47 protein-coding genes and 1 pseudogene (1 of these 48 only partly in view) are annotated in these 54,778 nt (G+C 64.5%); 23 read left to right on the forward strand and 25 right to left on the reverse strand.

The annotated features are described in order from the left end of the window. Together mscL and FJW05_RS07170 are read left to right on the forward strand one after the other, a co-directional pair. Positions 1-366, forward strand: the 3' portion of a protein-coding gene (gene mscL / locus FJW05_RS07165) for a large conductance mechanosensitive channel protein MscL (RefSeq protein ID WP_095766185.1). The gene continues 57 nt to the left of window position 1, outside the view; the window shows 366 of its 423 coding nt (coding positions 58-423); its start codon lies beyond the left edge, outside the window; the stop codon is at positions 364-366. Positions 367-477: 111 nt separating this feature from the next. Further along, positions 478-1,644 carry a pyridoxal phosphate-dependent aminotransferase gene (locus FJW05_RS07170; RefSeq protein ID WP_140629614.1) on the forward strand — a complete coding sequence of 389 codons (1,167 nt, stop codon included), beginning with the start codon at positions 478-480 and terminating at the stop codon, positions 1,642-1,644. Between the two features lie 11 nt (positions 1,645-1,655). Here FJW05_RS07170 and hemA read toward each other — a convergent pair whose 3' ends face one another. Beyond that, positions 1,656-2,933: a 5-aminolevulinate synthase gene (gene hemA / locus FJW05_RS07175; protein WP_140629617.1), complete on the reverse strand. Its 1,278-nt coding sequence runs from the start codon at positions 2,931-2,933 to the stop codon at positions 1,656-1,658. A gap of 276 nt (positions 2,934-3,209) precedes the next feature. Between hemA and galE the strand changes: the two genes are divergently transcribed. Together galE and FJW05_RS07185 are read left to right on the forward strand one after the other, a co-directional pair. After that, positions 3,210-4,205, forward strand: coding sequence for a UDP-glucose 4-epimerase GalE (galE, locus tag FJW05_RS07180; protein WP_140629774.1), 996 nt, complete (start codon positions 3,210-3,212; stop codon positions 4,203-4,205). A 101-nt stretch (positions 4,206-4,306) separates the two neighbouring features. After that, positions 4,307-5,563: a D-amino acid dehydrogenase gene (locus FJW05_RS07185; protein WP_140629619.1), complete on the forward strand. Its 1,257-nt coding sequence runs from the start codon at positions 4,307-4,309 to the stop codon at positions 5,561-5,563. A 131-nt stretch (positions 5,564-5,694) separates the two neighbouring features. Here FJW05_RS07185 and FJW05_RS07190 read toward each other — a convergent pair whose 3' ends face one another. The 7 genes from FJW05_RS07190 to FJW05_RS07220 form a co-directional block, all read right to left on the reverse strand. Continuing rightward, the gene (locus FJW05_RS07190; RefSeq protein ID WP_140629621.1) at positions 5,695-7,047 is read right to left on the reverse strand and encodes an FGGY-family carbohydrate kinase; all 1,353 of its coding nucleotides are present in this window, start codon (positions 7,045-7,047) and stop codon (positions 5,695-5,697) included. Further along, positions 7,044-7,358 carry an L-rhamnose mutarotase gene (rhaM, locus tag FJW05_RS07195; protein ID WP_181164863.1) on the reverse strand — a complete coding sequence of 105 codons (315 nt, stop codon included), beginning with the start codon at positions 7,356-7,358 and terminating at the stop codon, positions 7,044-7,046. The genes FJW05_RS07190 and rhaM overlap by 4 nt, the downstream gene beginning before the upstream one ends. After that, positions 7,358-8,359 (reverse strand): ABC transporter permease, encoded by a 1,002-nt coding sequence (locus FJW05_RS07200; protein ID WP_140629627.1) that lies wholly within the window; start codon positions 8,357-8,359, stop codon positions 7,358-7,360. Before FJW05_RS07200 ends, rhaM begins: the two co-directional genes overlap by 1 nt. Next, positions 8,356-9,333, reverse strand: coding sequence for an ABC transporter permease (locus FJW05_RS07205; protein WP_140629630.1), 978 nt, complete (start codon positions 9,331-9,333; stop codon positions 8,356-8,358). The genes FJW05_RS07200 and FJW05_RS07205 overlap by 4 nt, the downstream gene beginning before the upstream one ends. Further along, on the reverse strand, positions 9,330-10,868 hold the full coding sequence (locus tag FJW05_RS07210; protein ID WP_140629632.1) for a sugar ABC transporter ATP-binding protein: 1,539 nt from the start codon (positions 10,866-10,868) through the stop codon (positions 9,330-9,332). The genes FJW05_RS07205 and FJW05_RS07210 overlap by 4 nt, the downstream gene beginning before the upstream one ends. Positions 10,869-11,054: 186 nt before the next feature. Continuing rightward, positions 11,055-12,050: a rhamnose ABC transporter substrate-binding protein gene (gene rhaS / locus FJW05_RS07215; RefSeq protein WP_140629635.1), complete on the reverse strand. Its 996-nt coding sequence runs from the start codon at positions 12,048-12,050 to the stop codon at positions 11,055-11,057. A gap of 55 nt (positions 12,051-12,105) precedes the next feature. After that, positions 12,106-12,915 carry a DeoR/GlpR family DNA-binding transcription regulator gene (locus FJW05_RS07220; protein ID WP_128259638.1) on the reverse strand — a complete coding sequence of 270 codons (810 nt, stop codon included), beginning with the start codon at positions 12,913-12,915 and terminating at the stop codon, positions 12,106-12,108. 188 nt (positions 12,916-13,103) lie between these two features. Between FJW05_RS07220 and FJW05_RS07225 the strand changes: the two genes are divergently transcribed. The 3 genes from FJW05_RS07225 to ggt all read left to right on the forward strand — a co-directional run bounded on the left by FJW05_RS07225 (position 13,104) and on the right by ggt (position 18,568). Continuing rightward, positions 13,104-15,206: a bifunctional rhamnulose-1-phosphate aldolase/short-chain dehydrogenase gene (locus tag FJW05_RS07225; RefSeq protein WP_140629638.1), complete on the forward strand. Its 2,103-nt coding sequence runs from the start codon at positions 13,104-13,106 to the stop codon at positions 15,204-15,206. Positions 15,207-15,258: 52 nt separating this feature from the next. After that, entirely contained in the window at positions 15,259-16,593 is a 1,335-nt protein-coding gene (gene rhaI, locus FJW05_RS07230; RefSeq protein ID WP_140629641.1) for an L-rhamnose catabolism isomerase, read from the forward strand. A gap of 238 nt (positions 16,594-16,831) precedes the next feature. Beyond that, positions 16,832-18,568: a gamma-glutamyltransferase gene (ggt, locus tag FJW05_RS07235; RefSeq protein ID WP_140629644.1), complete on the forward strand. Its 1,737-nt coding sequence runs from the start codon at positions 16,832-16,834 to the stop codon at positions 18,566-18,568. A gap of 4 nt (positions 18,569-18,572) precedes the next feature. On the opposite strand, the gene FJW05_RS07240 is transcribed toward ggt, so the two are convergent. From FJW05_RS07240 to FJW05_RS07250, 3 genes are all read right to left on the reverse strand, one after another. Then, positions 18,573-18,920 carry a hypothetical protein gene (locus FJW05_RS07240; protein WP_224608676.1) on the reverse strand — a complete coding sequence of 116 codons (348 nt, stop codon included), beginning with the start codon at positions 18,918-18,920 and terminating at the stop codon, positions 18,573-18,575. 213 nt (positions 18,921-19,133) lie between these two features. Beyond that, complete coding sequence (locus FJW05_RS07245; RefSeq protein WP_140629647.1) at positions 19,134-20,489, reverse strand: sigma-54 dependent transcriptional regulator; 1,356 nt, start codon at positions 20,487-20,489, stop codon at positions 19,134-19,136. Continuing rightward, a complete protein-coding gene (locus tag FJW05_RS07250; RefSeq protein WP_246673242.1) occupies positions 20,486-22,351 on the reverse strand; it encodes a sensor histidine kinase in 1,866 nt (621 codons plus the stop codon). The genes FJW05_RS07245 and FJW05_RS07250 overlap by 4 nt, the downstream gene beginning before the upstream one ends. 238 nt (positions 22,352-22,589) lie before the next feature. Between FJW05_RS07250 and FJW05_RS07255 the strand changes: the two genes are divergently transcribed. Next, complete coding sequence (locus FJW05_RS07255) at positions 22,590-23,924, forward strand: dicarboxylate/amino acid:cation symporter (protein WP_140543779.1); 1,335 nt, start codon at positions 22,590-22,592, stop codon at positions 23,922-23,924. A gap of 132 nt (positions 23,925-24,056) precedes the next feature. Beyond that, the gene (locus tag FJW05_RS07260) at positions 24,057-24,638 is read left to right on the forward strand and encodes a histidine phosphatase family protein (protein WP_140629652.1); all 582 of its coding nucleotides are present in this window, start codon (positions 24,057-24,059) and stop codon (positions 24,636-24,638) included. Between the two features lie 265 nt (positions 24,639-24,903). On the opposite strand, the gene FJW05_RS07265 is transcribed toward FJW05_RS07260, so the two are convergent. The 3 genes from FJW05_RS07265 to FJW05_RS07275 all read right to left on the reverse strand — a co-directional run bounded on the left by FJW05_RS07265 (position 24,904) and on the right by FJW05_RS07275 (position 26,798). Beyond that, a complete protein-coding gene (locus FJW05_RS07265; RefSeq protein WP_246673244.1) occupies positions 24,904-25,647 on the reverse strand; it encodes a pseudouridine synthase in 744 nt (247 codons plus the stop codon). Positions 25,648-25,744: 97 nt separating this feature from the next. Then, complete coding sequence (locus tag FJW05_RS07270; RefSeq protein ID WP_181164864.1) at positions 25,745-26,227, reverse strand: hypothetical protein; 483 nt, start codon at positions 26,225-26,227, stop codon at positions 25,745-25,747. A gap of 130 nt (positions 26,228-26,357) precedes the next feature. Beyond that, positions 26,358-26,798 (reverse strand): hypothetical protein, encoded by a 441-nt coding sequence (locus FJW05_RS07275; protein WP_095765859.1) that lies wholly within the window; start codon positions 26,796-26,798, stop codon positions 26,358-26,360. Between the two features lie 349 nt (positions 26,799-27,147). Here FJW05_RS07275 and FJW05_RS07280 point away from each other — a divergent pair, with 349 nt between their 5' ends. Further along, positions 27,148-28,167 carry an NAD-dependent epimerase gene (locus tag FJW05_RS07280; RefSeq protein ID WP_140543791.1) on the forward strand — a complete coding sequence of 340 codons (1,020 nt, stop codon included), beginning with the start codon at positions 27,148-27,150 and terminating at the stop codon, positions 28,165-28,167. Between the two features lie 127 nt (positions 28,168-28,294). Here the strand turns inward: FJW05_RS07280 and FJW05_RS07285 are convergent, their stop codons facing one another. After that, the gene (locus FJW05_RS07285; protein WP_140629655.1) at positions 28,295-29,605 is read right to left on the reverse strand and encodes an MFS transporter; all 1,311 of its coding nucleotides are present in this window, start codon (positions 29,603-29,605) and stop codon (positions 28,295-28,297) included. A gap of 283 nt (positions 29,606-29,888) precedes the next feature. On the opposite strand from FJW05_RS07285, the gene cyoA reads away from it, so the two are divergent. The 7 genes from cyoA to FJW05_RS07320 are packed head-to-tail and all read left to right on the forward strand — an operon-like array spanning position 29,889 to position 36,757. Then, the gene (gene cyoA / locus FJW05_RS07290; RefSeq protein WP_140629657.1) at positions 29,889-31,070 is read left to right on the forward strand and encodes a ubiquinol oxidase subunit II; all 1,182 of its coding nucleotides are present in this window, start codon (positions 29,889-29,891) and stop codon (positions 31,068-31,070) included. Between the two features lie 10 nt (positions 31,071-31,080). Beyond that, on the forward strand, positions 31,081-33,078 hold the full coding sequence (cyoB, locus tag FJW05_RS07295) for a cytochrome o ubiquinol oxidase subunit I (protein WP_140629660.1): 1,998 nt from the start codon (positions 31,081-31,083) through the stop codon (positions 33,076-33,078). 9 nt (positions 33,079-33,087) lie between these two features. After that, positions 33,088-33,714, forward strand: a complete 627-nt coding sequence (cyoC, locus tag FJW05_RS07300; protein ID WP_140629663.1) for a cytochrome o ubiquinol oxidase subunit III — start codon at positions 33,088-33,090, stop codon at positions 33,712-33,714. Continuing rightward, positions 33,711-34,085, forward strand: coding sequence for a cytochrome o ubiquinol oxidase subunit IV (gene cyoD / locus FJW05_RS07305; protein WP_140543801.1), 375 nt, complete (start codon positions 33,711-33,713; stop codon positions 34,083-34,085). The genes cyoC and cyoD overlap by 4 nt, the downstream gene beginning before the upstream one ends. Before the next feature lie 59 nt (positions 34,086-34,144). Then, positions 34,145-34,888: an SURF1 family protein gene (locus tag FJW05_RS07310; RefSeq protein WP_140629783.1), complete on the forward strand. Its 744-nt coding sequence runs from the start codon at positions 34,145-34,147 to the stop codon at positions 34,886-34,888. Continuing rightward, positions 34,888-36,234, forward strand: coding sequence for an ATP-binding protein (locus FJW05_RS07315; RefSeq protein ID WP_140629666.1), 1,347 nt, complete (start codon positions 34,888-34,890; stop codon positions 36,232-36,234). Before FJW05_RS07310 ends, FJW05_RS07315 begins: the two co-directional genes overlap by 1 nt. Further along, positions 36,224-36,757: a response regulator transcription factor gene (locus FJW05_RS07320; protein WP_210239087.1), complete on the forward strand. Its 534-nt coding sequence runs from the start codon at positions 36,224-36,226 to the stop codon at positions 36,755-36,757. The genes FJW05_RS07315 and FJW05_RS07320 overlap by 11 nt, the downstream gene beginning before the upstream one ends. 15 nt (positions 36,758-36,772) lie before the next feature. Here FJW05_RS07320 and doeB read toward each other — a convergent pair whose 3' ends face one another. The 10 genes from doeB to FJW05_RS07370 form a co-directional block, all read right to left on the reverse strand. Beyond that, entirely contained in the window at positions 36,773-37,777 is a 1,005-nt protein-coding gene (doeB, locus tag FJW05_RS07325; RefSeq protein ID WP_140629671.1) for a N(2)-acetyl-L-2,4-diaminobutanoate deacetylase DoeB, read from the reverse strand. Positions 37,778-37,781: 4 nt separating this feature from the next. Beyond that, positions 37,782-38,960 (reverse strand): ectoine hydrolase DoeA, encoded by a 1,179-nt coding sequence (gene doeA / locus FJW05_RS07330; RefSeq protein ID WP_140543807.1) that lies wholly within the window; start codon positions 38,958-38,960, stop codon positions 37,782-37,784. 36 nt (positions 38,961-38,996) lie between these two features. Next, positions 38,997-39,989: a cyclodeaminase gene (locus FJW05_RS07335; protein WP_140629674.1), complete on the reverse strand. Its 993-nt coding sequence runs from the start codon at positions 39,987-39,989 to the stop codon at positions 38,997-38,999. Further along, the gene (gene eutB, locus FJW05_RS07340) at positions 39,986-40,969 is read right to left on the reverse strand and encodes a hydroxyectoine utilization dehydratase EutB (protein ID WP_140629786.1); all 984 of its coding nucleotides are present in this window, start codon (positions 40,967-40,969) and stop codon (positions 39,986-39,988) included. The genes FJW05_RS07335 and eutB overlap by 4 nt, the downstream gene beginning before the upstream one ends. 20 nt (positions 40,970-40,989) lie before the next feature. Beyond that, a complete protein-coding gene (gene eutA, locus FJW05_RS07345; protein WP_140629789.1) occupies positions 40,990-41,766 on the reverse strand; it encodes an ectoine utilization protein EutA in 777 nt (258 codons plus the stop codon). Between the two features lie 5 nt (positions 41,767-41,771). Beyond that, complete coding sequence (gene ehuD / locus FJW05_RS07350; RefSeq protein ID WP_140629677.1) at positions 41,772-42,431, reverse strand: ectoine/hydroxyectoine ABC transporter permease subunit EhuD; 660 nt, start codon at positions 42,429-42,431, stop codon at positions 41,772-41,774. Further along, positions 42,431-43,090, reverse strand: coding sequence for an ectoine/hydroxyectoine ABC transporter permease subunit EhuC (gene ehuC, locus FJW05_RS07355; protein ID WP_140629680.1), 660 nt, complete (start codon positions 43,088-43,090; stop codon positions 42,431-42,433). Before ehuC ends, ehuD begins: the two co-directional genes overlap by 1 nt. A 210-nt stretch (positions 43,091-43,300) precedes the next feature. Next, positions 43,301-44,152 (reverse strand): ectoine/hydroxyectoine ABC transporter substrate-binding protein EhuB, encoded by an 852-nt coding sequence (gene ehuB / locus FJW05_RS07360; RefSeq protein WP_140547093.1) that lies wholly within the window; start codon positions 44,150-44,152, stop codon positions 43,301-43,303. A 96-nt stretch (positions 44,153-44,248) separates the two neighbouring features. After that, on the reverse strand, positions 44,249-45,034 hold the full coding sequence (ehuA, locus tag FJW05_RS07365) for an ectoine/hydroxyectoine ABC transporter ATP-binding protein EhuA (RefSeq protein ID WP_140547092.1): 786 nt from the start codon (positions 45,032-45,034) through the stop codon (positions 44,249-44,251). A gap of 136 nt (positions 45,035-45,170) precedes the next feature. Then, positions 45,171-46,556 carry a PLP-dependent aminotransferase family protein gene (locus tag FJW05_RS07370; RefSeq protein ID WP_140629683.1) on the reverse strand — a complete coding sequence of 462 codons (1,386 nt, stop codon included), beginning with the start codon at positions 46,554-46,556 and terminating at the stop codon, positions 45,171-45,173. 82 nt (positions 46,557-46,638) lie between these two features. Between FJW05_RS07370 and FJW05_RS07375 the strand changes: the two genes are divergently transcribed. From FJW05_RS07375 to FJW05_RS27600, 6 genes and pseudogenes are all read left to right on the forward strand, one after another. After that, the gene (locus FJW05_RS07375) at positions 46,639-47,124 is read left to right on the forward strand and encodes an Lrp/AsnC family transcriptional regulator (protein WP_140629686.1); all 486 of its coding nucleotides are present in this window, start codon (positions 46,639-46,641) and stop codon (positions 47,122-47,124) included. Positions 47,125-47,544: 420 nt separating this feature from the next. Further along, the gene (locus tag FJW05_RS07380; protein ID WP_140629688.1) at positions 47,545-49,038 is read left to right on the forward strand and encodes an NAD-dependent succinate-semialdehyde dehydrogenase; all 1,494 of its coding nucleotides are present in this window, start codon (positions 47,545-47,547) and stop codon (positions 49,036-49,038) included. Between the two features lie 34 nt (positions 49,039-49,072). Further along, positions 49,073-50,452, forward strand: a complete 1,380-nt coding sequence (locus FJW05_RS07385) for an aspartate aminotransferase family protein (protein WP_140629691.1) — start codon at positions 49,073-49,075, stop codon at positions 50,450-50,452. Positions 50,453-50,474: 22 nt separating this feature from the next. Then, positions 50,475-51,575, forward strand: a complete 1,101-nt coding sequence (locus FJW05_RS07390) for an alcohol dehydrogenase family protein (RefSeq protein WP_140629694.1) — start codon at positions 50,475-50,477, stop codon at positions 51,573-51,575. Between the two features lie 366 nt (positions 51,576-51,941). Next, complete coding sequence (locus tag FJW05_RS07395; RefSeq protein WP_140629697.1) at positions 51,942-54,491, forward strand: caspase family protein; 2,550 nt, start codon at positions 51,942-51,944, stop codon at positions 54,489-54,491. Between the two features lie 93 nt (positions 54,492-54,584). Then, positions 54,585-54,778: pseudogene (locus FJW05_RS27600) on the forward strand (hypothetical protein); the annotation flags it as partial.

The following is a 54,778-nucleotide window of genomic DNA, read 5'->3' on the forward strand; positions in this document are numbered from 1 at the left end:
GGCGTCATCATCGGCGCCGCCTTCGGCAAGATCGTCGACTCGCTCGTCAACGACATCATCATGCCGATCATCGGCGCGATTTTCGGCGGGCTGGACTTCAACAACTACTTCTTCGGGTTGTCATCGAACGTCCATTCGGCCACGCTGGCCGATGCCAAGAAAGAAGGCGCCGTCTTCGCCTATGGCAGCTTCATCACGGTCGTGCTGAACTTCCTGATTCTTGCCTTCATCATCTTCCTGATGGTCAAGGCGGTGAACAATCTGCGCAGGCGGCTGGAGCGCGAGAAGCCGGCTGCTGCCGCGGCACCGCCGCCCGCCGACGTGCAGTTGCTGACCGAAATCCGCGACCTGCTGGCGAAAAGGTAACTCCTCAACGGGCGCCCTGGACCAAAACCCCGGCCGCTTGCGGCCGGGGTTTTCTGTTTGCGGCTGTCGTAAAAGAGGCTAGCAGTCGCGAAAAACCGGACGGATTCTTGCATGACCCTGATCGAGACCTTGCGCGCCGAAGCCCGTGCGGCGCCCGAAAGCGGCATCGTCGCTGTCGTCAATCATGGCCGCCTGCGCGAAGGGCTGATCCCGCTCTGGGCCGGCGAGGGCGATCTGCCGACGCCTTCCTTCATCAGCGATGCCGCCGCCAAGGGGCTGGCCGATGGCGAGACGTTCTACACCTGGCAGAAGGGCATTCCCGCGCTCAGGCAGGCGCTCGCCCGCTACTACGCCAGGCATTTTGCCAAGACCTTCGCCGAGGAAGAGTTTATCGTCACCGGATCCGGCATGCACGCCATCCAATTGGCCATCGATGCTATCGCCGGCAGCGGCGATGAAGTGATCTATCTCTCGCCGGCCTGGCCGAATTTCGCCGCGGCCGCCGGCGTGGCGGGCGCCGTTCCGGTGCCGGTCACCCTCGACCAGTCCGGCAATGGCTGGTCCTGCGATGTCGAAAAGATCGCCTCCGCGATCACGCCGCGCACGAAGCTGTTGTTCATCAACACGCCGTCCAACCCGACCGGCTGGACCGCCGACAGGCAGACGCTGCAGGCGATCCTCGATCTCGTCCGCCAAAAGGGTCTGTGGATCATCGCCGACGAGATCTATTCGCTGTTCCACTACGGCCATGGCCGCGCGCCGTCCTTCCTCGACGTCGCCACGCCCGACGACCGTATCCTGTTCGTCAACAGTTTCTCCAAGAACTGGGCGATGACCGGCTGGCGTGTCGGCTGGATCAAGACCCATCCAGCCTTGCAGCAGGTGTTCGAAAATCTGATCCAGTACTCGACCTCCGGCGTCGCCCAGTTCATGCAGCGCGGCGCGGTTGCTGCCCTCGACGAGGGCGACGGCTTCATCACCGAACAAGTGGAGCGTGCACGCGCCGCTCGCGACCTCGTCCGCGCCATACTCGGCGCGACCGGCAAGGCGCGTTTCACCGTGCCGCAGGGCGCGTTCTATCTGTTCTTCAGGGTCGACGGGATCACCGATTCCCGAGCCGCCGCCTTCGACATCGTCGACAATGCCAATGTCGGCCTGGCGCCTGGCACCGCCTTCGGCCCCGGCGGCGAGGCTTTTCTCAGACTATGCTTCCACCGCCGCCTCGATCAGCTCGAGGAAGCGGCGCATCGCCTGGCGAGGTGGATGAAGACGGTGTGAGAAAGGCGGCTTCAGCCGCCTGACTTCGGCACCAGCAGCGGAATGATCCGGTCACTCTTGGCAACGGCGGGACGGCCGGAGCCGGCATAGGGAATGCCCAGCGCATCCCAGGTCTCGACCAGCGCATCCTGCAATTGGGCGATCAGCGCATCCGAATGGAAGGGTGTGGGCGTGATGCGCAGCCGCTCGGTGCCGCGCGGCACCGTCGGATAGTTGATCGGCTGGATGTAGATGCCGTGCACGCCAAGCAGCCGGTCGCTGGCCATCTTGCAAAGCTCGGGGTCGCCGACCAGCACCGGCACGATATGGGTGGCCGATACCATCACCGGCAGCCCGGCCGCGGCAAGCACCTGCTTGGTGCGCGCCGCCTGGCGCTGCTGCGCATCGCGCTCGGCCTGCGAGCGCTTCAGATGCCGGATCGAGGTGGTGGCGGCCGCCGCGATCGCCGGCGGCAGCGCGGTGGTGAAGATGAAGCCCGGCGCATAGGAGCGCACCGCGTCGATGACGGCGCTGGTGCCGGCAATGTAGCCGCCAAGCGTGCCGAAGGCCTTGGCCAGCGTGCCCTCGATGATGTCGATGCGGTCGGCCAGGCCTTCGCGCTCGGTGATGCCGCCGCCGCGCGGCCCGTACATGCCGACCGCATGGACCTCGTCGATATAGGTCATGGCATTGTAGCGCTCGGCGAGCTCCACGATCTCTCTGATCGGCGCGATGTCGCCGTCCATCGAATAGACGCTTTCGAAGACGATCAGCTTGGCGCGTTCGCGCCCCGCGGCCTGCAGCAGGCTCTCCAGATGCGCCACGTCGTTGTGGCGAAAAATCTTCTTTTCCGCGCCCGAGCGGCGCACGCCCTCGATCATCGAGGCATGGTTGAGCTCGTCCGAGATGATCAGGCAGTTGGGCAGAAGCCTGGCGATGGTCGAGATCGAGGCCTCGTTGGAGACGAAGCCGGAGGTGAAGACCAGCGCCGCCTCCTTGTCATGCAGGTCGGCGAGTTCCTGCTCGAGCTCGACCAGCGGGTTGGAGGTGCCGGAAATGTTGCGGGTGCCGCCGGCGCCCGAGCCCATCTTGCCGGCCGCGTTCTGGAAGGCGGCAATCACGTGCTCGTTCTGGCCCATGCCGAGATAGTCGTTGGAGCACCATACGGTGATTTCCTGGGCGCGGCCGTTGGAACGCCAGATGGCGCGCGGGAACTTGCCCACGATGCGTTCCAGGTCGGCGAAAACGCGGTAGCGACGCTCGGCGTGGAGCTGGTCGATCGCATCCTCGAAGAACCGCTGATAGTTCATGTCGACTTCCCAATTTTGGGCCGGATCATAATCACTGCCCCATGCCGCGTCCACCGCGCCCAACCGGTCAAAATGCCACGCCCGTGCCCTGTTCCTAACGATGCCGGATCGTGGCCTATTCCTGGCTGTTTGAAGCAACTTGGTTTCAGTACGATGCCTCGGGCGCGACGAACTGTTACGGACTTAACATAGGGAGGCTAGTGGGCTTGCGGCGGGTTTTCCAGCGCGGTGGCTGTTGAGACAGTTTCCGATAAATCTTGATCAGCGAGGTAGATGATGACGGTTTTGGTGACGGGCGGTGCCGGTTATATCGGCAGCCACATGGTCTGGGAACTGCTGGACGCCGGCGAGAGCGTCGTGGTGCTCGACCGGCTTTCCACCGGCTTCGAATGGGCGGTCGCCCCAGAAGCAAAGCTCACCGTCGGCGATGTCGCCGATCGTGATCTGGTCGGCCGGATCATTCGCGACAACAAGGTCGACGCCATCATCCACTTTGCCGGCTCGATCGTGGTGCCGGAATCGGTCGCCGACCCACTTGGCTATTACGAAAACAACACCTGCAAGACCCGCACGCTGATCGAGACGGCCGTGCGCGAGGGCGTGCCGCATTTCATTTTCTCCTCCACCGCCGCCGTCTATGGCGGCGCCGGGCTGGAGCCGGTGCGTGAGGATGCGCGGCTCGCGCCCGAATCGCCATATGGCCTTTCCAAGCTGATGAGCGAATGGATGCTGCGCGACGCGGCGCTGGCGTACGACATCCGCTATACGGCGCTGCGCTATTTCAATGTCGCCGGCGCCGATCCAAAGGGCCGCACGGGACAATCGACGCCCGGTGCCACGCATCTGATCAAGGTCGCCTGCGAGACCGCGCTCGGCAAGCGCCCGTTCATGCAGGTCTTCGGCACCGATTATGCGACGCCGGACGGCACCTGCATGCGCGACTATATCCATGTCAGCGATCTCGCCGCCGCGCATCGGCTGGCGCTGCAGCGGCTGCGGGATGGCGGCGGCAGTCTCGTCGCCAATTGCGGCTACAGCCACGGCTATTCGGTGCTGGAGGTGATCGACAGCGTGCGCCGCGCCTTCGGCCATGACTTCGACGTGCGCATGGGGGACCGCCGGCCGGGCGACGCCGCAGCCGTGGTCGCCAATTCCGAGCTTGCCCGCAAGGAACTCGGCTGGACGCCGCAGCGCGACGATCTCGACCTGATCGTCAACGACGCGCTGGCCTGGGAACGGATCCTGACGACCAAGAACTCCGTTCGAACCTAAGCTGTTGGGCCAAGGGCTCGCGGGGCGCCTATAGACGCGGTATTGAGCCTCATGCAGCGGTGCGCGGGGGCGCGCCGCCCCATGATCCTTGAGGGAACGGCATGAAGGTCTTGGTTCTCGGCGCCGGCGTGGTTGGCACGGCGGCCGCCTATTATCTGGCTAAGGACGGTCACCAGGTGACGGTGATCGAGCGCCATGAAGCGGCGGCGCGTGGCACCAGCCAGTCCAATGCCGGCCTGGTGTCGCCGGGCGACGCCACCGCCTGGGCTTCGCCCGCCGCGCTGAAGACCTTCCTGCGCGCGCTCTGGAACCACGATCTCGGCATCAAGGTCAGGTTGCGCCTCGATCCCTATTTCTATGCCTGGAGCCTGCGCTTCCTGCGCGAATGCACGGTGACGCGGCTGCGCGCCAACACCGATGTCAAGTTGAGGCTCGCGCTCCATTCCCGCGACTGCATCAATCAACTGTCGGAGGAAGCCGGCATCCGTTACGACGAACGCAAGAAGGGCATTCTCTATTTCTTCCGCTCGCAAAAGAGTTTTGACACCGGCACCGACAATTATCGCTATCTCGGCGAGCACGGCCTGCCGATCGAGATCGTCGGCCGCGAGCGTCTGGTCGAGCTGGAACCTGGCCTTGCCGGCGTGAAGGAAAAGATCGCCGGCGGCATCTATTCGCCGATCGACCAGACCGGCGATTCCAAGCAGTTCACCGACCGGCTCGCCGCCTATGCAGCCGAGAAGCTCGGCGTGAAATTCCTGTTCGGCACGACGGTCGAGGGCCTGGACATCGAGGGCGACCGGGTGCGCGCGGTGATGACCTCGGCAGGACCGGTCACCGGCGATGCCGTCGTCATCTCCATGGGGCCGGAAAGCGGCCTGCTCGGCCGCCGCTACGGCATCGACCTGCCGGTCTATCCGGTGAAGGGCTATACAGCGACGATCCCCTTGGAAGACGAAAGCAAGGGGCCGACCATGGGCGGCGCCGACGAGGACCGGCTGATAGGCTATTCCAGGCTCGGCAATCGCCTGCGCATGTCCTCGACCGCCGAGTTCACCGGCTTCGACCGTAGCTTCAAGCCGGGTGATTTCAGGACCATCCTGGAAACCGGCAAGGACCTTTTTCCCGGCGCGTTCGACGAGAAGAAGGCCGTGCTCTGGGCCGGCCTGCGGCCGATGATGCCGAATTCGGTGCCGGTGATCGGCCGGGCGAAATACCGCAATCTCTATCTCGACACCGGCCACGGCCATGTCGGCTGGACCATGGCCTGCGGCTCGGGACAGTTCCTGGCCGACGTCGTCGCCGGCAGAAGGCCGCAGATCGATCCCAAAGGATTGCTGTACGGTACAGCGCGCTGAGAGGTCTAATTGCCGAGGTCGGCGCTGCCCCTCATCCGCCTGCCGGCACCTTCTCCCCGTTGAACGGGGAGAAGAGAGCCGGCCGCGACGCCGGCCTCCATTTTGAAACGCCGAGGGGCGGCTCTGATCCGTCAAGCAGAGCGGCGCCAAGCCCGAGCATATTCGCCCCAAGACTGATCGGTCGGTGGTTCTGTGCGCTCACCCTTGCCCATGACGGTGGCGCCATCCGACGCCAACAGCGCGGCGCCGATGCTGGTGCCGGTCGAAGTCTCCGAGGCAGCGACCGGCCTGCCTGTCGCTGCCGCCAGCATGCGGATGAAAAGCGGGTTCTGCGCGAAGGGTCCCTCGACAGTCGTCGGTCCCTCGCCGCCGATCAATTCCAGGCAGGTCGCGGTCGTCAGCGCCAGATAAAACGAGATGGCGGCGAAGCGCTGGCCGGAGGTTAGGTCGCCAGCATTCACCCACTGTGCGCCGCGATGCGGGAATGGCCCGGAGCCCTGTTGGGTGGAAGGCAGCAGCAAACCCCGCCGCGCCAGAACGGCGGCAACATCGTCTTCGCTCCACTCTTGGTTTTGGCCCTCGGTCAGCAGCGAGAACTCGCGTCCGCCCATGAAGCGCGCCGACGGCACCGGATCGCCGAGCGCGTTGATATTGACCAGCGTGTCGCGCGCGGGATCGAGCTCCACCTTCCTGCCGCCGACCGCCATGGACACCACCCATGTGCCGGTCGAGACGACGGAGAAGGGCGGTGTGTCGGACAAAAGGTGCGGCAGCAGCGAGGCGTTGGAATCGTGCAGTCCGCAGAACACGGGCGTCTGCGGGTCGAGCCCTGTCCGCCGCGCCAACTCCGGAAGGATCGGGCCAAGCCGATCCTTTGCCGGTCGCACCGGCGCCATCAGCCGGCGCCAGTCCATCCTGTCGACCAGCGACGAGTAATCGGACGTCCAGGGATTCCAGAGATCGGTGTGGCAGCCGAGCGAGCTCACCTCATTGGCGGCGATGCCGGTCAGCCGCAGCGCCCAATATTGCGGATACATCAGCATCGCGGCGGCCATAGCGAAGTCGGCCGGGAAGCGTTTCTGCTGCCAGAAGAACTGCGCGCCGAGATTGAGGCCGATGGGCAACCGCGGCGTGCCGGTTTCGCCGAAAGGCGGGCGCACGGCGTCATAGTCGGCCGCAAGCTGGTCGGGACCGTCGAATTCGTAATCGAGCACAGGCAGCACCAGTTCGCCTGAGCGGTCGACCAGCGCGCCGGTCGCGCCATGCGTGGTGATCGAGATCGCATCGATCCGCCGTTCGCAGTTGAGATCGGCGAGGCTGTTCAGGATGAACGTCCACAGCGCCTCGACATCGTGATGCGGGTAGGGCGCCTGCCGCACTGGCGCGTTGGCGAAGCGGCGCAACGCGATCTCGCTCAGCGTCGCGAGATCGACCAGCGCCACCTTGGCGTTGGTCTTGCCGATATCGATGACGGCGACGATCATGCCATATGGAACACGGTTTCCAGCGGCGCCGCCACCGGCTCGTTGTCGGGTTTGGTCTCCATGACGTCGGCCATATGCGCCCACCAGCGCTGCATCACCGGGTGCTTCGGAAGATCGGCCATGCCGTGGTCGTCGCGGCGCCACAGCACGCCGAACAGGATGTTGGTCCCCTCGTCGAGATGGATCGAATAGTCGGAGACGCCGGCCTCTCTCAGCAGCGCGACCAGCTCGGGCCAGATCTCGTCATGCCGGCGCTTGTACTCGGCCTTCATGCCGGGATTGAGTTTCATCTTGAAGGCGTATTTCTCCATCAGGCGAAGCGCCCCTCGCGCAGCCGCCGCCAGACGATCGGCAGCGCAATGACGATGATCAGCAGCAGGCCGATGAAGATCGACATGACGATGCCGGGCACGTTGAGCAGTCCGAGGCCGAACGTCACCAGCCCCATGATGAAGGCGGCGAGCACGACGCCAAGTATGCTGCCGGCGCCGCCGAGGATCGACACACCTCCAAGCACGACCATGGTGATGGCTTCAAGCTCATAGCCCTGCGCGATCGACGGCCGCGTCGAGCCGAGCCGCGAGGTGATCAGCACCGAGGCGATGCCCGACATCAGCCCGGTCAGGCAGAACAGGATGAACTTGATCCGGGCAACGCGCACGCCGGAGAACTGGCAGGCGACAGGGTTGTTGCCGATGGCGAAGACACGGCGGCCGAAGCTCGTGCGGTGCAGCACGAACCAGTAGATCAAAGCCGCGACGAGGAACAGCGCCAGCTCGAACGAGAAGACCCACCAGACATAGCCCTGGCCGAAGAAGGCGAAGCTCTCCGGATAGCCCTTGTAGGCCTGGTCGCCGAGGATGATGAAGGCGATGCCGCGAAACAGGCTCATCGTGCCGATGGTGACGACGATGGAAGGCAGGCCAAGCCGGGTGACCAGCAGTCCGTTGAAGGCGCCGCAGCCCAGTCCCACGACGACGCCGATTGCCACCAGCACCGGTGTTCCCGCGCCGGCCTGCACCGCCATGCCCATCATCGTCGAGGCTAAAGCCACGATCGCTGCGACCGACAGGTCGATCTCGCCCGAGATGATCAGCAGCGCCATGGCTAAAGCGATCAGGCCCTTTTCGGTGAAGTTGAAGGTCAGGTCCGACAGCGACCATGGATCGAGAAAATAGGGCGAGGCGAAGCTGTTCACCGCGAAGATAAGGATCGCGATGATGACGAGCAGCGCCTCCCAGGAGAAGATCGCCGACGACAGCGGCTTGTCCAACCGGTCGGGGATACGGCGCGGGGCAGGGGTGTCGGTCATGCCGCTTCCGCCTTTCTCAGGATGATGCGGCCTTGCCGGCGCTCTCCGCGCGCGTTGAGCACGACAGCCAGGATGATGGCGCTGCCCGATATCGCCATCTGCCAGAAGGGCGAGATGTTGATGACCGGCAGCGCGTTGGAGATGATGCCGAGGAACAGCGCGCCCAGCACCGCGCCGCCGACCGAGCCGATGCCGCCGGCGATCGAGATGCCGCCGATCACGCAGGCGGCGATGATGTTGAGCTCATAGCCGTTGGCGACCTCGACCGAGGCGATGACGTAGCGCGAGATCCACAGATAGCCTGCGAGCCCGCCGATCATGCCGGAAATGCAAAAGACGATGAATTTGGTGCGGCCGACATCGATGCCGGCATAGACCGAGGCGGTCGGATTGACGCCGATGGCGTGGACCGAGCGGCCGATCTGCGTGCGCGTCATGACCATGAAGAACAGCGCGATCACGATGATCGCTATCCAGGACAGAACTGGCAGGCCGAGGAAAGCGGCGCGCTGGAAATTGATGAAGTCCGGGCTCATCTGGTCGGCATTGACCCAGGCGCCGCCCGAGACGACGAAGGTGGCGCCTCGATAGATCGTCAGCGTGCCCAGCGTCACCACGATCGACGGAATGTTCAGCCGCCACACCAGGAAGCCGTTGATCGCGCCAAGCGCCAGTCCGATGGCAAGAGCGATCACGATCAGCACCGGGATCGGGATCGCCGGATGCGCGGCATTGAGCATCGCCACCACCATGCCGGTGAAGCAGAGGTTGGACGCCATCGACAGGTCGATCGAGCGCGTCAGGATCACCACCATCTGGCCCAGCGCCAGGATCATCAGGATCGACGTGTCATTGAACACCTGGCGCAGATTGGCGGGGTCGGCGAAGCCGGGGAAGCGCGTCGAGATCAGGCCGATCAGCACGACGATGCCGGCAAGCAGCCAGATCTCGCGATATTTGAGAAAGCTCTTCATGCGATCCCCGCTGCCGTCCGAACCAGCGTCTCGGCGTCCAGCCCTTTGTTGTCGTAGGTCGCCGCGATGCGGCCCTCGCGCATGACCACGACGCGGTCGGACATGCCGAGGATTTCGGGCAGTTCCGAGGAGACCATGATCACCGAAAGGCCTTGCGCGACCAATTCGGCCATGAAGCCGTGCACGGCGGCCTTGGAGCCGATATCGATGCCCTTGGTCGGCTCGTCGAGAATGATCACCTTGGGCGCTGTGGCCAGCCATTTGGCGATGACCACTTTCTGCTGGTTGCCGCCGGAAAGTGTGCCGACGTCCTGGCTGAGCGATGAGGCGCGCAGGTCAAGCCGCTCGGTGTAGGAGCGGGCGAGCGAGAACTCTTCCGCCAGCCTCAGCACGCCGGATTTCGAGGTGCGCGCAAGCGAAGGGAGAGAAACATTCTGGAAGATCGGCAGGCCGATCACCACGCCCTGCTTGCCGCGCTCTTCCGGCACATAGACGATGCCGGCCTCGATCGAGTCCGCCGCCGATTTCGGCGCGATCGTCTTGCCGTCGAGTGAGATGGTGCCTCGGCTGGTGCGGGTGATGCCGGCGATCGCCTGCATCACCTCGCTGCGCCCGGCGCCGACCAGCCCGTAGAAGCCGAGAATCTCGCCCTTGCGCAATTCGAAGCCGATGTCGTCGAACTCGGTCGGGTGCGACAGGCCGGAGATGGACAGCACCGGCGCGCCGATCTTCGGCTCGCGCTGCGGGAAGATGTGGTCGACGTTGCGGCCGACCATCATGCGCACGATCTCGTTCTGGCCGGTGTCTTTCAGCAGGCCTTCGCCCACCATCTCGCCGTCGCGAAAGACCGTGTAGCGGTCGGCGATGCGGTAGATCTCGTCGAACTTGTGGCTGATGAAGAGCACCGCCTTGCCTTCGCTCTTCAGGAATTCGATCAGCAGGAAAAGCTCCTCGATCTCCTTCATCGAAAGTGCCGCTGTCGGCTCGTCCATGATGACGATGCGCGCGTCGATCGACATGGCGCGGGCAACCGCCACCAGATGCTTGTTGGCGATGCCGAGGTCCTTCAGCCGCGTGTCGGCATCGATGTGGCCGGCGCGCATCGTCTCCAGCACCTCGCGGGCGTTCTTGCGCATGGTGCGCCAATCGATGGTGCCGAAGCGGGTGCGCGGCGCATGGCCGAGAAAAATGTTTTCGGCGACCGAAAGATCGTCGAACAGCACTGTCTCCTGGTGGATGGCGGTGATGCCGTGGCCGAAGGCGGCATGCGCGCTGGGCAGCGTCGTGGCCAGGCCGTCGATGCCGATCTCGCCTGAATCGGGCTGGTAGATGCCGGTCATGATCTTGACCAGCGTCGACTTGCCGGCGCCGTTCTCGCCGATCAGCGCCGTCACCTGTCCCGGATAGAGCGACAGGCTGACATTGTGCAGCGCGCGCACGCCCGGGAAACTCTTCGAGATGCCTGAGAGCGTCAGGCGGGGCGCCGAGGCTGGGGGCCGCTCCTTTACCGTGCCGTCATGGGCCGTCGTGTCCATAATCGTATCGAGCCCAGTTATTTATTTTCCGTGTCGACTCCCCCTCACCCGACCTCCGCTTCGCTCGGTCGACCTCTCCCCGAGGGGAGAGGAGATTTCCGAGCTTGGCTCCAGGCTCTTCTCCCCACCGGGGAGAAGGTGGCCGCGAAGCGGCCGGATGAGGGGGCAGCGCCGTTGGTTCCAGGATCAATAGATCTTGGAGAACTTCTCGATGTTGCTCTTGTCGAACTGGAAAGGCGGAGCCATCGCGGCCGAGTTGGTGTCGTCGAGCGTCACCTTGCCGACGCGGCCGATCGATAGCGTTGCGCCGGGCTTGGCTTCTTCCTTCTTCACCGCCAGGTCATGGGCGAGGTAGATCGCCGAATAGCCGAGGTCGATCGGGTTCCAGAGAGCGACAGCCTGCGAAGCGCCGTTGTCGATGAACTTCTTGAACTCCGACGGCAGCGCGAGGCCTGTGACGTTGACCTTGCCGATCAGGTTCTCGTCGGTGACGACCTGTGCGGCGGCGACGACACCCACCGTGGTCGGCGCGATGATCGCCTTGAGGTTCGGGTAGGACTTCAAGAGGCCCTTGGCTTCATCCGTGCTCTTGGCTGAGTCGTCATCGCCATAGACGGTGGCGACCAGCTTGATCTTAGGGAACTTCTCCGGCAGCACCTTCTTGGCCGCTTCGATCCAGGCGTTCTGGTTGGTCGCCGTCGAGGAGGCCGACAGGATCGCAACGTCGCCGCCTTCCGGCAGGTAGTCGGCGGCGAGCTTGATGATGGTCTCGCCGATCAGGCCGGTGTCGGAAGGGTTGAGGTGGAGCTGGCGGCCTTCCTTGGCGACGCCGGAGTCCCACGAGATCACGGTGATGCCGCGATCCATCGCCTTCTTCAGCACCGGCACCAGCGCGTCGGCGTCATTGGCTGAAACGGCGATCGCATTGACCTTCTGCGCGATCAGCGAATTGATCACCTCGATCTGGGCTTCGGCGGTAGCCTTGGTCGGGCCGATATAGATGACATCGACATCGCCCAGTTCCTTGGCCGCTTCCTCGGCGCCCTTGTTGGCGGCGTCGAAGAAGCCGTTGCCGAGCGACTTCACCACCAGCGCGATCTTGACGTTCTCGGCGTAGGCGGCATTCACGAACATGGCGGCGGAAAAGGCCGCCGTAACCAGCAGTTTCTTCAAAAAGCTCATCGAATATCCTCCCTTGAGCGTTGCATTCCATCGCCGCTGCGAGCGTGAGTTTCCCTCAGGCCTGCAGTGAAGATTCCTCCTTGTCGCTTGACTGTCTGCGGGCGACGATTAGCGCCACGCCCGCTGTTTCCAGCATCTTGGCCTCGCGGTCCTCGATGCCGTCGTCGGTGATCACGGTTGCGATGCGCGACAGCCCGCACAGGATCAGGCTCGAGCGCATGCGGAATTTCGAGGAATCGACCAGCACCACCAGTTCGTCGGCCTGGTCGATCAGCTTCTGCTCCGCCTGGATCAGCAGCGGATCGCCTTCCATCAGCCCGAGTGGCCCCAGCCCCTGCGCGCCCATGAACATGCGCCGCGCATAGAAGTTGCGCGTCACGTCATTGTCGAAGGGCGACAGGATGATGTTCTGCTCGCGGTAGATAGTGCCGCCCGACAGCATCACCGTGTTCTTCGAGTGCTTGAGCAGATGCTCGGCGATCGGGAAGGAGTTGGTGAAGATCGGCATGCGGCGTCCGGTCAGGAAATGCACCATCTGGAAGGTGGTGGTGCCGCCATTGATGATGATCGGCTCGCCGTCCGTGCAAAGGTTCACCGCTTCGCGGGCGATCGCCCGCTTCTGCGCGGCGTTCAGTGTTTCGTTGACGGAGAAGGGCCGGCCGGCAAGGCCGATGAACTGCGGCGGCGAGATCGCCTCGGCGCCGCCGCGCACCCGGCGCAGGCGCTTCTGGACATGCAGCGCCGCGATGTCGCGCCGGATCGTCGCTTCGGAAGAGTCCGTCAGCTCGACCATTTCCTGTACCGTCACCACAGGCTTTTCCTGGACGGCGGACAGAATGATCCTGTGGCGCTCTTTCTCGTGCATGGTTCCTCCCTGCCCAAGCATCAGGCCTTAGAAAACGCGCAGTGTCAATCATTTCCGATCATATATTTTCATTGTGCAGTGCAATATGATCGATATTGATCGTTTGTGATTGACAAGCGCGACGCTTGCGTAGACATTCCCGGTCGAGAAACGAGGGGCGCGGCATCGCGCTCCAAGGGAGGATACCTATGCTCGACAAGCGCTCCGGCTCGCGCCTCGCCAATCTTTGGGACGATGCAAAGGCCGAAGGGATGAGCGGTCCTGAGCTCCTGGTCTACCGCTCGAACACGCTGGGATCCGACAAGCGCGTCACCAACTATGGCGGCGGCAACACCTCGTCCAAGGTCTGGCAGAAGGACCCGCTCACCGGTGAGGAGGTCGAGGTGCTGTGGGTCAAGGGCTCGGGCGGCGACAGCGCCTCGATCAAGCTTGACGGTTTCGCCACCCTCTACATGCAAAAGCTACGCGCACTGAAAGGCCTGTATCGCGGGCCCGCGCATGAGGACGAGATGGTGGCCTATCTGCCCCACTGCACCTTCGACCTCAATCCGCGCGCGGCCTCGATCGACACGCCGCTGCATGCCTTCGTGCCGAAGGCTTGCGTCGACCACATGCATCCCGACGCCATCATCGCGGTCGCCGCCGCCAAGGATTCCAAGGCGATCACCAAGGAGATATTCGGCGACGCCATCGGCTGGCTGCCGTGGAAGCGACCGGGCTTCGAACTTGGCCTGTGGCTGGAGAAATTCTGCCTGGAAAATCCGGATGCCAAGGGTGTCGTGCTGGAAAGCCATGGCCTGTTCACCTGGGGCGACACGCCCAAGGAGTGCTACGAGACGACGATCTCGGTGATTAACCAAGCGATCGACTGGTTCGAGCGCAAATCGCAGGGCAAGGCGATCTTCGGCGGCGAGGCGGTCCAATCGCTCGACGCTTCCGCGCGCCGCGCCATCGCGGCCAAGCTGATGCCGCGGATCCGCGGCCTCATCTCCGAAAAGAGCCACAAACTCGGCCATTTCGACGACCAGCCCGCCGTGCTCGAATTCGTCAATTCGAAGGACTTGCGGCCGCTGGCGGCGCTCGGCACCTCATGCCCCGATCACTTCCTGCGCACCAAGATCCGGCCGCTGGTGATCGAGTTCGATCCGGCAAAGCCGGATGTCGATGCCGTCATCGCGCGGCTGGCCGACGACATCGCCGAATACCGCGTCGGCTACCAGGCTTACTATGACAGCTGCAAGCATGCCGACTCGCCCGCCATCCGCGATCCCAATGCCGTGGTCTATCTGATGCCGGGCGTCGGCATGTTCACCTTCGCCGGCGACAAGGCGACCGCGCGCATTTCCGGCGAGTTCTATGTCAACGCCATCAATGTCATGCGCGGCGCCTCGACCGTCTCGTCCTATGTCGGCCTGCCCGCCCAGGAAGCCTTCGACATCGAATATTGGCAGCTCGAGGAGGCCAAGCTGCAGCGACTGCCGAAGCCGAAAGCACTCGCCGGTCAGATCGCGCTGGTCACCGGCGGCGCCGGCGGCATCGGGCGCGCCACCGCCACCCGGCTGCTGCGCGAAGGCGCCTGCGTGATGCTGGCCGACATCGACGAGGCCGCGTTGGCCAGCGCCAATGACGAGCTTTCGAAAGCCTACGGCAAGGACTTCGTCCGTCTGGTGCGGATCGATGTGACGTCGGAAGATCAGGTGCTTTCCGGCTTTGCCGAGACTGCGGTCGAATTCGGCGGCATCGACATCCTGGTGTCCAACGCAGGTCTGGCCTCCTCGGCGCCGATCGAGGAAACGACGCTGGCCTTGTGGAACAAGAACATGGACATCCTGTCCACCGGCTATTTCCTCGTTTCGCGCGAGGCCTTCCGGTTGTTCCGCGCCCAGAAGATCGGCGGCAATGTCGTCTTCGTCGCCTCCAAGAACGGCCTCGCCGCCTCGCCGAACGCGTCCGCCTACTGCACGGCCAAGGCGGCCGAGATCCATCTGGCCCGCTGCCTCGCGCTGGAAGGCGCGGAGGCGCAGATCAGGGTCAACGTCGTCAATCCGGACGCCGTGCTGCGCGGCTCAAAAATCTGGACCGGCGAATGGAAGGAACAGCGCGCCGCCGCCTACAAGATGTCGACCGACGACCTCGAGGAGCATTACCGCTCGCGCTCGATGCTGAAGCGCTCGGTCTTCCCGGAGGACATCGCCGAAGCGATCTACTTCTTCGCCTCGGACATGTCGGCCAAGTCCACGGGGAACATCGTCAACGTCGACGCCGGCAACGCGCAGAGCTTTACGCGTTAGGCGCGCACTTCCCTTCTCCCCGTTCTACGGGGAGAAGGTGCCCGAAGGGCGGATGAGGGGCGACGCCAGCCGACGAATACTGGGAGAAAGTGCAGTGTCCGAAACGATCATCTCGACTGACGTCGTCGAAAAAAGCAACGCCGCGCGCCAAGCCGACCTCGAGCGCGACTACGCTTCGCTCGGCGAGCGCCTCGACCGGCGCGGCATCGCCATCGACGCCATCCGCGACAAGGTCGAGAAATTCGGCGTCGCGATCCCGTCCTGGGGCGTCGGCACCGGCGGCACGCGCTTTGCCCGTTTTCCAGGCGCCGGCGAGCCGTGCGACATCTTCGACAAGATCGAGGACTGCGCCGTCATTGCCCAGCTGACGCAGGCAACGCCGACCGTCTCGCTGCACATTCCGTGGGACAAGGCCGATCCGAACCGGTTGAAGCAGGCGGCCTCGCGCTTCGGCCTCGGCTTCGATGCTATGAACTCCAACACCTTCTCCGACGCCAAGGACCAGAAGCTCTCCTACAAATTCGGCTCGCTGTCGCATGCCGATGCCGGCACGCGCCGCCAGGCGGTCGAGCACAATCTCGAATGCATCGAGATCGGCAAGACGCTGGGTTCGAAGGCGCTGACGGTGTGGATCGGCGATGGCTCCAACTTCCCCGGCCAGGTCAATTTCGCGAAGGCCTTCGAGCGCTATCTCGACGCCATGCGCGAAATCTATGCCCGCCTGCCGGACGACTGGCGGCTGTTCACCGAGCACAAGATGTATGAGCCGGCCTTCTATTCGACGGTCGTGCAGGACTGGGGCACCAACTACATCATTGCCAAGGAGCTCGGCGACAAGGCCTTCTGCCTGGTCGATCTCGGCCATCACGCGCCCAACGTCAACATCGAGATGATCGTGTCGCGGCTGATCCAGTTCGGCAAGCTCGGCGGCTTCCACTTCAACGATTCCAAATATGGCGACGACGATCTCGATGCCGGCTCGATCGACCCCTACCGGCTGTTCCTGGTCTTCAACGAACTGGTCGATGCCGAACTCTCGGGCGCCGAGGGGTTCAATCCCGCGCATATGCTCGACCAGAGCCACAACGTCACCGACCCGATCGAGAGCCTGATGCTGTCGGCGGTCGAGGTGCAGCGCGCCTATGCGCAGGCGCTGCTGGTCGATCGCAAAGCGCTGGAAGGCTTTCAGGAGGCCAATGATGCTTTGATGGCGACGCAGACGCTAAAGGCGGCCTACCGCACCGATGTCGAGCCGATCCTCGCCATGGCGCGGCTGAGGGCCGGCGGCGCCGTCGATCCGGTCGCCGCTTATCGCGAGGCCGGCTACCGTGCCAAGGTCGCGGCGGAGCGGCCTGCAGTCGCCGGTGGCGGCGGCGGGATCGTCTGACAGGCAGCGCCACTCCCCCTCATCCGGCCGCTTCGCGGCCACCTTCTCCCCGAGGGGAGAAGAGATCAGCGCCGCCGCACGCTCCTCTCCCCTTGGGGAGAGGTCGGATTGCCCGAATTGCCCTTGCAATTCGACTCGGCAATCCGGGTGAGGGGCCACGCGCGCTGCTTCAATTGTTATTGGACTAATTCGCTGTGGCGGTTTTTCCTAGGCGTCCCCCAACGCCTGGAGCACCGCCATGCCCTTGACCCGCCGGACGCTGATCGCCGTCAGCCTTTCGCTCACCTTTGCCTTCACGCCGACCATCGTCTTCGCCGCTTCGCCAACTCCCGCCAAGGGCGAGCACGGCATGGTGGTGACTGCCCAGCATCTTGCAACCGAAGTCGGTGTCGACGTGCTGAAGAAAGGCGGCAACGCGGTCGATGCCGCGGTCGCCGTCGGCTATGCGCTCGCCGTGGTCTATCCCAATGCCGGCAATATCGGCGGCGGCGGCTTCATGACCGTGCGCATGAAGGACGGCCGCACGACCTTTCTCGATTTCCGGGAGCGCGCGCCGCTCGCGGCGACCAAAACCATGTATCTCGACAAGGACGGCAAGCCGATCAAAGGCGCCAGCCTCGACGGCTATCTCGCGGTCGGCGTGCCTGGCTCGGTCGCGGGCTTCGAGATGGCGCGTGAGAAATTCGGCACGCTGCCGCGGCAGGAATTGATGGCGCCGGCGATTGCATACGCCAAAGACGGCTTCGTGCTTAACCAGGGCGACGCCGCGTCATTCGCCGGCGGCGCCGAGCGGCTGGCGAAGGACCCGGCGGCGGCCGCGATCTTCCTGAAAAAGGACGGCAAGCCTTACGGCATAGGCGAGAAGCTCGTTCAGCCGGACCTTGCCGCCTCCCTTTCGGCGATCTCGGACAAAGGCCCGGACGCTTTCTACAACGGCGCCATCGCCGATGAAATCGTCAAGGCGAGCGGCGCGAAAGGCGGCATCCTCGCCAAGCCCGATTTCGAGCAATATGCCGTGCGTGAGCTGAAGCCGGTGACCTGTTCCTATCGCGGCTACGAGATCATTTCCTCGCCGCCGCCGAGCTCGGGCGGCGTCATCATCTGCGAGATCCTTAATGTGCTGGAGGGCTATCCGCTCTCCTATCTCGGCGCCGGCTCGGCCGAGACGGTTCACGTCATGGTGGAAGCCATGCGCCACGCCTATGTCGACCGCAACTCGGCGCTCGGCGATCCGGATTTCGTCGACAATCCGGTCTCGAGGCTGCTCGACAAGGCCTATGCGAAAGACATCCGCGACAAGATCGATCCGTTCCGTGCCGGCGTGTCGAAGGAACTGATGCCGAAAGGCTTCGGCGAGTCGAAGGAAACCACGCATTATTCGATCATCGACAAGGACGGCAATGCGGTTGCGGTCACCTACACGCTGAACGGCTCCTTCGGCGCCGGGGTCGTCGCCGACGGCACCGGCATCCTGCTCAACAACGAGATGGACGATTTCACCCAGAAGCCGGGCGTGCCCAACCTCTACGGCCTGGTCCAGGGCGAAGCGAACGCCATCCAGCCGAAGAAGACGCCCTTATCCTCGATGAGCCCGACGATCGTCACGAAGGACGGCAAGCCGTTCATGGTCATCGGCAGCCCGGGCGGCTCGCGCATCATCACCATCACGCTGGAGGTGATCGTCAACGTCATCGACCACGGCATGGACATCCAGCAGGCGATCGACGCTCCGCGTATCCATCATCAATGGCTGCCGGACACGGTCTATGTCGAACCATTCGGGCTGTCGCCGGACACGGAGAAGCTGCTTGCCGGCATGGGCTACCATCTCGACCTCAGCGACCAGATCTGGGGGCAGGCCGCCGGCATCCTGGTCGGTGGCAAGAGCCTGGCACAGATCGAGAAAGGCGGCGGCGCGCGCTACAACGGCGCCATCGACAGCCGCGCTGCCGCCGGTGAGGCGCTGGGATATTAATTGATCAGGTCACCAGCGTGATGGTCGAGGCGATCAGCATCACGGCGGCGATGGCGACGAAAAGCGCATAGATGCGCGGCCGGTCGAGCAGCAACGCATTGCCGGAAATCCAGGCCGCCGTGGCCCCTCCAAGCGCGAACAGGAAGCCGTTGCGGTGGCCAAAGGACATGGAGGCGGCCATCAGGCCGCCGATGATCAGCGCGCCGAAGACGATGATGACGGCGACCGCGTATTTCTCGAAATCATTGCCGCCGCCCATCGCCGGCCCCATCGCATTGAGATTGGGCAGGTCGTCAGGGTCGAAGGGGCTGGTCGAGCCATATTCGTCTTGACCGAGGGATTCGCGCATCATTCGTTCTCCGCTGGGCGGCAACAAACCATCAACGCCTGCCGAGCGCAACCCGGCAAAACCGCCACGGCAATGCATTCGCTGCTCGGCTGATGCCGGCGTGCCACGATTTCCCGGTCGGTTTCAACGGCGCAGCGGCGTTGCGGTTCCCACAGCATAATGCCGAAAGGTGCGAAGCGGTTTTCCGACGATATCAGCTCCATCTCTGGCCCTGATCTACCTGGAAAAATCACTGCGCACGATGCCGTGCCTTTGCAGCTTGTCGTAGAAGGTCTTGCGCGGGATGCCGAGCGCCTCGATGGTGCGCCGGACGTCGCCGTCATTGCGGCCAAGTGTCTCGCGGATGATCTCGGCCTCGTAGCGATCGAGCCGCTCAGGCAAGGGCACGGAGGTGCCGCTCTCCGTTGCCGTGGGGGAAGGCGATCCGGCAACGTCCTCGAGCCCGAGCACGAAACGTTCGGCGAAATGGGCGAGCTCGCGCACATTGCCCGGCCAGTCATGGTCGCTGAGATGACGCCGGACCGCGGCGGAGATTGCCGGCACGGCGCGCCTGAATCGGGCCGCCGCCCGCTCGGCGAAGTATCCGAACAACAACGGCACGTCGTCCCGCCGCTCGCGCAGCGGCGGGATCGACAGCGTCACCACGTTGAGCCGGTAATAGAGATCCTCACGGAAAGCGCCGCGCTGGCTGGCATCGCCGAGATCGACCTTGGCTGCCGCGACCACCCTCAGGTCGACCGGCCGTACCTCATTGGTACCGAGCGGCGTCACCTCGCGCATTTCCAAGACGCGCAGCATCTGCACCTGTGTCGAGGCCGGCATGCTTTCGATCTCGTCGAGAAACAACGTGCCGCCGCTTGAATGCTCGATACGGCCGACGCGCTTCTTCTGCGCGCCGGTGAAGGCGCCGGCCTCGTGGCCGAACAATTCGCTTTCGATGACCGTCTCCGGCAGCGTGCCGCAGTTGAGCGCCACGAAATTGCCCTTGGCGCGGCGGCTCCAGCGGTGCAGCAGGCTCGCCACCACCTCCTTGCCGGAGCCGGTCTCGCCGGTCACCAGAACGTCGACATCGGTGTCGGCGATCTGCCGCAGCGTCCGGCGCAGCCGCTCGATCGCCGGCGTCTGGCCGATCAGCGGCAATCCCTCCTGCGCCTGCTCGGCCGCCTCGCGCAGGGCGCGGTTTTCCATCACCAGCCGGCGTTTCTCCGCGGCGCGCGCAACGCTCTGCGCCAGCCTGTCGGCGGCGAAAGGCTTGGTGATGAAGTCGTAGGCGCCGTCCTTGATCGCCTTGACCGCCATGGCGATGTCGCCGTGGCCGGTGACCAGGATAACGGGGATATCGGGGTCGAGCCGCAGCACGCGGTCGAAAACCTGCAGCCCGTCGATCTCCGGCATGCGGATATCCGACACCACCACGCCGGCGAAATTCCTGTCGAGCGCTGCCAGCGCTTCGCTCGCCACTGCGTAGGGCGACACCGCAAAGCCGGCAAGCTCCAGCGTCTGCTTAGTCGCCTTGAGAAGATCGCTGTCGTCATCGATCAGGATCACTGGTGCCGGATCATGCTTCGTCATGCCGCGCCGGCTTTCGACAGATGGATGGTGAAGCGTGTTCCCTGGCTGCTGCTCGAAACCTCGATGCGCCCGCCATAGTCGGCGACGATGTCCTTGGAGATGACGAGGCCGAGCCCGAGGCCTTTTTCCTTGGAGGTGGTGAAGGGCGTGAACAGCGATTTCAGGATCGCAGGCGGGATGCCCGGTCCGTTGTCGGAAACGACCAGCGCCACGTCTTCGGTGGTTTCGGTGGCGAAGACTTCGACCCGCGCGCCATCACGGCCATCGAGCGCCTCAAGCGCGTTCTGGAAAAGGTTGATCAGCACCTGCTCCAACCGCAGCCGGTTGCCCATCACCTTCAGCGCCGGCGGCGGCAGCGTGATCGCCAGCGCGTCCAGCCGGCCGGCGAAGCGGCTCCTGAGCAACACCACGGCGCCTTCGATCACGCTGCGCAGCTCAACCGGCTCGGCGGCGGTGCGGCCCTTGCGGGCAAAGGCTTTCAGCTCTTCGGTGATCGAGCCGATGCGCTCGGTCAGCGCGGCGATGGCGCCAAGGTTCTCTTCGGCCGACGCGCTCTGCTTGCGCTCCAGGAAGACGCGCGCATTGTCGGCATAGGCGCGGATCGTCGCCACCGGCTGGTTGATCTCATGCGCGACGCCGGCCGCGACCTGGCCAAGCGTGGCAAGCCGGTTGGCCTGCACCAGCTCCTGCTGCATGACCTGCAGCTTGGCCTCGGTGCTGCGATGGTCGGCGATCTCGGCCTGCAGCCGGTCGCGTGCCAGGCTGAGATCCTGCGTGCGCTCGACGACGCGGCGCTCGAGCTCGGCCCGCGCGGCCTGCTCGGCGGCGATCCGCATCTGCGCGGACTGCCTGCGCCACAACAGATAGGCGGCTAATGCAAGGAGCGGGACAAGGACGCCCAGTGTCAGCAGCCGCATCTCGCGCTGCGCCGCCGCGATCGGCGCGTCGGCCGGAACGAGATAGTCGAGCCGCCACGGCGTCGACGGCACCGCGGTCGACAGCCGCAGATACTCGGCGTCGCTGCCCCCGGGCATGATGGCATGGACCAGCGCGACGTCAGAGCTGAGCGGTTGTGGTTTCGTGACCGGCAACGGCACCAGCGGCGCATCGCCGAATTGCTGGCTGGTGCGGATACCGGCGAGCATCGGCCGGCTGAGCGGCTCTGTCGTCAGGAAGCGCCAGGAGGGCACGCTGGTGATCAGCACCACGCCATGCTCGTCGCTGACATAGGCGGGGCGGTTGGCCTCGTGCCAGTCGGCCTCGAGCTGGTCGAATTCCATCTTGACCACGACGACGCCGAGCGGCCCCGAAGCGCCGTCGACACGGCGCGAGATGTAGAGGCCTGGGCGCTTGCTGACATTGCCGAGCGCGAAATATTCGGCCGTGCCGGACTGCATCGCGCCCGAGAAGTAGGCGCGAAAGCCGTAGTCGTTGCCGACGAAGCTCACCGGCTCGCGCCAATTGCTTGATGAGATCGCCAAGCCGTCCGTGCCGGTGACATAGAGCACCGAGGCCTTGGTGCCGGACACCAGCCCTTCGAGCTTGCGGTTGAGCACGTCGATCGCGGCAGGGCTGCGCTCGCTCAACGCGTCATGCACCTGCTGGTCCTCCGACAAAAGCAGCGGCAGCGCGCGCGGATTTTCCAACACAGCGCGCAACAGCGCGACCTTGAGGTTGGCGTCGGTGCGCCCTTGCGTGGCTAAAGCCTCGATCTCGGTCGAACGGCCGTAGAGGCCGGCGCCGTAAAGCGCCGCGAGCACGATCAGCAGCGCCACCGCCGCGAACAGCAGCCAGGCGCGACGCGCCCGCCCGGCAAGCAGTTCGGGCGTGGCAGCAAGGACAGCGGCAGGGCGTTGCAGCATGCCGCATCTGTGCATGATTTCGCACAAAGCGCAATTCGACCTATGCGGATAACCGCACGAGAGTTCTCCGAGGCCGCATGTCGCAGAATCGAAAAATCCAACAAAATCAACAAAGAGAGACACCCGGCACCATCTGGCACGCGCGTTGCAGATGCTTCCGCAGCAGCCGCGAGGCTGTGGAGGTCAACAGCCCCCTGGGAGGTCGAGCGTTTCGATCGGGGGCCGAACGGAGGATATCATGCAGACAGCAATCGCCGCCGCCGAACCGCGCGGCAAGGTTCCCTTTTACCGGCATCTCTATGTCCAGGTCCTGGTGGCGATCGCCGCCGGCATCCTGCTTGGCCATTTCTATCCCGACCTGGGCGCCTCGCTGAAGCCGCTTGGCGACGCCTTCATCAAGCTGGTCAAGATGGTCATCGCGCCGGTGATCTTCCTCACCGTGGCGACCGGCATCGCCGGCGTTTCCGACCTGCACAAGGTCGGCCGCGTTGCCGGCAAGGCGATGATCTATTTCCTCGTCTTCTCGACGCTGGCGCTCATCGTCGGCCTCGTCGTATCGAACGTCATCCAGCCCGGCGCCGGCATGCACATCAACCCCGCGACCCTCGACCCATCGAAAGTGGCGACCTTCACCGAGAAGGCGCATGACACGACGATCGTCGGCTTCCTGATGAACATCATTCCGGATACCATCACCGGCGCCTTCGCCCAGGGCGACATCCTGCAGGTGCTGTTCTTCTCGGTGCTGTTCGGCATCGCGCTGGCGATGGTTGGCGAACGTGGCCGCCCGGTCGTCGATTTCCTGCAGGCGCTGACCGCGCCGGTCTTCCGCCTCGTCGCCATACTGATGAAGGCCGCCCCGATCGGCGCTTTCGGCGCCATGGCCTTCACCGTCGGCAAATACGGCATCGGCGCGATCGCCAACCTCGCCTTGCTGATCGGCACTTTCTATCTGACGTCGCTGCTCTTCGTGCTCGTCGTGCTCGGGGCTGTGGCATGGTATAACGGCTTCTCCATCCTGGCGCTGATCCGCTACATCAAGGAGGAATTGCTCCTGGTGCTCGGCACCTCGTCCTCCGAGGCGGCGCTGCCCGGCCTGATGGCCAAGATGGAGCGCGCCGGCTGCAACCGCTCGGTGGTCGGCCTGGTCATCCCGACCGGCTATTCCTTCAACCTCGACGGCACCAACATCTACATGACGCTGGCAGCGCTGTTCATCGCCCAGGCGACCGATACGCCGCTCACCTTCGGCGACCAGATACTGCTTCTGCTGGTCGCCATGCTGAGCTCTAAGGGCGCCGCCGGCATCACCGGCGCCGGCTTCATCACTTTGGCCGCGACGCTCTCGGTCGTGCCCTCGGTGCCGGTCGCCGGCATGGCGCTGATCCTCGGCGTCGACCGCTTCATGTCGGAATGCCGCGCGCTCACCAACTTTGTCGGCAACGCGGTCGCGACCATCGTCGTGGCCCGCTGGGAAGGCGAGCTCGACCAGAAGCAATTCGCCGCCGCCATGGCCGGCCAGTTGCCGGAAGAGGCAGACCTTGCGCTCTCGGGCGGCCTGCAGCCCGCCTAGCCGACCAGCATCCTCCCGATGCCGAGCAGGCCGCGGCAAGCGCCGCGGCCTGTTCTTTTTGTCGGCTGCCGCATAGGGTGGCGCGGCGCCGCACTCCTGCCGGTGCATTCCCGTTGCATTCAGGGCCGGTCGATGAGCAGTGCGTTTCCCGAGATCTACGTCGTTCGCCATGGCGAGACGGAGTGGAGCGCATCGGGCAGGCACACCGGCCGCACCGACATCCCCTTGACCGCCAAAGGCGAAGAGGCCGCGCGCGGCATCTCCGATCGGCTCAAGGACCTGACGTTCCAGGCGGTCTGGTCAAGCCCCTCGCAGCGCGCTTTCGACACCTGCCGGCTCGCCGGCTTCGGCGAGCGCGCGGTGAAGAAATCCGACCTGCAGGAATGGGACTACGGCGCTTATGAAGGCGTGACGACCAAGGAGATCCTGTCCAAGCGACCCGGCTGGCAATTGTTCCGCGACGGCTGTCCGGGCGGCGAGACGGCGGCCGATGTCGGCGCACGCGCCGATGCCATCATTGCCGGGCTGCGCGCGATTGCAGGCAATGTGCTCATCTTCTCCAGCTCGCATTTCCTGCGTGTCTTCGCAGCGCGCTGGGTCGGCCTGCCGCCGGAAGGCGGCGAGCACTTTGTGCTCGATACCGCCAGCCTTAGCATCCTGGGCTACGAGCATGATCTGACCGAGCCGGTCATTCGGAAGTGGAACCGGAAATAGCTGCAGCTCGATAGCAGCTCAGGCGTCTCGGGAGATTAGGCGAAACCCCTCAGCCTCGTCATTCTAGGGCGGAGCAAGGAGCGAAGCGACGCGGCGCAGACCCTAGAATCCATTCCGTTACCAATGAGCGTTGCCGCGGTGCAGAGCGACCCCTGTCTTGCACCGCCTTTACCCTTTGCGCCAGGTCACGGAATGGATCCTCGGGTCTGCGCGTCCGCTTCGCCCGTGGATGACGAAGTTCGCGCGCAGCCATTGGGGTCGACGCCTACGCTGAAAGCATCGCCAGCTCCTCGGCCGTCAAATGCCGCGCCTTGCCCTTGGCAAGTTCGCCAAGCTGCAGCCGCCCGATCGCCACTCTGACCAGCCTCAGCACCTCGATGTCGAAAGCGGCGAGCAGCCTGCGGATCTGCCGGCTGCGTCCCTCGTCAAGCACGATCTCCAGCCAGGCTGTCCGCCCGCCGCTGCGCAACAGCGCGATCGAGCTTGCCCTGAGCAACTCGCCGTCGACGACGGCGCCCTGACGACAGCGCTCCAGCATTTCCTCGTCGGGCGCGGCCGCGATCTGCACGTGATAGGTCTTGGCAACATGCGAAGCGGGGTCGAGCAGTCCATTTGCCCAGCGCGTATCGTTGCTCATCAAAAGCAGCCCTTCGCTCGCCTTGTCGAGCCGGCCGACGGGCGACACGAAGGGCAGGTCGAGATCGGCAAGGCAGTCATAGGCGGTTCCGCGGCCCTCCGGGTCGTCGCGGGTGGTGACCAGCCCGCGCGGCTTGTTGACCATCAGATAGACCTTGCGCTCGGCGATGACGCGCTCGCCGTCGACGGTGATGCGGTCGCCGTCAGGATCGATGCGCAGCAAGGCATCGCGCATCGTCTTGCCGTTGACCTGCACGCGGCCCTCGATGACGAGACGCTCGGCCTGCGTGCGCGAGCAGAAGCCAAGCTTGGACAGCGCTCGGGCGAGGTTGACTTTGGCGACGATGGATCGTCTGTCGGGTTGGCGTGCCACTATCTTTGTCTTCGAACGTCTCAAAACGCCGCAACCGATGCCACGCTTGGCGAGATGGGCGCAAGCGGCTCCGTCACCTACTTCGGGTCGTCCAACGTCACTCCTGCGGCGCGCTCAGCCGCCGGTAGGTGACGCCGTCGAATGTTGCCGTCACGAAGCTGTTGACCGACATCTTGCGTTTGCGCCCGTCGCTGCAGGCATAGAGCGGCCAGCCGGCCTCGCTGCACTCGCTGGCCATGCAGATGCGGCTCACGCAATTGCCTGTGGTCAGCCGGAAACCGCCCTTGCCGGCAAAGCCCTGCAGCAGGCTGCCATCCGAGGAACGCCATGTCCGCTGCTGGAATTCGGGCCGCAGCAGCCGGGGCTCGAGCGGGGCGGCCAAACCGGCCCGCGCCGCGGGGCCGGAATACTGAAGCCGGTAGCGCGCCATGCCGGTCGTGTATGCGGTGACAAGATCGGATTGGCCCGAATAGGCCGCGGCGAGGCCGGGTCGGTCGAAAAGGTGGGACGCGCGCAACTCCGCCCCTGACGGCCTCGTCAGGGCAGCGATGGCGACAAGGGCCAGGCAGACGCGCAGCATCTCGATTTCCAGCAGCCATCCCCGATCCGGCGTGCCGGGTTGCCCGGTGCCTGCGCGTACAATCTTTCCAATCGGATTTTCGCGCAAGCGCCCGTTTTCGGAGCGCCGTAACGGATCGCCCTCGCTTCCGTCAGCTATTGGCGGCCGACGGCAGTTCGAACAAGGTGGCGCCGTTCTCGCGCCCTCGGTCGACATAACCGATCACGCGGAACCATTTCGCGACGTCGGGCCTGTTCAGCCAGCTGCGCGAATGGACGGGAAGGTTGCCGGCCAGCGCCTGGACATGGCGGATGTGGCGCTTGCAGAAGCGGACAGTCGTGGCGTTGAAGAAGTCCTCCCGCGCGGCAAAGAGCGTGTCGGCGGCGTCCGCGTGCTCATGCCAGGCGATGATCGCCACCGTCCTGTCGTCCTGCACGAGCGCATGCGCCCGGCCTTCCTTCAGGTTCATCATCAGATTGTCATAGGCGCTTTTGCTGTCCTTGCCGGCCGCCACATATTCGTCCGACATTCGCTTGGACAGGCCGCGGAAAACATCTTCCAGGTCTCCGACCGTCGCCGCGCGTGCTCTCATTTCTCCTCCTGACAGCCCGCCAGCAGTTTGCCCCAAGGAACAGGGATCACCAAGAAAACCAAATTCCCGATCCGGAGTGTACGCGCAATCTTGTTCCGCACGGAAGTGCCCGACCGCTGATCACGCTCGCATATCAGCGTTGGCTTGAGATCGCTTTTCCGCTGTCGGATCCCGGCGGCGGCTGCGTGCGCCTCGGCAATACAGACATCTGGCGGCCGATCTTGCCGCTGGCCTCACGCTGGCGACGACGGCGAGAGAACGCGTGTCGTTGAATTCATTGCAGCTCTGCCGTAAAAGGCGCAAGTTCTCGATGGCCTGCAAGGTCTGACTGCAGCGTTAGGGGTATGCATTGACGTCGAGCAGGCCGATCCTGGTCACCGGCGCAGCCGGCTTCATAGGTTTTCACCTTTGCCAGAGGCTGCTTGCCGAAGGCCGGCAGGTCGTCGGCCTCGATTCCATGAACGAGTATTACGACGTCACCTTGAAGCAGGCGCGGCTCGAGCGGCTGAAGGCGTTCTCAAACTTTCATTTCGAGCATGTCGATCTCGCCGACCGCGATGGCATCTCGGGGGTCTTTGCGTCGGTCGCGCCGCAGATCGTCGTCAACCTCGCCGCGCAGGCGGGCGTCCGCTACTCGCTGGTCAATCCGCATGTCTATGCGCAAAGCAATCTAAACGGCTTCCTCAACATCCTGGAAGGGTGCCGGCAGGCCTCGGTCGGCCATCTCGTCTATGCATCGTCAAGCTCGATCTATGGCGGCAGCACGCGCATGCCGTTCTCGGTGCATGATTCCGCCGACCATCCCCTCAGCCTCTATGCCGCCAGCAAGAAGGCAAACGAGCTGATGGCCCACACCTACAGCCATCTGTTCGGGCTGCCGACGACGGGCCTGCGCTTCTTCACCGTCTACGGTCCGTGGGGACGGCCCGACATGGCCTTGTTCATCTTCACCAAGGCCATCCTCGCAGGCCAGCCGATCGATGTCTTCAACCATGGCAACATGCAACGGGATTTCACCTACATCGACGACATCGTCGAGGGAGTGGCCCGCGTCATGCAGCATCCAGCGACGCCCAATCCCGATTGGACAAGCGCTGCGCCGGACCCCGCGACGAGCACCGCGCCGTTCAGGATCCATAACATCGGCGACAGCTCGCCTGTCGAGCTCAGCCGGCTGATCGACGTTCTGGAAGACGCTCTCGGGCGCAAGGCAATCCGCAACCTGATGCCGCTGCAGCCGGGCGATGTGCCTGCGACTTATGCCGACGTCGCCTCGCTCGAGGCGGTGATCGGCTTCAAGCCCAGGATTCCGATCGAGATCGGCGTCCCGCGCTTCGTGGAATGGTATCGGGATTTCTACCAGGTCTGATTGCAGGTCAGAGCAATTCCAGGAAAAGTGTGAGCGGTTGAATTCGGCGCCTTCGCCGTAACCTTCCGTCTGGAACTACGTCAAAAACAAAGGGATAGAGCGGCGACTATCCGAGCTCGCCGCTCGTTCAGTCGGCCCGGCGTGCCTGCCTGTCGATCCAAAGCGCGATCAGCGTGCAGGCGGCGCCCGAAAGCAGGTAGGCGCCGGCGGCGATGAGGCCGAAATTTCCGGCCAGGAGCAGCGCCGCTAGCGGCGCGAAGCCGGCGCCGAACATCCAGGCCAGGTCCGATGTCACCGCTGAGCCGGTATAGCGGTGCCGGCGCGAGAAACTCGATGCGACGACGCCCGAGGATTGCCCGAAGCTCAAGCCCAGCAGGATGAAGCCGAGCACCATGAACACCGTCTCGCCGACGGTGCCGCCGTTGAGAAGTTGTGGGGCAAAGCCGCTGAAGGCTGCGATGGCGACGGCGCCGCCGCCGAGCAGGGCGCGGCGTCCGACACGGTCGGCCAGCGGACCCGATGCAACGATCGCCGCGATGCCGAACAGCGCGCTCACCGCTTCGATGACCAGGAAACGTTCCGGACCTTCATTGGTGAACAGGAACACCCAGGACAGCGGGAACACCGTCACCATATGGAACAGGGCAAAGCTCGCCAGCGGCGCGAAGGCGCCGACGACAACGTTGCGTCCTTCCGTCCGAACCATCTCCCTGATGCGCGTCGGCTGCAGGTCGCCGCTCTCGTAGAGTTTCGAGAATTCGGGCGTGACCACGATGCGCAGCCTGGCAAACAGCGCCACGACGTTGATGGCAAAGGCGACGAAGAAGGGATATCGCCAGCCCCAGGCGAAGAAGTCGTCGGCCGAGAGGTTGGCGACGAAGAAGGCAAACAGCGAGCTTGCCACGATGAGCCCGATCGGCGCGCCGAGCTGCGGGATCATCGCATAAATCCCGCGCCGGTTCTGCGGCGCATTCAGCGCCAGGAGGGAGGGCAGTCCGTCCCATGTCCCGCCGAGCGCTAGGCCCTGCAGGAACCGGGTGAGCGCCAGCAGCCAGGCGGCGACCGCGCCGACATCCTCATAGGAGGGCAGGAACGCCATGGCGACCGTCGAGGTGCCGAGCAGGAACAGCGCGATCGTCAGCTTGGCGCCGCGGCCATAGGCGCGGTCGATCGCCATGAACAGCACGGTGCCGAACGGGCGCGCGATGAAGGCCAGCGCGAAGATGGCGAAGGAGTAAAGCGTTCCGACCAGCGGGTCGTGCGTTGGGAACACAAGCTTGGGGAACACGATCACGGAAGCGATCGCATAGACGAAGAAATCGAAGAATTCCGACGTCCTGCCGATGATCACGCCGACCGCGATATCGCCAGCGCTGACCTGGCCGTGATGCGAGCCGATCAGTCTGCTGTCCGTTTCGGAAGTCGAAGTTTCAGCCATCGTTTCCGTCGAGCTAAAGTTCGGAACGCGATTGTCGCCGTCCCGACGCGATGTTGTCGTTATCCAGACGCGATGTTGTCGTTATCCAGATGCGACGCTGTCGTCATCCAGATGCGATGTTGTCGTCATCCCATTATGCGTGCACACTTTCGCGAAAGCCATACCGGCTGGGCATTGGACAAATTGTCCAATGTCGTCGCCGTGCCTGCGGCAGTAGCCGTTGGTCCATATCGCATCGCAACCTGCACAGATCCTGCTGCAGGGCCATCGAGGGCAGCGTTTGATGAGACGATCCGGAGCCTTGCTTCTTTTTCCGCTCGCCGTGCTGCTGAGCGGCTGCGATCTGGTCGTGCTGGCGCCCGCGGGCGACGTGGCAGTGCAGCAGCGCGACCTGCTCGTCGTCTCGACCCTGCTGATGCTGCTCATCATCCTGCCGGTCATGGCGCTGACCGTGCTGTTCGCCTGGCGCTACCGGCAATCCAGCACCACGGCGATCTACACGCCGGACTGGGACCATTCGACCAAGCTGGAGCTGGTGATCTGGGCGGCACCCCTGCTCGTCATCATCTGCCTCGGCGCGCTCACCTGGCTCGGCTCGCATCTGCTCGATCCCTACCGGCGCATCGACCGGATCGAACCAGGACAGCCGGTCACCCAGAACCACAAGCCGCTTAGGGTCGACGTCGTCGCGCTGGATTGGAAATGGCTCTTCATCTATCCGGATTACGGCATTGCTTCCGTCAACGAGCTGGCGGCGCCGGTCAACCAGCCGATCGACTTCCGCATCACCTCCTCGACGGTGATGAACTCCTTCTACATTCCGGCCCTTGCCGGGCAGATTTACGCCATGCCCGCCATGGAGACGAAGCTGCACGCGGTCATCAACCGTCCAGGCACCTATTCCGGCTTCTCGGCCAACTACAGCGGCGCCGGCTTCTCCGGCATGCGCTTTGCGTTCCACGGGCTCTCCGATCAGGCCTTCGGCGAGTGGGTTACGCAGACCAAAGGTGCGCAGGCTACGCTTAGCCGCGAGACCTATCTCGATCTCGAGCGTCCGAGCGAGAACGAGCCGGTCCGCCACTATGCCTCCGTCGATCCCGACCTCTATGGCGCGATCCTCAATCTGTGCGTCGAGCGCGGCAAGATGTGCATGAACGAGATGATGTCGATTGACGCCAAGGGCGGCCTTGGGCTGGCCGGCGTGCGCAACGCCTTGCCGCTGCAATACGACAAGCTTGCCCGGCGCGGCGCGGTGTTCGGCAACGATCCGTCCTATGTCGCCAGCATCTGCACGGCGGAGGAGGCAGCCGCCGCTTCGCGCGCGGCCCGCGATGCCGGCGCGAAATATTGGCCGGTGCGCGATCTTTCCCCGCTGCGCGGGGCAGGGCTGCTCAGTCCGGGGGCAGGCATCCGCCGTGCCGACGCCGAGACGCCGTCGCTCGGCCTGCTGCGCTTCGAATTGTGAGGGATGGCGGATGCCTGAGACGCTGACCAAATTCATCTTCGGCCGCCTCACTCTGGAGTCGCTGCCGCTGCACGAGCCGATCGTCGTCGTCACCTTCATCGTCGTGGCGCTCGGCGGCCTCGCGGTGCTCGGCGCGGTCACCTATTTCAAGCTTTGGGGCTATCTGTGGCGCGAGTGGTTCACCAGCGTCGACCACAAGAAGATCGGCATTATGTACGTGGCGCTCGGCCTCGTCATGTTGCTGCGCGGCTTCTCGGACGCCATCATGATGCGCCTGCAGCAGGCCATCGCCTTCAACGGTTCCGAGGGTTATCTCAACGCTCACCACTACGACCAGATCTTCACCGCCCATGGCGTGATCATGATCTTCTTCGTGGCGATGCCTTTCGTCACCGGGCTGATGAACTTCGTCGTGCCGCTGCAGATCGGCGCGCGCGACGTCTCGTTCCCTTTCCTCAACAATTTCAGCTTCTGGATGACGGTCGGCGGCGCCATCCTGGTCATGGCCTCGCTGTTCGTCGGCGAGTTCGCCCGCACCGGCTGGCTGGCCTATCCGCCGCTCTCCGGCATCAATTACAGTCCCGACGTCGGCGTCGATTACTACATCTGGGCGCTGCAGGTTGCCGGCGTCGGCACGACCTTGTCCGGCATCAACCTGATATGCACCATCATCAAGATGCGCGCCCCCGGCATGACCATGATGCGCATGCCGGTCTTCACCTGGACCTCGCTCTGCACCAACGTGCTGATCGTGGCGTCCTTCCCGGTGCTGACGGCGGTGCTGACGTTGCTCGCGCTCGACCGCTATGTCGGCACCAACTTTTTCACCAACGACTTCGGCGGCAACCCGATGATGTATGTGAACCTCATCTGGATATGGGGCCACCCCGAGGTCTACATCCTCATCCTGCCGCTGTTCGGCGTCTTCTCCGAGGTCACCTCTACCTTCTCCGGCAAGCGCCTGTTCGGCTACACCTCGATGGTCTACGCCACGATAGTCATCACCATCCTGTCCTATCTCGTCTGGCTGCACCACTTCTTCACCATGGGCTCCGGTGCCAGCGTCAATTCCTTCTTCGGCATCACCACGATGATCATCTCGATCCCGACCGGGGCGAAGATATTCAACTGGCTGTTCACCATGTATCGCGGCCGCATCCGCTTCGAATTGCCGATGATGTGGACGGTGGCCTTCATGCTCACCTTCGTCGTCGGTGGCATGACCGGCGTGCTGCTTGCCGTGCCGCCCGCCGACTTCGTGCTGCACAACAGCCTGTTCCTGATCGCGCATTTCCATAACGTCATCATCGGCGGCGTGCTCTTCGGCCTGTTCGCCGGCATCGCCTACTGGTGGCCCAAGGCCTTCGGCTTCAGGCTCGATCCGTTCTGGGGCAAGGTCTCGTTCTGGTGCTGGGTGCTCGGCTTCTGGCTCGCCTTCATGCCGCTCTATATTCTCGGCCTGATGGGCGTGACGCGTCGCATGCGCGTCTTCGACGATCCCTCGCTGCAGATCTGGTTCGTGATCGCCGCTTTCGGCGCCGTGCTGATCGCCTGCGGCATCGCCGCCTTCCTGGTCCAGATATTCGTCTCCATCCGCAAGCGCGAAGCGCTGGCCGATCACACCGGCGATCCCTGGGACGGCCGCACCCTCGAATGGTCGACCTCCTCGCCGCCGCCGGCCTACAACTTCGCCTTCACGCCGGTCATTCGCGACAACGACGCCTGGTTCGACATGAAGAAGGCCGGCTACCGGCGCCCGCTGTCCGGATTCAAACCGATCCACATGCCTCGCAACACCGGCACCGGCGTCGTCCTGGCGGTGTTCAGCGTCGCGCTCGGCTTCGGCCTGATCTGGTACATGTGGTGGCTGGCGGCACTGAGCTTCGTCTGCCTCATCGCAACCGCGATCGGCCACACCTTCAACTACCACCGCGACTTCGACATTCCGGCTGCCGAGGTCGCGCAAACGGAAGAGGCGAGAACGACGCTCCTCGCCGCCCAGGGCTAGGAATTGAGCATGGCATCGAGCGCGATCACGGCCGGCTCGGAACCGGTCTTCCACCTGGAAGAAGAGCACGCGCACGCCGAAGGCGGCAGCACCATGCTCGGCTTCTGGCTCTATCTGATGAGCGACTGCCTGATCTTCGCCATGCTGTTCGCGGCCTATGGCGTGCTCGGCGGCAATTACGCGGCGGGTCCGGCGCCGAAGGATCTGTTCGATCTTGGCCTGGTGGCGGTCAACACCACCATGCTGCTCTTGTCCTCGATCACCTATGGCTTTGCCATGCTGACCATGGACAAGGGCCGCGTCGGCGCGACGCAAGCCTGGCTCGTGGTGACCATCCTGTTCGGCCTGGCGTTCCTCTCCATCGAGCTCTACGAATTCGCGCACATGATCCATGAAGGCGCGACGCCGCAGCGCAGCGCCTTCCTGTCGTCCTTCTTCACCCTGGTCGGCACGCATGGCCTGCACGTGACCTTCGGCATCGTCTGGATGGTGACACTGATGGTGCAGGTCGCGAGACACGGCCTCATCGAGGCTAACCGCCGCCGGCTGATGTGCCTTTCGATGTTCTGGCACTTCCTCGACGTCGTCTGGATCGGCGTCTTCACCTTCGTCTACCTGATGGGGATGCTCAGATGAGCGCTCATGATCATGCCGATCGCGACCACACCCATGGCGGCGCCGCGCACGGGTCGCTGAGGGGCTACCTGATCGGCTTCGTCCTGTCGGTGATCCTCACTGCCATCCCGTTCTGGATGGTCATGACCGGCGCCATGGACAACAAGCAGGCCGCGGCCATCATCATCATGGCCTTCGCGGTGGTGCAGATCGTGGTGCACATGGTCTTCTTCCTGCATATGACCCCTGCGTCGGAAGGCGGATGGTCGATGCTGGCGCTCATCTTCACAGTGATTCTCGTCGTCATCGTGCTGAGCGGCTCGCTCTGGGTGATGTACCACCTCAACGCCAACATGATGCCCGGGCTCCACGAGATGCGGGAGATGCCATGAGCCCCATTTCGGGCGTGGGCGTGTGGCGCGCGGGGAGGGCCAAAGCCGAGGCAAAGGACATGACCGGCTCTCATGCGGGCTCGAAGGGCTCCGCGTCGCGATTCTTGGCTGTGGCGCTTGGGCTTCTCGGCATTCTGGTGTTTCTCGGGCTCGGCGTCTGGCAGCTGGAAAGACGGGTCTGGAAGCTCGATCTGATCGCCCGCGTCGACCACCGCATCCACGCTCCCGTCGTCGATGCGCCCGGTCCGCAGGACTGGAGCGGGTTCAGCGCGCCGGATCACGAATATCGCCATGTGCGGCTGGCCGGGCGCTGGCAGGGCGGCGCCAACACGCTGGTGCAGGCGGTGACCGAGCTTGGCGGCGGCTATTGGGTGCTGACGCCGATGCGCGACGACCGCGGTTTCACGGTCCTCATCAACCGCGGCTTCATCCCGCAGGAGCGCAAGGTGGAGTTCGAGCGGGAGAAGGCCGCGCTCGCCGCGCCGGCGACGGTTGACGGGCTGCTGCGCATCAGCGAGCCCGGCGGCGGTTTCTTGCGCAGCAACGATCCGGTTGCCGATCGTTGGTATTCGCGCGACGTCGCGGCAATCGCCAAGGCGCGCGGCCTGGCGGATGTCGCGCCCTATTTCATCGATGCCGAGGCATCCGGCGCTGCTGGCTGGCCGCGCGGCGGGTTGACCGTCGTCACCTTCCGCAACAGCCATCTCGTCTATGCTTTGACTTGGTTTGCCCTGGCAGGGATGCTGGCGATGGCGCTTGCCAGCCAGGTCCTCGCCGGCCGCCGGAACTGGGATGTAGCGTGATGAATATCGCGTGGCCCCATCACGACAAGCCGTTCCTGACGCTTCCTCCAACGCGGCAGGGAGGCGCAGCCTCGGATGCCGACGTCACGAACAGGAAGAACCTGCTCCTGCTCATCCAGCTGCGCTGGCTGGCGGTGGCGGGGCAGGTGCTGACCATCCTGGCCACGCAACACTGGTTCGCCATCCCGCTGCCGCTCGCCGAGATGGCGGGCGTGGTGCTTTTCCTCGTCGGCCTCAACATCTTCAGCCTGCTCGCCCTGCGCGGCAACCGCCGGATCTCCAACGCGCAGCTCCTCGTCGCGCTGATTTTCGACATGGCGGCGCTGACGACGCAGCTCTACCTGAGCGGCGGCGTCTCGAATCCGTTCGTGTCGCTTTACCTGCTGCAGATCACGCTCGGCGCCGCGCTGCTGGCGCCATGGTCGACCTGGCTCCTGGTGGTGACGGCCTCTGCCTGCTTCGTCTTCCTCATCTTCGTTTTCCAGCCGATCGCCATTCCGCATCACGGCGGCAGCGACCTCCAGGCGCTGCATCTGCGCGGCATGTTCATCTGCTTCGTGCTCGCGGCGGGCCTGATCGTGATCTTCATGACGCGAATCAACCGCAACCTGCGCGAACGCGATGCCTATCTCGCCGACCTGCGCCAGCGTTCGGCCGAGGAAGATCACATCGTGCGCATGGGCCTGCTGGCCTCGGGTGCCGCGCATGAACTGGGCACACCGCTCTCGACAATATCGGTCATCCTGTCCGACTGGCGCCAGATGCGCGGCGTCAAGCGCAACCGCGAGCTTTCCGACGACGTGGCCGAGATGCAGGCGCAGATCGAACGCTGCAAAGGCATCGTCACGGGCATTCTCATGTCCTCCGGCCAGGCGCGGGGCGAGGGCACGATCCGCACCACGATCCGCAGCTTCCTCGACGATCTCGTCGAGGAATGGCGCGTCAGCCGTCAGCCTCTCAAGCTCGACTACAGCAACGGCTTCGAGCCGGACGAGCAGATCGTGTCCGACACGGCGCTGAAGCAGGTGATCTTCAATGTGCTCGACAATGCGCAGGAAGCATCGCACGATTGGGTCGGCGTCACCGCCGGGCGGCAGGATGAGAAGCTGGTGCTCTCCGTCGAGGATCGCGGACCGGGTTTCGACAAGGATATCCTGGACGCGCTCGGCCAGCCCTATATGTCGAGCAAGGGGCGACCAGGCGGCGGCCTGGGCCTCTTCCTGGTGTTCAACGTGGTGCGCAAGCTTGGCGGCGACGTTTCGGCGCGCAACATGGCCGAGGGCGCCCGTGTTACCCTTTCGCTGCCGCTGGCGGCGCTGACCTATGGAGACGATCGTGAAATCTGATCGATCCTTGTTCGTCGTCGAGGACGACGCGACCTTCGCGCGCACGCTCAAACGCTCGTTTGAAAAGCGCGACTACGACGTCGTGATCTGCCACGACCGCGAGGCGCTGCTGGTCGCGCTGGAAACGGCCGTCCCGGCCTACGCCGTCGTCGATCTCAAGCTCGGATCGGGATCGGGTCTCGAATGCGTCAAGCTTCTCAGCGCCCGCAATCCATCGATGCGCATCGTCGTGCTGACGGGATTTGCCAGCATCGCCACGGCGGTCGAGGCGATCAAGCTCGGCGCCAGCTATTATCTGGCCAAGCCCGCCAACACCGATGACATCGAAGCCGCCTTCGGCCGCGCCGAGGGCGACGTTTCGGTGCCGCTCACCAGCCGCCCCACCTCGATCAAGAACCTCGAATGGGAGCGTATCCACGAAACGCTGGTCGAGACCGGCTTCAACATCTCCGAAACCGCGCGCCGGCTCGGCCTGCACCGGCGCACGCTTGCCCGCAAGCTCGAGAAGCGCGTGGTGCAGTAGGGCGCCGCACCAAGATTATTCGCGAACGGCCACGGCCAGCACCGAGACGCAGTCGCCCGCCTTGACCAGGCCCGGGAAGTGACGCGCGGCGAGCAGCCCCGACATCCTTGCCCTGATCTCCTGCGGCGCCTGCCCGGTGCGCCCGACCGGATGGATGCGCGCGACAACCTGGCCGCTCTCCACAGGCTCGCCGAGGTCGACCATCGTCTCGATCATGCCGTCATCCTCGGCGAAGGCGAAGCAATCACCCGACGGCATGTCCAGCCACTGAGTTCTGCCCTTCTCGACCGTACCATCGACGATGCCGGCGTGGCGGAGCACGTTGAGGATGCCGCGCCGGGCGATCCGCACCGTCTCGGCGCGCGAGGTTCCGCCGCCGCCGAGTTCGGTGGTGACGAAGACCTTGCCCATCTCCTCGGCGGCCGTGTCATACATGCCGACCGCGTCGATCTCGGTCATGCGCATCGAGAACGGCGCCGAGAAAGCCTCGACGGCGGCGAAGGCCTTTTTCTCCTGCGCCTTGTCCGGCAACGTATGCGCCGCGCAGAACGGCACGAAGTCCAGCGTCTTTCCGCCGGAATGGAAGTCGAAGACGATGTCCGCGCGCGGCAGCAGCTCGCGCTGGAAATAGTCGGCGATCTTCTCGGTCACCGTGCCGTCCGGCCTGCCGGGGAAGGAACGGTTCATGTTGCCCTTGTCGATCGGCGAGGTGCGCGTGCCGGCCCGGAACGCCGGATAGTTCATCGCCGGCACGATGATGACCGTGCCGGAGACATTTTTCGGATCGAGCGTGCGGGCGAGTTCGAAGAGCGCCAGCGGCCCCTCATATTCGTCGCCGTGATTGCCGCCGGTGAGCAGCGCCGTGGAGCCCTTGCCGTTGCGCACGACACAGACCGGGATCATCACCGATCCCCAGGCGGAATCGTCGCGGCTGTAGGGTAGGCGCAGGAAGCCGTGCTGGACGCCGTCGCGCTCGAAGTCGACGGTCGGCGCGATCGGCGAGGGACGCAAAGCGGACATCGGCTCAGTCCTTCACGAACAGCTTGCGCGGCACGTTGGCCAGGCACTCGACGCCGGCGTCGGTGATCAGGATCGACTCGGTGATCTCCAACCCCATCGTCTCCAGCCACAGTCCGGTCATGAAATGGAAGGTCATGCCGGGCTTGAGCTCGGTGCGGTCGCCGGGGCGCAGGCTCATGGTGCGCTCGCCCCAGTCCGGCGGATACGAAAGACCGATCGAGTAGCCGGTGCGGTTGTCCTTGACGATGCCGTACTTTTTCAAGACGGCGAAGAAGGCATTGGCGATGTCCTCGCAGGCATTGCCCGGCTTGGCGGCGGCCAGACCTGCTTCCATGCCCTCAAGTGTGGCCTTCTCGGCATCGAGGAATGCCTGCGTCGGCTTGCCGAGGAATACGGTGCGCGACAGCGGACAATGGTAGCGATTGTAGCAGCCGGCGATCTCGAAGAACGTGCCTTCGTTCACCTTCATCGGCTTGTCGTCCCAGGTGAGATGCGGCGCCGAGGCGTCCGCTCCCGACGGCAAGAGCGGCACGATCGCCGGATAGTCGCCGCCGATGCCGGCGACGCCGCGCGTGCCGGCATCGTAGATCTCGGCGACCAAATCGCATTTGCGCATGCCGACTTCGATCTTGTCGACGATACGCTGGTGCATGGCCTCGACGATGCGAGCGGCGTTGCGCATATACTCGATCTCGGTCGGGCTTTTCACGGCGCGCTGCCAGTTCACCAGCGCTGTGGCATCGGCAAAGCGGGCATTGGGCAGGTGCTTCTGCAGCGCCGCGAAGGCTGCGGCCGAAAACCAGTAATTGTCCATCTCGACGCCGATGCTGAGCTTGTCCCAGCCGCGCTCGGCCAGCACGCTGGCGAGGTAATCCATCGGATGCCGCTCGGTCGACTGCACATAATTGTCGGCGTAGCCGATGATGTCGTCATGCGCGAGATAGGCGGTGCGCTTGGCGCCGTTGGCGTCCTGGCCACGGCCGTACCAGACCGGCTCGCCGGAAGGCGGCACGATGACGGCCTGATGCACATAGAATGACCAACCGTCATAGCCTGTCAGCCAGGCCATGTTCGAGGGATCGCTGACGATCAGCAGATCGACGCCTTTAGCCTCCATGGCTTTTCGTGTCTTGGCGAGGCGCTCCGCATATTCGCCGCGCGAGAATTTCAAATTTGGCTGCATTTTGTTGTCCTCGTTTGTTGGGCCTGGCGGCCAGCATCAACTTTCGAAATCGAGCCCGGCATTGGCGGCGCGTGCACGGTCGCGAGCCAAAGTGGCGATTGCGGTGTCCTGCACGCCGGTGCCGGTGAGGTCGGCGATGGTGATGTCGCTGGCCGAGCGCCGTCCCGGCTTGCTGCCGGCGATGATCTGGCCGAGCTCCGTGACCTCGGCGTCGGCGGCGAAGACCGCCGCCTCGATGGCGTGATGGAGCTCGCCCAGGCGCCGCGTCTGCTTGGCGCTGTCGGCGACATAGAGATCGGCCATGCGCAGGATCGCCGGCGCGATCTCGTTCTTGTGCTCGGCGTCCGAGCCCATGGCGGTGATGTGCTGGCTGGCGGAGACGAAACCGGCCTTGATCAGCGGTTCGGTCGACGGCGTGGTGGTGACGATGATGTCGGCGCCCGCTGCCGCGTTCGCCGCATCCGGCTCCGCGCGCACGATGATGCCGAGCTTCTCGCGCAGGCGCGCGGCGGTGGCTTCAGCCTTGGCGGCGTCGCGCGCCCAGATGCGTGCCTCTGCGATCGGCCGGACCAAACGCAGAGCTTCGAGCTGCAGCCCAGCCTGCAGGCCGGCGCCGAAGATCGCGGCTACGCTTGAGTCTTGGCGCGACAAATGCCTGGCCGCGACTGCGCCGGCGGCGGCCGTGCGGATATCGGTCAGATAGCCATTGTCGAGCAGCAGCGCCTCGACCACGCCGGTTTTGGCCGAAAGCAACACCATCATGCCGCCGCCGCTCGGCAGGCCGAGCGTCGGATTGTCGAAGAAACCGGAGCTTATCTTGACGGCGAAACCGTCAATGCCCGGCACATAGGCGGACTTGACGTCGACCTCGCCCCGATGCTCGGGAATGTCGAGCCGCAGAATCGGGGGCATCGCCACCGGCAGCGTGGCCAAAGCGCGAAAAGCGTTCTCGACGCAGGCAACGGCGTCCAGATCTAGCGTCACGATCTTGCGCAGATCACTTTCGGTGAGAATGGTTATGCGGCTCATGCTGCGCGCTCCGCGATTGTCTCGCCGCAGACGATGCGGCGGTGCAGGTCCATGTCGATGTTCTTGCCGGAGAGGATGAGAACAGTGGGGCCGTTCACTTCGACCTTGCCGGCAAGCAGCGCGCCTATGCCGACGGCGCCAGCGCCTTCGACGATCTCACGCTCCTCTTCATACGCATGGCGGATGCCGGCCGCGATCTCCTCCTCCGAAAGCAGCACGACGTCGTCGAGCAGTCCCCGGCACATGGCAAAGGTCAGCCGGTTGTCGAGCCCGATGCCGCCGCCGAGCGAATCCGCCAGCGTCGGCAGTTCCTCGACCTGCACCGGCCGGCCGGCGTCGAGGCTGGCCTTCATCGCAGCGCCGCGCGCCATCGAGATGCCGATGACTTTGGTGCGCGGGCTCACGCCTTTGACGGCGGCCGCAACACCGGCCGCCAGCCCGCCGCCGGAGAGCGGCACCAGCACGGCCGCGGCATCCGGCACCTGCTCCATGATCTCCAATCCGAGCGTGCCTTGCCCGGCGACAATGTCGGGATGGTCGAAGGGCGGCAGCATGACCAGCCCTTCTTCCGCCACCAGCCTGTCGACTTCCTGCTGGGCGTCGTCCTGGCTGTTGCCGACGATGCGGATATCCGCGCCGAGGCGGCGGATGGCGTCGAGCTTGTTTTCCGGCACCAGCCTAGACATGCAGATCACCGCGCGGATGCCTTCGAGCTTCGCCGCATGCGCCAGCGCGCGGCCGTGATTGCCGGTCGAGGCGGCGACGACGCCGCGCGATTTTTCTTCCGCGCTCAATGCTGCGATCGCATTGGAAGCGCCGCGCAGCTTGAACGCGCCGGTGGTCTGGTGATGCTCCAGCTTGAGATGAACAGGACGGCCCGCGCGGTCCGAGAGGCTTTGCGACAGCACAATAGGTGTCCGCTCGACCTTGCCTGCAATGCGCTCGCGCGCCGCGCGAATATGCTGAAGCTCAACAATCATTTCGATCACGGACATTTCGTTCACTGGGCCAGCGGCTTCGTCCACAGCCGGCCGAATTCGGGCCGGGGCGTTTCGTCGCCGCACAGCCGCAGGCAGTTCCAGGCGCTGGCCTGGTTGCTGGTGACGACCGGACGTCCGATCGCCTCCTCCATGCCGGGAACCGCCAGTGCGGCGCGCAACGCGGTGCATGAGACGAACAGCGCATCGGCCTGCGGATGGGTGACGTTGCGCGCCAGCTCGACCAGGGACGCCGGCGTGATGCGCGCCATCTCGCGGTCGTCCTCGAAACCGAGGCAGGTGAAGCTTTGGATATCGAAGCCGTGCGCGGCGAAATAGGCGGCCATCGGCCGGCTGGTCTCGACGGTGTAAGGAGTCAGGATGCTGATACGCTTCACCCCGAACGCGTTCAGGCCGCGCACGCCGGCCATCGGCGGGGTGACGACGGGCACGCCGGGCTTGGCTGCATGGATCGCCTGCTCGATCTCGGCGTCGCCGATCACCACCGACGCAGAGGTGCACGAGTAGCATATCGCATCGAGCGGCTCGTCCGGCAGGATGAGCGCCGCGCCCGCCGAAAGCGACGGCTGCATCTTGCGCAGATTATCCGGCGTCGTCGGATTGGCGTAGGGAATGCGCGCGACATAGACGCCGATCCGCTCGCTCGCCACCATGCGGCGGAAATCCACTTCGCTGGTGTGGTCGGTCGCAAGCGCGATCAGGCCGACGCGCTTTTCCAGCGGACGCGAGTCCAGCGCAGGACGCGCCGTTTCGAGGCGGATGTCGGGCAATGGGTTCATGACTTTCATCTTTCGATCCTGCCGTAGCGATGCTCCAGCCAGCGCAACAGCACAACGGAGCAGAGGCTGATGACAAGGAAGAAGGCGCCGACCAACGTCATCGGTTCGATGTAGCGGTAATAGGTGTTGGCGACGCTCTTGGCCTGGTTCATCAGTTCCAGCACGGTGATCGCCGACAGCAGCGGCGTCTCCTTGAACATGGCGATGAAATAGTTGGCCAGGGCCGGGATCATCGGCGGAATCGCCTGCGGCAGGATGATATGCGTCCAGGTGTGGCGCCCACCCAGATTGCAAGCCTTGGCAGCTTCCCACTGGCCGCGCGGCACATTGTCGATGCCGGCGCGGTAAACCTCGGCCGTGTAGGTGCCGTAATGCAGGCCGAGCCCGATGACGCCCGCTACCAGCGGCGGCAGCAGGATGCCGATGTCGGGCAGCACGTAGAAGATGAAATAGAGCTGCACCAGGAGCGGCGTGCCGCGGATGAACTCGGCGAACCAGCCGACGCTGCGCGCGACGATGCGGTTCTCCGAGCGCCGCGCCAGCGCGATCCCAAGCCCCACGATCGCCGCCAGGACCGAGCCGAGCACCGTCGCCAGGATCGTGATCTTCACCCCCTGGATCAGGGTCGGCATGATCTCCCAGACGAAGTTCCAATCCCAATCCATCAGACGCGCACTCCGTCTAGGCCGCGCGCCATGCGGCGCTCCAGCGTGCGAATGCCCCACGAGATGATCAGCGCCAGCGCGAAATAGATGACGAGAACGGAGAGGAAGGGCATCAACGTGCTGCCGGTCTGCGAGCGCACCACCTGCGCCTGGAAGGTCAGGTCGGCAAGCGAGATCAGCGACACGACCGAGGTTGCCTTGAGCAGCTCGATCGCGTTGTTGCCGAAGGTAGGCAGCATGACCAGCAGCGCCTGCGGCAGGATCACATAGCGCATGCCTTGCCAGCGGCCGAGATTGAGCGCCGTGCAGGCCTCGTATTGCTCGCGGCCGACCGACAGTATGGCGCCGCGCACGACTTCCGCCGCGTAGGCGCCGACATTCAAGCCCAGCGCCAGCACGCCGGCCTGCAGCGGCGTCAGCGACAGGCCGGCAAAAGGCAGCACGAAATAGGCCCAGAACAGTTGCACGAAAATCGAGGTGCCGCGGAAGAATTCGATGTAGGTCGTCGCCAATGCGCGGATGATGAAGAAGCGCGACACGCGTCCCATTCCGGCCAGGAAGGCCATGATCAGCGCAAGCACCGACCCCATCAGCGTCAGCTCGATGGTGACAAGCGCTCCCTGCAATATCAGGCCGAGATAGCCGGACCACTGGGTCATAAAACTAGAAGTTTCCCAACATTTGATGTGCTTGGCGCCTACCATCGACAGGGAGATGCCGGTTTACCCTCCGTAGCTGCAGCGCAGCTGCTGCGTAGGATGGGCAGGCAGATGAGGGGCAGCGCCAACCTTGAAATGCTGGCGCCGCCCCTCATCCGTCACTTCGTGATGCCTTCTCCCCGTTAACGGGGAGAAGGCAAAGGCCGCGTCCTACTTCGCCGCGCAGAGCTTCTCGCGCGTCGTCGACATCGCCGCCTTGGCCGAGAAGCCGTAGGGTTCGATGATCTTGGCGAACTCGCCGGACTTTTTCATTTTGGCGAGCTCGACGTCATAGGCGTCGCGCAGTGCCTCGTCGCCTTTCTTGAAGGCCGCGCCATCGCAATAGACCGGCGCGCCCTGCACCGGCGCGATCACTTCGAGGTTCGGGTCGTTGGCCTTCTTCATCAGGTCGTTGATCGAGAGCACAGGCAGCGAATAAGCGTCGATACGGCCGTCCTGCACCATCTTTAGGCCGCTCTGGCCATCCGGCACGACGACGACGCGATCGCGCGGCACGCCGGCATTGAGCGCCAGCTTCTCCTCGGTGCCGCCGCCCGGCGCGCCGACTGTGGCGGAGCTGTCCTTGGCGATGTCCTCGTAGCTCTTGAAGCCCTTCGGATTGCCCTTCTTCACCAGCATCGCTTCGGCATCGCAAAGCACCGGCTCGGAATAGGCGACCGCCGCGCAGCGCTCCGGCTTCATGAACAGGCCGGCGGTGACGACGTCGAAGCGGCCGGCCTGCAGGCCGGGGATCATCGCGCCGTATTCGGAGATGGAAGCGACGATGTCGTTGACGCCGAGACGCTTGAAGATCTCGCGCGCCACGTCGGGAGCCGCGCCCGACACCTTGCCGTCGGCGGCGACCGCCGTATAGGGCGGCTCGTTGGCGATGGCGACGCGGGCGAAGCCCTGCTGCTTGAGCTGCTCCAGCTTGGCGTCATCCGCCGACCGCGCGCCGGGGGCGAGCAGCATCGCGGTGATCGCGAGGCCGGCGACGCCAGCCAGAATGCCAAGTTTCTTCATTGTTCCCAACTCCTTGTTTTGTCTTCTTGGTTTGCCTTGGTTCGGGACGGCCTTTGGCCGCCCTTGGACGGCTTGCGCCGCCCGTTTGCATTGCGGTCAGACGCGATGTCCGGCCGCGATGATCTTCTTCAGGAAGCTCTGCGTTCTTTCCTGTTTGGGATGGCGGAAAATCTCATCGGGCTTGCCTTCCTCGACGATCCTGCCGCGGTCGAAGAACAGCACGCGATCGGCGAAGTCGTGGGCGAAGCCCATCTCATGGGTGACCAGAAGCATCGTCATGTCGGTCTCGGCGGCGAGCTTGCGCATGACGTTGAGCACTTCCTCGACGAGCTCCGGATCGAGCGCCGAGGTGACCTCGTCGAACAGCATGATCTTGGGCGACAGCGCCAATGCCCTGGCGATCGCCACGCGCTGCTTCTGGCCGCCGGAGAGCTGCGCCGGCATCGCCTTCGCCTTGTCCGCTAGTCCGACCATGTCGAGCAGTTCCATCGCCCGCTTCTCGGCGGCGGCGCGCGCGATGCCCTTGGTCAGCATCGGCGCCAGGGTCACATTGTCCATGACGCATTTGTGCGGGAAGAGATTGAACAGCTGGAAGACCATGCCGATCTTCTGGCGCATCCTGGCCAGGTGCCGCTCGTCGGCCGGCAGCAACTGGCCGTTGCGCTCCATGTGGTAGAGCTGCTCGCCGTCGACCTGGATATGGCCGCCGTCGATCTTCTCCAGCGTCATCAGGATGCGCAGGATCGTCGTCTTGCCTGAGCCGGACGGGCCGATCAGCGCCAGCTTCTCGCCGGGCATGACCTGCATCGATAGGCCGTCCAGCACCTTGAAGGCGCCGAAGCTCTTCGAAATCGCATCAACCTTGATGATGGGCGCGGGCAATCCATGTCCCCGTTCTGGAGAAGCCTATGCCCTTAACGATGCGAAACGCGCCAAATCATGTCAATTGAGAAAATAATATCATGACAATATTTTTCGGCGCCGCACAATTTCAGGGCAATCTGGCTCCACTTGTGCATCAGATGGCGAGCAGGAGATGCTCCGGATCGCCGAGCAACAGCTTGGCGACAACGCTCAGGCCGGCGCGCAGTTCCCCCTCGGTGGTCGATCCGAGCGAGATGCGCACGGCCGGATGCCACGGCGTGTCGGCGATGCGGAACGAGGTGCCCGGCGCGATCGCCACTCCGCGCAGGCGCGCCTGCGCGACAAAGCTCTCCTCGGCCCGGTCGCCCGGCAGCTCGAGCCACAGATGCAGCCCGTCGCGGTGACAGCGATAGTCGACGCCGGCCAGCACTTCCGCAGCAATCTCCTGCCGGCGCCTCAGCGCGCCGCGCTGCCAGTTGACCAGTTCCATCGCGGTGCCGTCGGTCACCCAGCGGGTGGCGATTTCCGCCACCATCGGCGTCGCCATCCAGTTCGAGACGAGATGGCGGTTGGCGACGGCCGCGACATAGCGGTCCGGTACCGCGAGATAGCCGATGCGCAGGCCTGGCACGACGATTTTGGTGAAGGAGGTGACGTAGAGTGTCCGCTCCGGCGCAAAGGCGGCAACCGCCGGCGGCCGGCCTTCAACCAGCGGCCCGAGTACGTCGTTCTCGATGATGGCGACGTCATGCTTGCGGGCAACCGCCGCGATCTGCTCGCGCCTTGTGGCGTCCATAAGCGTCGCCGTCGGGTTGATCACAGACGGCTGAACGAACACAGCGCGGATGTCCGAGAGGCGGCAGGCCGCGTCGAGCGCTTCGGGGACCAGCCCGTTGCCGTCGATCGGCAGGCCTTCGAGGTTGAAGCCGAGATAGCGCGCAAGCGGGATCAGCGTGTGGTGGCCGATCGCTTCGGTAGCGACTGTCGAGCCGGGCGGCGCGACGCTCATCAGCGCCACCGTCATGCCGGCGGTCGCGCCGTTGGTCAGGCTGATGTTCTGCGGCGAGGCTTCAAGGCCGCAAAGTTTCAGCCATTCGACCGCGACCGCGCGGTGGCGCGGGAAAACCATGTTCGGCCGGAACGATAGCGCCGAGCTCGACGGCAGGTTCTCGGCCAGCCAGCCCAGCGCCTGCTTCAGTTTCTCCAGATGCATCGGCTCGCAGACCGGCTTCAGGATCGAGAGGTCGATGACCTCGCCCAGCCGTTCCGGGATATAGGGCGGCTCGGGCTCGCGGCGCTGCGTCTGCACGAAGCTGCCGCGGCCGACCTCGCCGGAAATCAGTCCCCGGCGGATCAACTCCTCATAGGCGCGGCTGACGGTCTGCACCGAAAGCTTCAGATCGTCCGCCAGCCGGCGGTGCGTCGGCAGCCGCGTGCCGTTGGCCAGCCGCCCGTCATGGATGGCGCGCGCGAACTGGTCGGCCAGCGAGAGATAGGCCGGTCGGCGGATGAGAGCAGGATCTGGCTGCCATGATGTCATGACTTATTAGAGATCGAAATCAGTGCAATTGACAATCGAAATAATGCATCGTCATGGTGTCCGCAACAAAAGGCGGACCCGCATGGCGGCAGCGAAACTCGACCCGATCGACCTCAGGATTCTCGACGCCATCCAGCGCGACGGACGCATCACCAAGCTCGCGCTGGCCGAGAAGGTCGGCCTGTCGCCGACGCCGTGCTGGATGCGGCTGCGCAAGCTGGAGAAGGCCGGCATCGTCTCCGGCTATCACGCCGCGATCGCCATCCGTGTCATCGCGCCGGTGGCGACCGTGCTGATGGAGGTGACCCTGGCCAACCACCGCCAGGCGGACTTCGACCGCTTCGAGCGGGTGGTGCGCGATATCCCGGAGATCGTTGCCTGCTGGTCGGTGGGCGGCGGCGTCGACTACGTGCTGAAAGTGATGGCGCGCGACATCGACGCCTATCAGCGGCTGGTCGACGGCTTGCTTGAGCGCGAGATCGGCATCGACCGCTACTTCACCTACATCGTCACCAAGACGGTCAAGGACGAGACCGTGCTGCCGGTGGCCGATCTGCTGCCGGAATAAGGGTGAGTCGGTCCCACGATCAGCGTGGAGATTAGCCGAAATGTCCGCTACTTCGTCATCCACGGGCGGAGCAAGGAGCGAAGCGACGCGGCGCAGACCCGAGGATCCATTCCGTGACTTTGAGGCGTTGCAACGGTGCAGAATTCTGCTCCGCTGTGCCCTTCGATCAAGGTCACGGAATGGATCCTCGGGTCTACGCCGCGTCCGCTTCGCTTCCGCTCCGCCCGTGGATGACGAAGTTGTGGAGGCTCGGCCAATTTCACCGTTTGGTGGCATCCGGCGGCTGGCCAGCCAGAGAGATCGTCTGCTTCCGCACGCCAATAGAGACAATCTCTCTCTGTCAACCTGCCGAAACAGCCTCTTTGTCTCGATCGTGCGACTAGTCTCTCCATATCGCCTCGGCACCGGGAGACCCGACTGATGTCCGCGCATTTTGCCCGTACGAACCACCATGACGCGCTCGACCGCCTCGCCGATCGCCGGCTGCTGCGCGCGCTCGCCTATGTCGACGGCCACTGGACGGCGAGCGAAGCGGCGGCAAGTTTTGAGGTTACCGATCCGGCCACCGGCGCTACCGTCGCCTTTGTCGCCGCGCTCGATGCCGACCAGACGACAAAGGCGATCAATGCCGCGTCACGCGCATTTCCCGCTTGGCGCTCGGCGCTGCCGCAGGAGCGCTCGAAAATTCTGCGAAAATGGTTCGATTTGATCATCGCCGCCAAGGATGATCTGGCGCTGTTGATGACGCTCGAGCAGGGCAAGCCGCTGAAGGAATCGCTTGGCGAGATCGACTACGCCGCGTCCTTTGTCGAGTGGTATGCCGAGGAAGCGAAACGCCTCAACGCCGAAAGCGTCACCAGCCATCTGCCGAATGCCGAGATGTCGGTGCGCCGCGAGCCGCTCGGTGTCGTCGGCGTAGTGACGCCCTGGAATTTTCCGTCGGCCATGCTCACCCGCAAAGCCGCTGCGGCGCTCGCCGCCGGCTGCACCATCGTGGCGCACCCGTCCTCGGAAACGCCGCTGTCGGCTTTGGCGCTGGCCGAGCTCGGCGAGCGTGCCGGGCTGCCGGCAGGCGTCTTCAACGTCGTCACCGGTAATGCGCGCACCATCGTTGGCGCGATGTGCGCCGATGCGCGGGTCCGCGCCATGAGCTTCACCGGCTCGACCGAAGTCGGCCGGCTGATCGCCGCGCAGAGCGCGCCGACGATGAAACGGCTGGTGATGGAGCTCGGCGGCCACGCGCCGCTGATCGTCTTCGACGACGCCGATATCGACAAGGCCGTCAAGATCGCGCTCGATGCCAAATTCGCCACCTCCGGCCAGGATTGCCTCGCCGCCAACCGCATCTATGTGCAGCGGCCGATCTATGATCGCTTCTGCGCCGCTTTCGCCCGTCGCATCGAGCAACTCCGCACCGGCAACGGCCTATCCGCTGACGCCGATATCGGGCCGCTGATGCATGAGCGCGCGGTGAAGAAGGTCGAGGAGCAAGTCGCCGATGCGCTCACCCACGGCGCGCGCTGCCTGACCGGCGGCAAGCGTCACGCGGCCGGCCCGCTGTTTTACCAGCCGACGCTGCTCGCCGATGTGCCGGACGCCGCTCTGATCATGCGCGAAGAAACCTTCGGCCCTATCGCGGCTGTGACGCCGTTCGACGACGAGGCGGAAGTCGTCGCCCGCGCCAACGCCACCGAATACGGCCTCGTTGCCTATGTCGTCACCGAAAACGGCGCGCGGCAGGCGCGCATGGGCCGCGCCCTGGAGTACGGCATGGTCGCGATCAACCGGGTCAAGATCACCGGCGCGCCGATCCCCTTCGGCGGCGTCAAGCAATCCGGCATCGGCCGCGAGGGCTCGCGCCACGGCCTCGAAGCCTTCACCGATCTGAAATACCTCTGCCTCGACGTAGCCTAAGCTGCGTAGGCCTCATTCTCGTCAGGAGTCAAAAATGCTCGAACAGTCCAACGAACTCTCCGCCTGGGATCGCGACCACTTCTTCCATCCCTCGACGCATATGGGCACGCACGCGCGCGGTGAATCGCCGGCCCGCATCATGGCCGGCGGCGAAGGCGTCACCATCTGGGACAACACCGGCAAGAAGAGCATCGATGCCTTCGCCGGCCTCTATTGCGTCAATGTCGGTTACGGCCGCCAGAAGATCGCCGATGCCATCGCCGAGCAGGCGAAGAACCTCGCCTACTACCACGCCTATGTTGGCCACGGCACCGAAGCCTCGATCACGCTTGCCAAGATGATCATCGACCGCGCGCCGAAGGGCATGAGCCGAGTCTATTTCGGCCTCTCCGGCTCCGATGCCAACGAGACCAACATCAAGCTGATCTGGTATTACAACAACGTTCTCGGCCGGCCCGAGAAGAAGAAGATCATCTCGCGCTGGCGCGGCTATCACGGCTCGGGCGTCATGACCGGCTCGCTGACCGGGCTCGAGCTGTTCCACAATGCCTTCGACCTGCCGCGCGCGCCGATCATGCATACCGAAGCGCCGTATTATTTCCGCCGCGCCGACCGCTCGATGAGCGAGGAGCAGTTCTCGCAATATTGCGCCGACAAGCTTGAGGAGATGATCCTGGCCGAGGGCCCTGACACGGTCGCAGCCTTCATCGGCGAACCGATCCTCGGCACCGGCGGCATCGTTCCGCCGCCGGCCGGATATTGGGCAAAGATTCAGGCCGTGCTCAACAAATACGACGTGCTGCTCGTCGCCGACGAGGTGGTGACCGGCTTTGGTCGTCTCGGCACCATGTTCGGCTCCGACCATTATGGTATCAAGCCGGACCTGATCACCATCGCCAAGGGCCTGACCTCGGCCTATGCGCCGCTTTCCGGCGTCATCGTCGCCGACAAGGTCTGGCAGGTGCTGGTCAAGGGCTCGGACAAGCTGGGCTCGCTTGGCCATGGCTGGACCTATTCGGCGCACCCGATCTGCGTTGCCGCCGGTGTCGCCAATCTCGAGCTGATCGACGAGATGGACCTGGTCCGGAACGCCGGCGAGACCGGTGCTTACTTCCGCGCTGAGCTTGCCAAGGCCGTCGGCGGCCACCGGAATGTCGGCGAGGTGCGCGGCGACGGCATGCTGGCCGCAATCGAGTTCGTCAAGGACCGCGACGACCGCGTCTTCTTCGATCCGGCTCTGAAGGTCGGGCCGCAGATCGCCACCGCGCTAGCGGCAAGCGGCGTCATCGGCCGCGCCATGCCGCAGGGCGACATCCTCGGTTTCGCGCCGCCGCTCTGCCTGACGCGCGAGGAAGCCGACATCATCGTCGCCAAGACCGCCAACGCGGTGAACAGCGTATTGGCCAGCATCTGAGAAGTGACATCCGAGAAGCGACATGAATGCCATGACAAGAACTCTTCCCGCCACAATGGCGGCCGTGCAGCTTACGGGCCATGGCGGGCTTGAGAAGCTCGTCTACCGCACCGATGTGAAGGTGCCGGCACCTGCCGCCGGCGAGGTGCTGGTCAAGGTCAGCGCCTGCGGCATGAACAACACCGATGTCTGGGTGCGCCAGGGCGCCTATGGCACTGAAGAGGATGCGGCTGCCGTGTCGACCTGGCGCCGGCAAGGCAACACGCTCACCTTCCCGCGCATCCAGGGCACCGACACGGTTGGCACGATCGTCGCCGTCGGCGACGGCGTGTCCGCGAACCGCATCGGCGAGCGCGTCATGGTCGACTTCTCGATCTACAACCGCGACGACGATTCGCTCGCCGACATCGACTATATGGGCCACGGCCGTGACGGCGGTTATGCCGAATACCAGGCGCTGCCGGCCGAGAACGCGCATGTCGTCGACACCGATCTGAGCGATCTCGAGCTCGCCACCTTCTGCTGCGCCTACCTCACCGGCGAGCAGATGCTGGAGCGGGCGGCGCTGAAGGCTGGCGAGCGTGTGCTGGTCACCGGCGCCTCCGGCGGTGTCGGCTCCGGCATCGTGCAACTGGCAAGGGCGCGGGGCGCCATCCCCTACGCCGTCGTCGGCAAGGGCAAGGAACAGGCCGTGCTCGACATCGGCGCCGAGAAAGTGATCACGCGCGGCGTGGCCGACCTGCTCACCGCCGTCAACGAAGCGACGGGCGGCGAGCCCGTCGACGTGGTCGCCGACCTCGTCGGTGGCGCCATCTTCAACGACCTCCTACGTATCCTGCGGCCCGAAGGCCGCTACACCACGGCCGGCGCCATTGCAGGGCCGGTGGTGCAGCTGGACCTCCGCACCATGTATCTGAAGCAGCTCCAACTCCACGGCTCGAGCCAAGGCACGCGGGCGGATTTCCGCCGCATCGTGCGCTACATCGAGGAAAAGAAGATCAAGCCGCTGGTCGGCGGCGTCTACAAACTGTCGGATTTCCACCGCGCCCAGACCGACTTCATGGCCAAGGACTTCGTCGGCAAGCTGGTGGTGGTGCCGGACGCGATGTGGATCGGCGCCTGACCAGGAAAGAGGCCGGCTCGGGCTCGGCGGTTCGCCGTAGCCTTCCGTCCGGAATTGCGTAAAAGCAAAGAGATAGGACGTTTTCGCCGTTTCCATGAAACGCTGTGGCGTCACGGACACGCAGCGCTGCGCGGACGCGTGGCTCGCCGATGGCGATCCTGCATCGACAGACGGCGACGCGTTTACCCAGGTCATTGCGGCGCCGAGGTCTCTGGGTTATTTTAGCGGTTGATTGAATGCGCGATCTGCCTTGCCATCGCAGCCGCGTTCCTTGCCGTCTTGGCAGATTGTGAAGTCTTTAACAGACCGCGATGCCGCGAGCTGCGTTCTTGTGGCCGACGGGTGACAGCAGTTAGGGATTTTACCATGCTGCGATGCTGCGCGCTGATAGCAGCCTTGATCCTCGTGGGCCTCGCGACGGTGCAGGCGCACGCCGATCGAAGGGTTGCGCTTGTCATCGGCAATTCCGAATATCGCGAAATCCCTGCGCTGAAAAATCCGGACAAGGATGCCGACGACGTGTCGAGCACGTTCCGGCTGGCCGGCTTCGATGTGTTCGTCGCCAAGGATCTCACCAAGCTCCAGTTCGAGAAGCAGTTCCGCAATTATCTCGCGGCGGCGGACGGCGCCGATCTGGCGGTCGTCTACTATTCGGGTCACGGCTTTCAGATCGGCGGCGAGAATTTCCTGATCCCGGTCGATGCGTCGCTCAAGGATGCGGCCGACATCGAGGTCCAGGCGGTCAAGCTCGACGACGTCCTGCAGCAATTGCGCGCCAAATCGAAGATCCAGGTGATCATCCTCGATGCCTGCCGCAACAACCCGTTCCCCCGCAAGGATTACTGGCTACGCGACCAATTGATCGCGGCCGGCGGCACCGGTCTCGCGCAGGTCAAAAGCTCGCTGAACACGCTGATCGCCTTCGCCACGGAACCCGGCGCCGTCGCCTATGACGGGTCCGGCGATCTCAGCCCGTTTTCATCCGCCTTCTCCCGCCGCGCGCTGGCGCCGAACCAGGAGATACGCTCGGTCATGGCGGCCGTCCGCCGCGACGTGGTCGAGGCCACCAAGGGCGCGCAGGTCCCTTGGGAGAATTCCTCGCTGATCGACGAGGTGGTGCTGATGCGCCGCGCCAGCCGGCCGGCTTTGCCACCGGTGCTGGAAAAGACCGTGCCGTCGGGCGTCGGTCCGGTCGCGCTTGACCTGCCGGTGCCGGTCGATGTCGATGGCGGCGCGGTCACCATCAGCATCGAAAGGCCGCCGGCGCTGGGGCGTCTGATCCTGGACGGCAAGCCGGTCGCGACGGGCGAGCCGATAGAGGGCAAGGATCTGCCGCGACTCGCGATGGATGTGCCGAAGGGCGCCGCCGCCGAGGACCAGGTCGACATGCTGGCCTATGCCACACATGACGAGTGGGGCGGTGGATCGCAGGGCATACTGGTGTTCCGGGTCAAGAATGGCGATGGCGCCGCGGGCAAGCAGCTCGTGGCCTCGCTGGAGTCCGAGCAGAAGCAACAGGTGCTTGAGCGCGGCATCCACATCACCGGCGCCGCCGAAGCGATCGAGAACCGCGACGTCAAGATTCCGGTCGGTGTCGGCCCGGTGCCGCTGAAGCTGGATTTCCCGACCAAGGATCCGGCCGTAAGCGTGAAGCTTGCGAGCTATCCGGCAACCGGGACGCTGTCCCTGCCGGACCGGACCCTATCGCCGCAATCGAGCCTGATGGCCGACGAGGTCGATAAACTGCGCTACGAACCGCAGATAGGCGCGGTCAAGCCATTGATAGTCGGCGTCGAAATCAGGGCCGACAACGCACCGTCAAAGCCGGCGACGATGAAGCTGTCGCCGAGTGTCGACCCGTGCGACACGCAGGCAGGCGAACCCTTGGACCTGCAGGGCGTCGTTCCTGGCCTGTTGCCGAACGAGATCGGTGCCGGGGCGGTGGAGGCCTGCCGGGCGGCGGTGAAGGCGTATCCTGATGTCGCGCGGTTCCACTACGAACTCGGGCGCGCGCTGCTCGCCGCCGGCAAGGTCGAGGAGGCCAAGAAGTCCATCCAGAAGGCCGCCGACCAGGGACATGTCCGCGCGGTGTTCGAGCTGGGCTACCTCAACGCGACCGGGGCGGGTATGCCCGCCAACCGCAAGCAGGCCAACACGTTCTACGCGGCCGCGTCCGACAAGGGCGATCCTTATGGAATGACCTCCTGGGGCCGCGCCTTATTCAACGGATACGGTGTTGATCGCGATACCGGCAAGGGGCTTGACCTGCTGCTCAAGGCGGCAGCTATGGGGCACACCTATGCCATGAACGACCTCGCGGCGATCTTTACGGAAGGCCGCAACGGCGTGCCGGCCGATCCGGCTCGCGCCGTGGCCTTCCTCAAGGCTGGCGTCGAGCGGCAGGATATGTATTCGATGAACCTGCTCGGCCGCAATTATCTCGCTGGCACGGGGGTCGAGAAGGACCCCAAGGCCGCGCTCTCGCTGTTCCAGAAATCGATGGATCTCGGCCAGCCCTATGCTCCCGGCAGTCTCGCACGCATGTACAGGGATGGCGTCGGCGTGCAGCAGGACTTGGCTGAAGCGCGACGGCTGTTCGAGCTGGCGACCGACCGCGGCGATCAGTCGGCTGCGTATGATCGCGCGGCTCTGGAGATGCAAAGAGGCGACAAGGCCGACCAGGCCGTGGCCGCGCGCTATCTTGCCTTCGCGGCCGCGCTCGATCTTCGCAACGAAATTCCGGACGCAAGGACCACGCTGGCGAAATTCGGGGCGAAGGCGAAGACAGCGGCCCTGAAACAGATGCGCGGAGAACTCAAATCGAAGATTTCGGCGGATGGCTCGTTGGACGATCAGCTGGTCAAGACAGCCAGGGCGGTCTGGGAACAAGCCAATCCGCGCCGGGACTTGTTCTGATCAACAGGAGGCAATGTGGTGGGCTGGGCATCGAAACACGCAATCGTCGCAACAATCCTATCCGGCGCTCTCACGGTCGCAGGCTGCACGACCGTGACGCCCAAGGTCGAGCCGGCTCCGACGGCGAAGCATAGGACGAAAGTCGTTCGCACGACGACCGCGCCAAAAGTCGTCGAGCGCAAGAAGGTCACCGCCAAGAAACTGATCAAGCCCGTTCAGACCGAAACCGCGCCTGTCATTGCACCGATAGGCGGGGGAGGCGGTAGCGGGGGCAGTGGCGGAGGGGG

Origin of the sequence: Mesorhizobium sp. B2-9-1, from assembly GCF_006439455.1 — a bacterium.
Classification (GTDB): Bacteria; Pseudomonadota; Alphaproteobacteria; order Rhizobiales; family Rhizobiaceae; genus Mesorhizobium.

Bases quoted from the DNA above. Each gene is read 5' to 3' on its own strand.
- doeB (WP_140629671.1), bottom strand. From the start codon at position 37,777: ATGTCCGCTTTGCGTCCCTCGCCGATCGCGCCGACCGTCGACTTCGAG.
- FJW05_RS07200 (WP_140629627.1), bottom strand. From the start codon at position 8,359: ATGACCGACACCCCTGCCCCGCGCCGTATCCCCGACCGGTTGGACAAG.
- ehuC (WP_140629680.1), bottom strand. From the start codon at position 43,090: ATGACCCAGTGGTCCGGCTATCTCGGCCTGATATTGCAGGGAGCGCTT.
- FJW05_RS07170 (WP_140629614.1), top strand. From the start codon at position 478: ATGACCCTGATCGAGACCTTGCGCGCCGAAGCCCGTGCGGCGCCCGAA.
- rhaI (WP_140629641.1), top strand. From the start codon at position 15,259: ATGAGGGGCGACGCCAGCCGACGAATACTGGGAGAAAGTGCAGTGTCC.
- FJW05_RS07275 (WP_095765859.1), bottom strand. From the start codon at position 26,798: ATGAGAGCACGCGCGGCGACGGTCGGAGACCTGGAAGATGTTTTCCGC.
- rhaM (WP_181164863.1), bottom strand. From the start codon at position 7,358: ATGGAGAAATACGCCTTCAAGATGAAACTCAATCCCGGCATGAAGGCC.
- cyoC (WP_140629663.1), top strand. From the start codon at position 33,088: ATGGCATCGAGCGCGATCACGGCCGGCTCGGAACCGGTCTTCCACCTG.
- FJW05_RS07380 (WP_140629688.1), top strand. From the start codon at position 47,545: ATGTCCGCGCATTTTGCCCGTACGAACCACCATGACGCGCTCGACCGC.
- FJW05_RS07315 (WP_140629666.1), top strand. From the start codon at position 34,888: ATGAATATCGCGTGGCCCCATCACGACAAGCCGTTCCTGACGCTTCCT.
- FJW05_RS07225 (WP_140629638.1), top strand. From the start codon at position 13,104: ATGCTCGACAAGCGCTCCGGCTCGCGCCTCGCCAATCTTTGGGACGAT.
- ggt (WP_140629644.1), top strand. From the start codon at position 16,832: ATGCCCTTGACCCGCCGGACGCTGATCGCCGTCAGCCTTTCGCTCACC.
- FJW05_RS07370 (WP_140629683.1), bottom strand. From the start codon at position 46,556: ATGACATCATGGCAGCCAGATCCTGCTCTCATCCGCCGACCGGCCTAT.
- FJW05_RS07375 (WP_140629686.1), top strand. From the start codon at position 46,639: ATGGCGGCAGCGAAACTCGACCCGATCGACCTCAGGATTCTCGACGCC.
- doeA (WP_140543807.1), bottom strand. From the start codon at position 38,960: ATGCAGCCAAATTTGAAATTCTCGCGCGGCGAATATGCGGAGCGCCTC.
- FJW05_RS07260 (WP_140629652.1), top strand. From the start codon at position 24,057: ATGAGCAGTGCGTTTCCCGAGATCTACGTCGTTCGCCATGGCGAGACG.
- rhaS (WP_140629635.1), bottom strand. From the start codon at position 12,050: ATGAGCTTTTTGAAGAAACTGCTGGTTACGGCGGCCTTTTCCGCCGCC.
- FJW05_RS07190 (WP_140629621.1), bottom strand. From the start codon at position 7,047: ATGATCGTCGCCGTCATCGATATCGGCAAGACCAACGCCAAGGTGGCG.
- FJW05_RS07270 (WP_181164864.1), bottom strand. From the start codon at position 26,227: ATGCTGCGCGTCTGCCTGGCCCTTGTCGCCATCGCTGCCCTGACGAGG.
- FJW05_RS07310 (WP_140629783.1), top strand. From the start codon at position 34,145: ATGACCGGCTCTCATGCGGGCTCGAAGGGCTCCGCGTCGCGATTCTTG.
- FJW05_RS07210 (WP_140629632.1), bottom strand. From the start codon at position 10,868: ATGGACACGACGGCCCATGACGGCACGGTAAAGGAGCGGCCCCCAGCC.
- FJW05_RS07385 (WP_140629691.1), top strand. From the start codon at position 49,073: ATGCTCGAACAGTCCAACGAACTCTCCGCCTGGGATCGCGACCACTTC.
- eutA (WP_140629789.1), bottom strand. From the start codon at position 41,766: ATGAACCCATTGCCCGACATCCGCCTCGAAACGGCGCGTCCTGCGCTG.
- ehuD (WP_140629677.1), bottom strand. From the start codon at position 42,431: ATGGATTGGGATTGGAACTTCGTCTGGGAGATCATGCCGACCCTGATC.
- FJW05_RS07250 (WP_246673242.1), bottom strand. From the start codon at position 22,351: ATGCTGCAACGCCCTGCCGCTGTCCTTGCTGCCACGCCCGAACTGCTT.
- cyoD (WP_140543801.1), top strand. From the start codon at position 33,711: ATGAGCGCTCATGATCATGCCGATCGCGACCACACCCATGGCGGCGCC.
- cyoA (WP_140629657.1), top strand. From the start codon at position 29,889: ATGAGACGATCCGGAGCCTTGCTTCTTTTTCCGCTCGCCGTGCTGCTG.
- FJW05_RS07245 (WP_140629647.1), bottom strand. From the start codon at position 20,489: ATGACGAAGCATGATCCGGCACCAGTGATCCTGATCGATGACGACAGC.
- FJW05_RS07335 (WP_140629674.1), bottom strand. From the start codon at position 39,989: ATGAGCCGCATAACCATTCTCACCGAAAGTGATCTGCGCAAGATCGTG.
- galE (WP_140629774.1), top strand. From the start codon at position 3,210: ATGACGGTTTTGGTGACGGGCGGTGCCGGTTATATCGGCAGCCACATG.
- FJW05_RS07285 (WP_140629655.1), bottom strand. From the start codon at position 29,605: ATGGCTGAAACTTCGACTTCCGAAACGGACAGCAGACTGATCGGCTCG.
- FJW05_RS07240 (WP_224608676.1), bottom strand. From the start codon at position 18,920: ATGATGCGCGAATCCCTCGGTCAAGACGAATATGGCTCGACCAGCCCC.
- hemA (WP_140629617.1), bottom strand. From the start codon at position 2,933: ATGAACTATCAGCGGTTCTTCGAGGATGCGATCGACCAGCTCCACGCC.
- ehuB (WP_140547093.1), bottom strand. From the start codon at position 44,152: ATGAAGAAACTTGGCATTCTGGCTGGCGTCGCCGGCCTCGCGATCACC.
- FJW05_RS07205 (WP_140629630.1), bottom strand. From the start codon at position 9,333: ATGAAGAGCTTTCTCAAATATCGCGAGATCTGGCTGCTTGCCGGCATC.
- FJW05_RS07390 (WP_140629694.1), top strand. From the start codon at position 50,475: ATGAATGCCATGACAAGAACTCTTCCCGCCACAATGGCGGCCGTGCAG.
- FJW05_RS07220 (WP_128259638.1), bottom strand. From the start codon at position 12,915: ATGCACGAGAAAGAGCGCCACAGGATCATTCTGTCCGCCGTCCAGGAA.
- FJW05_RS07395 (WP_140629697.1), top strand. From the start codon at position 51,942: ATGCTGCGATGCTGCGCGCTGATAGCAGCCTTGATCCTCGTGGGCCTC.
- FJW05_RS07185 (WP_140629619.1), top strand. From the start codon at position 4,307: ATGAAGGTCTTGGTTCTCGGCGCCGGCGTGGTTGGCACGGCGGCCGCC.
- eutB (WP_140629786.1), bottom strand. From the start codon at position 40,969: ATGATTGTTGAGCTTCAGCATATTCGCGCGGCGCGCGAGCGCATTGCA.
- cyoB (WP_140629660.1), top strand. From the start codon at position 31,081: ATGCCTGAGACGCTGACCAAATTCATCTTCGGCCGCCTCACTCTGGAG.
- FJW05_RS07255 (WP_140543779.1), top strand. From the start codon at position 22,590: ATGCAGACAGCAATCGCCGCCGCCGAACCGCGCGGCAAGGTTCCCTTT.